Source organism: Staphylococcus sp. HMSC072B07, from assembly GCF_001815505.1.
Taxonomy (GTDB): Bacteria; Bacillota; Bacilli; order Staphylococcales; family Staphylococcaceae; genus Staphylococcus; species Staphylococcus simulans.
The window spans coordinates 1-57,671 of the sequence record NZ_KV820902.1 but is presented as its reverse complement, the minus strand read 5'-3'; the positions used below and the strand labels follow the sequence as shown (position 1 = coordinate 57,671).

47 protein-coding genes and 1 pseudogene (1 of these 48 running past the window's edge) are annotated in these 57,671 nt (G+C 33.5%); 24 read left to right on the top strand and 24 right to left on the bottom strand.

Features of this window, described 5'->3' with window-relative positions; translation table 11 throughout:
* Positions 1–998, bottom strand: partial view of a BglG family transcription antiterminator gene (locus tag HMPREF3031_RS03800; protein ID WP_002480245.1) — the 5' portion only. The gene continues 868 nt to the left of window position 1, outside the view; only the first 998 of its 1,866 coding nucleotides appear in the window; its start codon is at positions 996–998; its stop codon lies off the left edge, out of view.
* Between the two features lie 175 nt (positions 999–1,173).
* Here HMPREF3031_RS03800 and HMPREF3031_RS03795 point away from each other — a divergent pair, with 175 nt between their 5' ends.
* The 3 genes from HMPREF3031_RS03795 to adhP all read left to right on the top strand — a co-directional run bounded on the left by HMPREF3031_RS03795 (position 1,174) and on the right by adhP (position 3,736).
* Positions 1,174–1,683, top strand: a complete 510-nt coding sequence (locus HMPREF3031_RS03795) for a YagU family protein (RefSeq protein ID WP_070724621.1) — start codon at positions 1,174–1,176, stop codon at positions 1,681–1,683.
* A gap of 142 nt (positions 1,684–1,825) precedes the next feature.
* Positions 1,826–2,620, top strand: coding sequence for a D-alanyl-D-alanine carboxypeptidase family protein (locus tag HMPREF3031_RS03790; protein ID WP_002480247.1), 795 nt, complete (start codon positions 1,826–1,828; stop codon positions 2,618–2,620).
* Between the two features lie 105 nt (positions 2,621–2,725).
* The gene (gene adhP, locus HMPREF3031_RS03785) at positions 2,726–3,736 is read left to right on the top strand and encodes an alcohol dehydrogenase AdhP (protein WP_002480248.1); all 1,011 of its coding nucleotides are present in this window, start codon (positions 2,726–2,728) and stop codon (positions 3,734–3,736) included.
* Positions 3,737–3,872: 136 nt separating this feature from the next.
* On the opposite strand, the gene HMPREF3031_RS03780 is transcribed toward adhP, so the two are convergent.
* Both HMPREF3031_RS03780 and HMPREF3031_RS03775 read right to left on the bottom strand, forming a co-directional pair.
* Entirely contained in the window at positions 3,873–4,394 is a 522-nt protein-coding gene (locus HMPREF3031_RS03780) for a DUF805 domain-containing protein (RefSeq protein ID WP_002480249.1), read from the bottom strand.
* A 192-nt stretch (positions 4,395–4,586) separates the two neighbouring features.
* Positions 4,587–7,424, bottom strand: coding sequence for a YhgE/Pip domain-containing protein (locus HMPREF3031_RS03775; protein ID WP_070724619.1), 2,838 nt, complete (start codon positions 7,422–7,424; stop codon positions 4,587–4,589).
* A 208-nt stretch (positions 7,425–7,632) separates the two neighbouring features.
* On the opposite strand from HMPREF3031_RS03775, the gene HMPREF3031_RS03770 reads away from it, so the two are divergent.
* Positions 7,633–9,834 (top strand): amidase domain-containing protein, encoded by a 2,202-nt coding sequence (locus HMPREF3031_RS03770; RefSeq protein WP_002480251.1) that lies wholly within the window; start codon positions 7,633–7,635, stop codon positions 9,832–9,834.
* A gap of 79 nt (positions 9,835–9,913) precedes the next feature.
* On the opposite strand, the gene HMPREF3031_RS03765 is transcribed toward HMPREF3031_RS03770, so the two are convergent.
* Both HMPREF3031_RS03765 and HMPREF3031_RS12960 read right to left on the bottom strand, forming a co-directional pair.
* On the bottom strand, positions 9,914–11,869 hold the full coding sequence (locus HMPREF3031_RS03765) for an LPXTG cell wall anchor domain-containing protein (RefSeq protein WP_002480252.1): 1,956 nt from the start codon (positions 11,867–11,869) through the stop codon (positions 9,914–9,916).
* Positions 11,870–12,012: 143 nt separating this feature from the next.
* On the bottom strand, positions 12,013–12,789 hold the full coding sequence (locus tag HMPREF3031_RS12960; protein WP_002480253.1) for an HNH endonuclease: 777 nt from the start codon (positions 12,787–12,789) through the stop codon (positions 12,013–12,015).
* 180 nt (positions 12,790–12,969) lie between these two features.
* On the opposite strand from HMPREF3031_RS12960, the gene HMPREF3031_RS03755 reads away from it, so the two are divergent.
* A complete protein-coding gene (locus HMPREF3031_RS03755; RefSeq protein ID WP_002480254.1) occupies positions 12,970–13,707 on the top strand; it encodes an NAD-dependent protein deacylase in 738 nt (245 codons plus the stop codon).
* A gap of 116 nt (positions 13,708–13,823) precedes the next feature.
* Here the strand turns inward: HMPREF3031_RS03755 and HMPREF3031_RS03750 are convergent, their stop codons facing one another.
* On the bottom strand, positions 13,824–14,504 hold the full coding sequence (locus HMPREF3031_RS03750; RefSeq protein ID WP_002480255.1) for a type 1 glutamine amidotransferase domain-containing protein: 681 nt from the start codon (positions 14,502–14,504) through the stop codon (positions 13,824–13,826).
* A 344-nt stretch (positions 14,505–14,848) separates the two neighbouring features.
* On the opposite strand from HMPREF3031_RS03750, the gene HMPREF3031_RS03745 reads away from it, so the two are divergent.
* Entirely contained in the window at positions 14,849–15,802 is a 954-nt protein-coding gene (locus HMPREF3031_RS03745; protein ID WP_002480256.1) for an LLM class oxidoreductase, read from the top strand.
* Between the two features lie 4 nt (positions 15,803–15,806).
* On the top strand, positions 15,807–16,046 hold the full coding sequence (locus HMPREF3031_RS03740; RefSeq protein ID WP_070724617.1) for a DUF896 domain-containing protein: 240 nt from the start codon (positions 15,807–15,809) through the stop codon (positions 16,044–16,046).
* 86 nt (positions 16,047–16,132) lie between these two features.
* On the opposite strand, the gene HMPREF3031_RS03735 is transcribed toward HMPREF3031_RS03740, so the two are convergent.
* Positions 16,133–16,714: a histidine phosphatase family protein gene (locus tag HMPREF3031_RS03735; RefSeq protein WP_002480258.1), complete on the bottom strand. Its 582-nt coding sequence runs from the start codon at positions 16,712–16,714 to the stop codon at positions 16,133–16,135.
* Positions 16,715–17,009: 295 nt separating this feature from the next.
* On the opposite strand from HMPREF3031_RS03735, the gene HMPREF3031_RS03730 reads away from it, so the two are divergent.
* From HMPREF3031_RS03730 to HMPREF3031_RS03700, 7 genes are all read left to right on the top strand, one after another.
* Positions 17,010–17,966: an NAD(P)-dependent oxidoreductase gene (locus HMPREF3031_RS03730; protein ID WP_002480259.1), complete on the top strand. Its 957-nt coding sequence runs from the start codon at positions 17,010–17,012 to the stop codon at positions 17,964–17,966.
* A gap of 12 nt (positions 17,967–17,978) precedes the next feature.
* Positions 17,979–18,338: a cupin domain-containing protein gene (locus tag HMPREF3031_RS03725; protein WP_002480260.1), complete on the top strand. Its 360-nt coding sequence runs from the start codon at positions 17,979–17,981 to the stop codon at positions 18,336–18,338.
* Positions 18,339–18,525: 187 nt separating this feature from the next.
* Positions 18,526–19,149 (top strand): LysE family translocator, encoded by a 624-nt coding sequence (locus HMPREF3031_RS03720; RefSeq protein ID WP_002480261.1) that lies wholly within the window; start codon positions 18,526–18,528, stop codon positions 19,147–19,149.
* A gap of 232 nt (positions 19,150–19,381) precedes the next feature.
* Complete coding sequence (locus tag HMPREF3031_RS03715; RefSeq protein WP_002480262.1) at positions 19,382–19,906, top strand: VOC family protein; 525 nt, start codon at positions 19,382–19,384, stop codon at positions 19,904–19,906.
* A gap of 124 nt (positions 19,907–20,030) precedes the next feature.
* Positions 20,031–20,771, top strand: a complete 741-nt coding sequence (locus HMPREF3031_RS03710) for an SDR family NAD(P)-dependent oxidoreductase (RefSeq protein ID WP_070684455.1) — start codon at positions 20,031–20,033, stop codon at positions 20,769–20,771.
* 206 nt (positions 20,772–20,977) lie between these two features.
* Positions 20,978–22,219, top strand: coding sequence for a quaternary amine ABC transporter ATP-binding protein (locus HMPREF3031_RS03705; protein ID WP_070724615.1), 1,242 nt, complete (start codon positions 20,978–20,980; stop codon positions 22,217–22,219).
* Positions 22,212–23,933 carry an ABC transporter permease/substrate binding protein gene (locus HMPREF3031_RS03700; protein ID WP_070724614.1) on the top strand — a complete coding sequence of 574 codons (1,722 nt, stop codon included), beginning with the start codon at positions 22,212–22,214 and terminating at the stop codon, positions 23,931–23,933. The genes HMPREF3031_RS03705 and HMPREF3031_RS03700 overlap by 8 nt, the downstream gene beginning before the upstream one ends.
* 369 nt (positions 23,934–24,302) lie before the next feature.
* Here HMPREF3031_RS03700 and HMPREF3031_RS03695 read toward each other — a convergent pair whose 3' ends face one another.
* Complete coding sequence (locus tag HMPREF3031_RS03695; protein WP_002480266.1) at positions 24,303–25,517, bottom strand: PDDEXK-like family protein; 1,215 nt, start codon at positions 25,515–25,517, stop codon at positions 24,303–24,305.
* A gap of 334 nt (positions 25,518–25,851) precedes the next feature.
* Here HMPREF3031_RS03695 and HMPREF3031_RS03690 point away from each other — a divergent pair, with 334 nt between their 5' ends.
* From HMPREF3031_RS03690 to HMPREF3031_RS03680, 3 genes are all read left to right on the top strand, one after another.
* Positions 25,852–26,403: a hypothetical protein gene (locus HMPREF3031_RS03690; RefSeq protein WP_002480267.1), complete on the top strand. Its 552-nt coding sequence runs from the start codon at positions 25,852–25,854 to the stop codon at positions 26,401–26,403.
* Between the two features lie 24 nt (positions 26,404–26,427).
* The gene (locus HMPREF3031_RS13655; RefSeq protein WP_002480268.1) at positions 26,428–27,000 is read left to right on the top strand and encodes a hypothetical protein; all 573 of its coding nucleotides are present in this window, start codon (positions 26,428–26,430) and stop codon (positions 26,998–27,000) included.
* 166 nt (positions 27,001–27,166) lie between these two features.
* On the top strand, positions 27,167–29,167 hold the full coding sequence (locus HMPREF3031_RS03680; protein ID WP_002480269.1) for a CocE/NonD family hydrolase: 2,001 nt from the start codon (positions 27,167–27,169) through the stop codon (positions 29,165–29,167).
* Positions 29,168–29,210: 43 nt separating this feature from the next.
* On the opposite strand, the gene HMPREF3031_RS03675 is transcribed toward HMPREF3031_RS03680, so the two are convergent.
* The 4 genes and pseudogenes from HMPREF3031_RS03675 to HMPREF3031_RS03660 form a co-directional block, all read right to left on the bottom strand.
* Positions 29,211–30,437: an FAD/NAD(P)-binding oxidoreductase gene (locus tag HMPREF3031_RS03675; protein ID WP_083317883.1), complete on the bottom strand. Its 1,227-nt coding sequence runs from the start codon at positions 30,435–30,437 to the stop codon at positions 29,211–29,213.
* Between the two features lie 359 nt (positions 30,438–30,796).
* Positions 30,797–32,473, bottom strand: a complete 1,677-nt coding sequence (locus tag HMPREF3031_RS03670) for a trypsin-like serine peptidase (protein WP_002480271.1) — start codon at positions 32,471–32,473, stop codon at positions 30,797–30,799.
* A gap of 319 nt (positions 32,474–32,792) precedes the next feature.
* Positions 32,793–33,068, bottom strand: a pseudogene (locus tag HMPREF3031_RS03665) (MMPL family transporter); the annotation flags it as partial.
* A gap of 74 nt (positions 33,069–33,142) precedes the next feature.
* Positions 33,143–34,294, bottom strand: coding sequence for an AlbA family DNA-binding domain-containing protein (locus HMPREF3031_RS03660; RefSeq protein ID WP_242543446.1), 1,152 nt, complete (start codon positions 34,292–34,294; stop codon positions 33,143–33,145).
* Between the two features lie 496 nt (positions 34,295–34,790).
* On the opposite strand from HMPREF3031_RS03660, the gene HMPREF3031_RS03655 reads away from it, so the two are divergent.
* The 4 genes from HMPREF3031_RS03655 to HMPREF3031_RS03640 all read left to right on the top strand — a co-directional run bounded on the left by HMPREF3031_RS03655 (position 34,791) and on the right by HMPREF3031_RS03640 (position 42,299).
* Positions 34,791–36,329, top strand: coding sequence for an ATP-dependent nuclease (locus HMPREF3031_RS03655; RefSeq protein WP_049369717.1), 1,539 nt, complete (start codon positions 34,791–34,793; stop codon positions 36,327–36,329).
* Between the two features lie 94 nt (positions 36,330–36,423).
* Positions 36,424–37,938: a class I SAM-dependent DNA methyltransferase gene (locus HMPREF3031_RS03650; protein ID WP_070724612.1), complete on the top strand. Its 1,515-nt coding sequence runs from the start codon at positions 36,424–36,426 to the stop codon at positions 37,936–37,938.
* A complete protein-coding gene (locus HMPREF3031_RS03645; protein ID WP_049369714.1) occupies positions 37,928–39,196 on the top strand; it encodes a restriction endonuclease subunit S in 1,269 nt (422 codons plus the stop codon). Before HMPREF3031_RS03650 ends, HMPREF3031_RS03645 begins: the two co-directional genes overlap by 11 nt.
* Positions 39,180–42,299, top strand: coding sequence for a type I restriction endonuclease subunit R (locus HMPREF3031_RS03640; RefSeq protein WP_070724611.1), 3,120 nt, complete (start codon positions 39,180–39,182; stop codon positions 42,297–42,299). The genes HMPREF3031_RS03645 and HMPREF3031_RS03640 overlap by 17 nt, the downstream gene beginning before the upstream one ends.
* A 53-nt stretch (positions 42,300–42,352) precedes the next feature.
* Here HMPREF3031_RS03640 and HMPREF3031_RS03635 read toward each other — a convergent pair whose 3' ends face one another.
* The 12 genes from HMPREF3031_RS03635 to HMPREF3031_RS13650 form a co-directional block, all read right to left on the bottom strand.
* Positions 42,353–43,168, bottom strand: coding sequence for a DUF6994 family protein (locus HMPREF3031_RS03635; protein ID WP_049369710.1), 816 nt, complete (start codon positions 43,166–43,168; stop codon positions 42,353–42,355).
* Between the two features lie 184 nt (positions 43,169–43,352).
* A complete protein-coding gene (locus HMPREF3031_RS03630; RefSeq protein WP_049369708.1) occupies positions 43,353–43,574 on the bottom strand; it encodes a hypothetical protein in 222 nt (73 codons plus the stop codon).
* 14 nt (positions 43,575–43,588) lie between these two features.
* The gene (locus HMPREF3031_RS03625) at positions 43,589–44,092 is read right to left on the bottom strand and encodes a DUF1643 domain-containing protein (RefSeq protein ID WP_049369707.1); all 504 of its coding nucleotides are present in this window, start codon (positions 44,090–44,092) and stop codon (positions 43,589–43,591) included.
* Between the two features lie 15 nt (positions 44,093–44,107).
* Positions 44,108–44,419, bottom strand: a complete 312-nt coding sequence (locus HMPREF3031_RS03620) for a DUF960 family protein (RefSeq protein ID WP_049369705.1) — start codon at positions 44,417–44,419, stop codon at positions 44,108–44,110.
* Between the two features lie 93 nt (positions 44,420–44,512).
* Complete coding sequence (locus HMPREF3031_RS03615) at positions 44,513–44,851, bottom strand: SAUGI family uracil-DNA glycosylase inhibitor (RefSeq protein WP_002449468.1); 339 nt, start codon at positions 44,849–44,851, stop codon at positions 44,513–44,515.
* 88 nt (positions 44,852–44,939) lie between these two features.
* The gene (ccrC, locus tag HMPREF3031_RS03610; RefSeq protein WP_070724610.1) at positions 44,940–46,625 is read right to left on the bottom strand and encodes a cassette chromosome recombinase CcrC; all 1,686 of its coding nucleotides are present in this window, start codon (positions 46,623–46,625) and stop codon (positions 44,940–44,942) included.
* A 229-nt stretch (positions 46,626–46,854) separates the two neighbouring features.
* A complete protein-coding gene (locus HMPREF3031_RS03605) occupies positions 46,855–48,462 on the bottom strand; it encodes a DUF5906 domain-containing protein (protein ID WP_049369701.1) in 1,608 nt (535 codons plus the stop codon).
* On the bottom strand, positions 48,455–48,826 hold the full coding sequence (locus HMPREF3031_RS03600) for a hypothetical protein (RefSeq protein ID WP_049369699.1): 372 nt from the start codon (positions 48,824–48,826) through the stop codon (positions 48,455–48,457). The genes HMPREF3031_RS03605 and HMPREF3031_RS03600 overlap by 8 nt, the downstream gene beginning before the upstream one ends.
* Positions 48,816–49,949, bottom strand: coding sequence for a DNA polymerase (locus HMPREF3031_RS03595; RefSeq protein WP_049369697.1), 1,134 nt, complete (start codon positions 49,947–49,949; stop codon positions 48,816–48,818). The genes HMPREF3031_RS03600 and HMPREF3031_RS03595 overlap by 11 nt, the downstream gene beginning before the upstream one ends.
* A 91-nt stretch (positions 49,950–50,040) precedes the next feature.
* Positions 50,041–50,394, bottom strand: a complete 354-nt coding sequence (locus tag HMPREF3031_RS03590; RefSeq protein ID WP_049369696.1) for a hypothetical protein — start codon at positions 50,392–50,394, stop codon at positions 50,041–50,043.
* A 206-nt stretch (positions 50,395–50,600) separates the two neighbouring features.
* Positions 50,601–52,037, bottom strand: coding sequence for a DUF6038 family protein (locus HMPREF3031_RS03585; RefSeq protein WP_257243467.1), 1,437 nt, complete (start codon positions 52,035–52,037; stop codon positions 50,601–50,603).
* A 21-nt stretch (positions 52,038–52,058) separates the two neighbouring features.
* Entirely contained in the window at positions 52,059–52,463 is a 405-nt protein-coding gene (locus HMPREF3031_RS13650; protein ID WP_257243466.1) for a hypothetical protein, read from the bottom strand.
* A 614-nt stretch (positions 52,464–53,077) separates the two neighbouring features.
* On the opposite strand from HMPREF3031_RS13650, the gene HMPREF3031_RS03580 reads away from it, so the two are divergent.
* The 3 genes from HMPREF3031_RS03580 (at position 53,078) to HMPREF3031_RS03570 (ending at position 57,652) form a co-directional block, all read left to right on the top strand.
* Positions 53,078–55,759 (top strand): MMPL family transporter, encoded by a 2,682-nt coding sequence (locus HMPREF3031_RS03580; protein ID WP_002484615.1) that lies wholly within the window; start codon positions 53,078–53,080, stop codon positions 55,757–55,759.
* A 23-nt stretch (positions 55,760–55,782) separates the two neighbouring features.
* Positions 55,783–56,727 (top strand): glycine betaine ABC transporter substrate-binding protein, encoded by a 945-nt coding sequence (locus tag HMPREF3031_RS03575; protein ID WP_002484621.1) that lies wholly within the window; start codon positions 55,783–55,785, stop codon positions 56,725–56,727.
* A 349-nt stretch (positions 56,728–57,076) separates the two neighbouring features.
* Entirely contained in the window at positions 57,077–57,652 is a 576-nt protein-coding gene (locus HMPREF3031_RS03570; RefSeq protein ID WP_070724608.1) for a TetR/AcrR family transcriptional regulator, read from the top strand.
* Positions 57,653–57,671: the final 19 nt, after the last annotated feature.

Genomic DNA, 57,671 nt, shown 5'->3' with positions numbered 1-57,671 from the left:
ATTTCTTTAGTCAGTGGATTGTTAAGGTAAACTTCTTTCATAATTCTTAAATATGTCCGTCCAAAATGGGAATAGAGGTTCTCTTTTAGCACTTGGTCTTGCGTAAAGTGTACGCCTACTCTTTCTTCCATACGTTCAATCATTCGGTTAATATAGCTTTCTATAAATAGTTGTTGCACGCCTAAGTCAAACTTATTAAAGTGATAGCTAATAAAAAATGAGAACAGTTTAGTCACTTGTAAATTTAAAGTGTAGCCTAACTTAAGGTTTATTTCTTCAATAATCTTATTTGAAATTAATAATGCTTCTTCATTTAACCCCCCGTTAATATTCTCTGTAAAGCTTCTCTTCATAATTAAAATCAAATGAATCAATAACTGTTCAACTTGAATATCTGAAGTTTTAATGTCAAAGTCATTGAGATTACGTTTTATAATTTGTGTGATTGTATCTACATGCGCTCTAGGCAACTCGTCTAATATAAGTGACTCTACACGATGATTACGCGTAGAAAGCTGATTTAAATGAAGTGTGGCATTGTTTAGGTTAGTCTGACTTCCTACTACTTCTATACCTTTGCGGGGCTTAACATTGATAGCTACATCAAACTTTTCACACCAGGCATGAATACGTCCAATATAATCAAGTATTTCTTTCTTAGTCAGATGATACGTTTTTTCTAATTGATGTAATGTTAATTGAGTATCATTCATCAATAGTTGATAACCTAAAGTTACTAGTATTTTATGGTCTTTATCAGTATATTCTTCGAGTCGTTTTTCAACTTCTTTAATAGTATATTGCTTAGTGCTGATTTGATAACCTCTTGATTTTACACTTACTATTAAATCTTTCATAAAGTTTGTATTCACTGCTTTAATATCATTTCTCGTGGTACGATTCGATACATTCAAGAAAGTGGCTATGTCGTCAGACGTAAGATACTGTTCTGCATTATTAATAAAAAGTTGTATTAATTTAATCTGTCTTTCAATCATAGAAACCACCTCCTATTTATTATATTTAGTTTAAAGCACTTTAATAAAAATTCCTATCTTTTATATTAAGCACAATTTCTTATCCTGCTAATTGATCTTCAACTTTCTTGAATTTGTTATATTATACACAACCTTAACATGCTAATATAAGATTATTGTTAAGGAGGAGAATTTTATGCATCAAGAAAAAACAAGTTCTACATTTCAATTTATCTACACTGCGGTCATTGCAGGATTATTATCAGGAATTGTCAAATTAGGTTGGGAAGTCATGTTTCCACCTCGTACTCCAGAAAGAAATGCTACTAACCCACCTCAACAGTTATTGCAACAATTTGGATTTTCGCAAGATTTTACACACCAAACCTATCAATTTTCAAAACAAATGTTACCGTGGGTCAGCTTTATCGTTCACTATAGTTTCTCTATTGTGATTGCAATAATTTATATTTATTTAGCTAAAAAACATCCAATTGTTTATGCAGGTTATGGCGCTCTATTCGGCGTCTTTATATGGGTAGCTTTCCATTTATTGATTATGCCTGTTATTCAAACTGTTCCAGCACCTTGGGATCAACCATTTGACGAACATCTATCTGAATTATTTGGTCATGTAGTATGGATGATGACAATTGAATTAGTAAGACGTTATGCAATCTACAAAGATAAGACCTTAAAATCATAATATCATTTAACTTACGACTGTCCTTATTTTGACTAAATATCACTTGTAACAAATTTTCTACAGCTTTTATATACACAACTAATTCTCCTTTGATTGATATACAATAGTAATATATTGATAATTACAACAAAGGAGCATCAGTGTGGAAAAGCCAAAGACAATTCAAATGTTTGTTGAGAAGATGAATGAAAAAGCAGCTAGTATTGGTATGTCTCGTTCTATGTTTAAAAATCCTACGGGTTTAACGGAAAAGTATCAACTATCAACGAGTTATGATCTGTCATTGTTAACACTACATGCGAGTGCGAATGTGGATATTGTGAGAATTTGGAAGAAGAAGCATTATTCATTCTGGGTTAAGGGTCCTAATGCAAGACGTATGGATCTCACAACAAGAGTAGATAATGAAAAACTGAATCAATATTACGATATTTTAGGCGGCAAAACTGGAACTGTGGGCTTTATAAAAAACCTATGTCTTTTAATCTATGATGGTGAGACTGTCTATATCGTAACCTTGCTTAAAGCGAGAGGTAATCGATTCCATCAAGCTAAGTTACTTATTGATTATCTTTTAAATAAAGGTTCTCTAGATGGTGTAGATACAACAGCTTATACAGTTTTAAAATACCCATCATGTAATCCTTATTTATTCACACGTTTCAAACCAGAAATTCTTATTTCTAAAAACGGTAATGCGCGCAATAATCCCGCAAGTCTAACTAAGCTATTGACGTTGTTGACCGCTTTAGATTATCCACTGGATTTAAATAAAAATTTAACTGTTAAGGCTGAAGATATGGCTGAAGATAACCTCAACGACATTAGAGAAGGAGATATTATCAGCTTAGATGATGCCTTACATTTAATATTACTGAGATCTTCAAATATTATGGCTAACATGCTTAGTAGATATGTCTCAGAACATTATCTTTAATGTTTAAATACTTATATAAAAGTTACTAAATTAGCCTTATTTACGATAACCTTATTGCTCTCAATATTAATATAATAGTATTGATTAAGTAAGGAGGTTTTCTAAATGAAAGCAATTGTAGTAGGTAAAGATCATCAACCCCAAGTTACTGAGAGAACATTACGCCCTTTGAAATACGGTGAAGCATTATTAGACATGGAATGTTGTGGTGTGTGTCATACAGACTTACATGTTGCCCATGCTGATTTCGGCGATGTGACTGGCACTATTTTAGGTCATGAAGGTATTGGTATTGTAAAAGAAGTCGCTGAAGGTGTTACAAGCTTAAAAGTAGGAGATCGTGCAAGTGTGGCATGGTTCTTTGAAGGATGCGGCCACTGTGAATATTGTACTACAGGTCGTGAAACACTATGTCGTGAAGTTAAAAACGCTGGTTATTCTGTAGATGGCGGTATGGCACAAGAATGTATCGTTACTGCAGACTATTCTGTTAAAGTTCCAGATGGTTTATCATCAGAAGCTGCCAGCAGTATCACATGTGCAGGTGTCACAACATACAAAGCGATTAAAGAATCAGGCGTACGCGCTGGTGAATGGCTTGTTTTATTCGGTTTAGGTGGACTTGGAAACCTAGCTTTACAATATGCGAAAAAAGTATTTAACGCTAAAGTTATCGCAGTCGATATCAATGACAGTCAACTTGAATTTGCGAAACAATACGATGCAGATGTCACTTTAAACCCTAAAGAAGTGGATGTCGCAAAATACATTCAAGAACATGTAGACGGTGCACATGCGGCAGTTGTTACAGCGGTTGCTAAACAAGCCTTCAACGCAGCTGTTGAATCTGTACGTGCTGGCGGTACTGTAGTCGCAGTCGGCTTACCAACAGAATCAATGGACTTATCAATTCCACGTTTGGTATTAGACGGTATTCGTGTTGTAGGTTCACTCGTAGGTACACGTGAAGACTTAAAAGAAGCTTTCCAATTTGGTGCTGAAGGTCTAGTCGTACCAAAAACACAATTACGTCCAATGGAAGATGTTCAAGATATCTTCAAAGAAATGGAAGAAGGTAAAATCAACGGCCGTATGGTTATTGATTTACGCCATTAATCATAATCTTAAAACACAACTAATTTAAATAACACTTGATTAAAAATAGATAGAAGCTCTGAAGGAAATCTAATTACTGATATCCTTCAGAGCTTCTTAGTTTTTGTTCAATAAATATATTCAAATTAATCGTTTGTTATTCAACTTCTGCATCTTGCGCTAATGGGTTGTTTGAAACAGCTTTACTACTGCCGCCATCACCGTAATTATTCGGTGCTTTGTCCCCTGGCAGTACCAATAAGTAGATGATATAAAGTGTAACTAAACCAGCAACCACAATACCGAAGACACCTGCGAATGCTGTGGCACCTAGTACCCAACCTTCGCTCGCATTCGCTGCCAAGACAACGCCAAAGAAGAAAACAAGTGTTCCAACTGAAGCGATAAAACCGCTGATATATGAAATAATCGCAAATAACATTGTACGGTTTGTATCGTGTAAACGTCTAACCATCACAGTGAAAGATGGGATGATAATCGCAATGCCAAAGATACTACTTAATAAACCTCCTGAAAGTGCCCCTAACACAGTTGAAATTAAAAAGTTAATCCAAAATGGATGCCAATAATCCGCTCGATCTGAACGTCCCTTCACATCTAAAAAGCGAATCCAAAATTGTTTATAGCTTTCAATAATTTGATTCGATTGATTCTCCATCGTATGCCTCCCCTTTATTTGTTAGGGTCATTATACCCACAACCAATTGAATATCTCAAATTAATTTTAAGTAAATAATTTGTTAATTCATATAAAGTGTTGCGTTCTTTAAGATAAACAAAAGTATAAAAAGAGACCTGAAATCAAAGCTGACTTCAAGTCTCCTATTTACTGTGTGTATGTTGTTTTATCTTATTCTAAGACATCACTTTCTTCTGCTTTCTCTGACACTTTTCTCATAATCGGATCTGTGATTGGTTTAAAGATAATACCGATAATAAAGAATGCGATGCCGAAAATCAGAAGAATCACTAGTTTTTTGGTTAAAATTTCAGGCACAAAGCCACCGACCGCTTCTCTCATCACATCAATCGCATACGCAAACGGCAAGTATGGATGAATCGCTTGGAAGAAATGCGGTGTGACCTCAATTGGGAACGTACCGCCCCCACCTGCGATTTGTAGGACTAACAAGATAATCGCTAAGGCTTTACCAGGGTTTCCAAGTAATGATACCAGTGTATAAACAATCGTCACAAAGACGAGTGAAATAATCACAGATAACCCGATAAACCATGCGACATGTTCAACTTGGGCTTTCAAAATCACAATATCTCCAATAGAGACAATCAACGATTGAAGAATACCGATAATATAAAACAGACCAAGTTTTCCTAAGTAAGTTTCTCTAGTAGTAATACCCGGCAAGTCCGCAACATGCTTATTATCTGTCGTCAATAAGCTCACCATCAATAACGCACCAACCCAAATAGACAATGCTGTGTAGAATGGTGTACTTGCTGAACCGTAGTCTTTGACTGGGAAGATATCTTTTTCATGAATCTTAATCGGATTCGCAATGACATCTGCTTGCTTCTTCAAGTCATTTTTCAGTAAATCCACTAACTTATCTACTGCGTCATCATCTTCCACTTCATCAAAGAGCTTATTAGCTTTCGCTAAATCTTTCTCAAGATCCGGCAAGTCGTTTCTGATAAATTCAGCTAACTTATGCAAATCTTCTTTCGCTTGTGGTTGATTTTCATCTAACAATTGCACAATACGGTCATAACGATCAAACAGTGTCGGCAGATTCGCATTAACAGTTGCGGTAGTGTCCGCAAGTTGTTGTTCTAGACCAGGCAAGTCATTTCTCACGAATGATGCAGCACGTTCCACACCTTGCTTAAACTGCGGATAATAACGTTGTGCAGTCGCTACCGCATTTAAGTAACGTTGTTCTAATTGCGGTAAGACACTTTGGATTGTCTCAATACGATCACCTGCGACATTTAAAATAGATTGGCCTTCATCAATCACTTGTTGAATCGTATTCAGCTTAGATTGAACGGTAGAAAGTTTTGCTTCTCCTGTATTCAAGACAGCCATAATGTCTTGTGACACATTGATTAAGCGTTGATTCAAGTCTGATTTAATATAGTTTCTTAAATCACTTAATGCATCATTAACATTCGGAATTTCTTTTAATAATTTTACTGCTTCAGCTTTACCAGAACTACCTTGTTTCAAGGCATCTCTCAATTGATTTTGGAGCTTAATCACATGATTGACTCTGTTATTTGCTGCTTCTAGGGTTTGAATTTCTTTAGATAAGTCAACATGTTCACGATTTTCTAGTTCAGACAAGATATCAATCAGTTGTTGGTTGGTCTTGCTTGTCACTTGCAGACGTTCAATCAAGTTATCTAACGTACTTTCAAATTCTTGAGGTTTGTCAGACGCTAAAATACCATAAGTTACTTCTTCTAGCGCTGCTAAATCTTGTTGGCTCGCTTCTGATTGTTGTTCTGTTTGTTGAGAAAGTGATAAGAGTGCTTTTGATAATGAAGACTCCATCGCATTCGCATCATTTGGATTAATCGTATCCGTGTTATTTGAATCCTCACCATTAGTACTCATTTGTGAAGTACGTATTCCAGAGAAACGTCCATTATTTGTTGTACTTTGCGGTGCAGTTTGTGCTCTTTCGTTTAATTCATTTTGCACATTTTGATCGACTTCTTGTGCATTATCAATCACTTGTTGGTAACTGCCTACACGTTGTTTTACCGCTGATAAGTAACCTTGTGCTTCATTTAAACCTTGTTTGCCAGCTGTAACACCATTACTAGCAATGTCTACACCACGATTAATACGTGGGAAAGCTTGCGGTACATCATTTGAAGCAACATCTAAGGCACGCTCTATATTCGGTAAATATTCATTTAACGCTAAGATTAACTTTGCACGTTCATTCAATGCTGGAATGGCTGAATTCACTGCGTTTAATTTATCCTGCGCGTCTAAGATATCTCCTTTATATTGATTTAAACCTCGGAATTTATCTGCGTATTCATCTAATTGATCTTGGTTTTGGTCAAGATACAGAATCTTTTTCGCAAATTCATTAATTTTCGGTACTGAATCATTCGCAGTCTTCACTGCTTTTTGAATTTTATTAATCGTTGGTATTTCTTCCTCAAGTTTCACACCTAAACGATTGGCTTCATCTAACAATGCTTTTGTCACTGTTTCATTAAACTGTTCATTCGCTTTTTGAACAATTGCACTCGTTCCTGCATCTGTCATTTTCGGCGCAATCGCGTTTAATTTCTGGTTCACTTTGTATTCAACGTTCGCTTGTTGCGGGTCTTTTCTCAGTGTGCCAGTAATTTCATGTGTAAACTTGTCTGGTATGTACATTGCGGCGTAATATTTACCCATTTTCAAATCATGGTCTGCTTTTTTCCGACTGACAAACTCCCAGTCAAAGTGGTCATCTTTTTTCAAGTTATCGACAATAGTGTCCCCGACATTGATTTGTTTGCCTCGGACTTTATCGCCATTATCTTCATTGACAACTGCGATTTTAATATTTTTGGTATTACCGTAAGGATCCCAAGTCGCATCTAAGTTGAACCATGCGTAAAAGGACGGCAATATCGCTATTCCGCCTAAAATCACTAAAACGGACGGGTGCTTGATAATTTTCTTTAAATCCATCAGGAACAGCTGTATCGCGTTCTTCATTTGTACACCTCTAAAATTTTTATATCTATTTTGGTTTCACATTAATTTCAAATTACTGTTTGTTTCTCTTGAATAAATTGATATAATGGCCTCATTAGTAGGGTCACTCTTTAAAAGTTAACAACTAGTCATAATACTGCTTTTAGTGTACCAAGTCAAACATCCGTTTGTACACAGTAAACTAATATATTTTAAGAGAGGTATTTCCATGAAGAAACAAAAACTATTGGTCTGTATGCTTTCTACTTCATTGTTAGTTCCATCCTTCCCTTTAAGTGATGTACAAGCAGAAACAACAGATAAAGTCACGGCACCTTCACAGTCTGATGCATCATCTTCAGACCGTGCCTCAAACACTAAACAGGACACACAAGAAAATCAAAAAGAAACATCTAAACCACATAAAGCATCCAAAACGCAATCATCTGATTCAGACACATCTCTAAAATCAGATGAGAAAGATGACGTTGAGTCAGAGTCTGAAACAAATACACAATCAAAAGATACATCTTCAACACCTTCAGATAACACAACACGAAATGAGGTTGAATCAGATTATGACGCACATACATTAGACTTCTTCAAATCTACACCGAAGCGAGATTCATCTAGCCGCTTCGAAAGCCTATTCAACCGTCTCTTCCCAAGTTATTCAAACCGTTCTGAAACTACGGATACCAATCAAGAGACAAGCGACTCTAATGCTAGCAATGAACAAGCTTTAGACAATAAAAATGAAACCTATTATCAAGGTCAGCCACAAACAAAAACACCGCCTGAAGAAACACCAATTGAAACAGACAAACAATCAGAAGACAGTACAACTACATCAAACGAAACAACACCTAAAGAAGATACACCTTCTAACCAAGAACAGTCATCTGACACATCTTCAAATACAACACCTGAAACTTCTCAAGATGACCAAGATATCTTTAATAAACTAGATGAAGCCAGCAACAATGTCACAAACAATAATCAAGAAGAAACTGAACAACCAACAGAAAACAAAGACTCAGCACAACCAAAACAAGCTGATGACGCTAATCAAACGACACAACCTAAAGAAACAGAAACAAATTCAAACAATGAAGATACAGCTGATAATCAAAACACAGCTGATTCAACACAAACAGAATCTAAAGAGGATACAAATGACACATCTTCTAAGGCAGATGACCGTGTCTTAGAATCTATTTTGGATCAATACAGTGAAGACGCGAAACAAAATAAAGCAGATTATGACGCACAAAAACAAAATGACAACAATTCAAATCAATCATCTGAAGATGCATCTAAACAAAAATCGAATCAGAACGACACAAGCAATGCTTCTAACCCACAATTACCTTCAAAAGCACAATTGGAAAATAAGAAAAAACCAGCACAATCTTTTGAAGATGGTCTAAACCGTTCAGATATCAGAACAACTGCGACATTTGAATTATTACCAAATCTCTCAAGCGATAACAGTGAATCTGGTGACATCGCAGTAACTGAAAATAAAGACACACGAGACTTTATTAAAACGATTGCGAAAGATGCCCATGACGTCGGCCAAGATGAAGATATCTATGCCTCTGTGATGATTGCGCAAGCAATTTTAGAATCTGATTCAGGCAACAGTACATTAGCGCGTGCACCGCATTATAACTTGTTCGGAATTAAAGGGGCTTATAAAGGGCATTCCGCAAACTTCAATACATTAGAAGACAGTGGAAGCAGTATGTATCAAATTTCAGCCGCCTTCCGCAGTTACCCAAGTGAAAAAGAATCGCTTGAAGATTATGCAGACTTAATCAAAAACGGCATCGACGGCAATCCAACAATTTATCAACCGACTTGGAAAAGTGAAGCAGCCACGTATCGTGATGCGACAAGACATTTATCACGTACGTATGCGACAGATACACGCTACGCAGATAAATTAAATAGTTTGATCAAGCATTATGATTTAACGCGCTTTGATAAGAAAACAATGCCAGACCTTGCAGACTATCAACCAAGCGATGAAGATCATGAAGGCGACTTCAAACCGTTTGCGGAAACTACAGACAATATGCCTTATCCACACGGTCAATGTACATGGTATGTCTATAATCGTATGCCGCAATTCAACAAAACAATCAGCGGTGATTTAGGTGACGCACGTAATTGGAATAACCGTGCAGAACGTAAAGGTTACCACGTCTCTTCTACACCTAAAGCACATACTGCAGTAGTCTTTGAGGCTGGCCAACAAGGTGCAGACAGTATCTATGGTCATGTTGCTTTCGTAGAAAAAGTAAACAGTGATGGTTCGATTGTGATTTCTGAATCTAACGTTCAAGGTTTAGGTGTGATTTCGTATAGAACAATCGACGCAGAGGATGCTTCAGAATTAAGTTATATTGAAGGACAAGATAAATAATACAAAAGTAACGCTCCATTCAAAGGACCAAAAACTGGTTTTGAATGGAGCGTATTTGTTTTAACTCGATTATAATTGATTAAGATTGTTTCGCTTTACGACGTTTCACAAACCATGTAAGACCGCCGCCAATGATAATTAACGCAACACCTAATGGTAAAGCAGATTTCTTCGCTATTTCACCTGTGGCTGGTAAATCAAAGTTACCTTCGTCATCAAATAGCCCACTTAAGAAATCATCAGATGAACTGCCTAATGATAGCGCGCGACCTTGTGATGGATTCGGAATATCAGGAATACCATCTAATACGCTGCCACCATTCGCTAACTTGTCTAATAGACTCGGTCCACCGAATAAACCAGATTTACCACCTAGTAAGCCTTTATCTAGTAGACTACCGTTAGACTTACCTAGCAAGCTTGGCGTGTCTTTTAACGGATCAAAGATATGACGGATATCTGATTTTAATCGCGTGATATCACGGTCCGCTTGAAGTAAATCGTTAAGCGGTTGATCAAGTCCCGATTTGAGGACACTTAACAATTCAGCTTTCGCATCGTCTTTTTTCGCAATCACATTCGCCAATGCACGTGCTTTCGCATCATTGAATTTTGTGGCTAAAATCGTTTCAATCGCTTGGCGTTTATTATGTGCTTGGTCAATCACGTTGCCGATAATCTCATCCGCTGAAACATCTGAACCGTAGCGTTGTTTTAATAGTTGAACGAGTTCAGCACTATCTGGACGTTTCGCCATAATTTGACGTGCCATATCTCTCGCTTCATTCTTATCAAATTTCGTCGATAACAGTGTTTGAATTAATGCTTCTTTATCATCCGCTTTATCAAACATAGATTGAAGCAAGCTGTCACTTGTGAATGAACCGAGTCCGTCTAATTGACTCAACACTTGGCTCGCAATTTGCGCATCTGTTTTACCTTTTGTATCAATGCGGTCAATAAGTTGTTGTGCACTTTGTTCATCTACAGTGCTGCCGATAATATCTTTAACAGCTTGTTTTTTGTCAGACGCTGATTTTAAATGATCTGAGATAATCGCATCTTGTTGTTTCAGACTGCTTTTTGTTTTCTCAATTTCATTTTTTAACTGCTGTGCTTTATCTTGTGAAATTTCGCTGCGTTCAGCTAATCTATTTTCTAACGTTTGCAGATTCGCTTCTTTATTTTGGACATATTGGTCTAAATCTTGTTTCGTTGTTTCTCGTGCAGTCGTCACACGGTCAATATCTTGTCTAAGCGTACTCAATGCTTGTGAAGCTTGTGTATTCTCTTCGTTCGCTTTAGTTTCCTCATTGTCAGAACGGTCCGCTTCACCATCATTTAGTTTCCCGTTATCAACTTTATGAGAAAGTGCTTCTAAATCTGAGATAAATGCATCAATACTTTGATTGGCTTTTTCCTGATTTAATTGCGCATCTGCCACTTGTGATGAAGGGTTTGAATCACTTGATTGTGCTTGTTGTGAAGCTTGGTTTAAATCTTCACGCACCTTTTCTAATCGATCTGACACAGCAGTATCTTCCGTTCCTTGAGTAGTATTAGGTTCAGGTTGTGCCTCAGAACGATTTGCGTCTTCTTTTAATAGTGAAGCTGATTGTTCATCATTTTGAGTAGATGTATTGGATTGTGTTTTATTGTCTTTCTCTAAATCAGAAGTTGCTTTCTCTTCTTTAAGTTGTGCTTCTTTCTCTTTCACATCTTTTAAGATTGCGTCTATTTGTGATACACGCTCAGCCTTATTGATATCTGTTTTGAATTTAGTTTTGTCACTGTCATTCATTGTTTTAATACGATCGATTTCTTTTTTTGCTGCTTCTATACGCGACTTGAGTGTTGTAGTATTAGAATTTTTTGTAGCTTTGACATCTGTCTGATCTTCCGCAACCACAGTAGGTGCAGACGTTAAGTTATAACTTAATAATGTCGTACTTAACAATACAACAGCACTTGAAAACTTAAATGAATGGCTTAATTTATTTTTATGATTTAAATCAGGGTATCTCTCTTTTTTCATTCACTTCACCTTTCCTCATCACTATACAGTTATTATTATATTAGTTTACACCTATCATTCAAAGAGGAAACTATCAATTGATTTATTTAATCAAATCTACATAGTTAGGAATCAACAACAGAAATAACCCTGCATTATATAATCTATCTAGCTTTGTTGATTAATTGTTTCAATTCATCGATTTCTAAAGGGCTATCTTTCTTTCTATGAATCATTCTATGACAATTTGGACATAGTGGTACTAAATCGGTTTGTGGATTAACATTAACTTCTTTTCTACTGATATACATCGGTTTAATATGATGCACTTCAATAAATCCTTTACCCAATTCTCCATAGTAGTCTTCAAAGTTAAACCCGCATACTTTACATGTCGTACCATGAATTTCTATAGCTTTTCTTCTTAGAGCTTGATCCCTCTCAAATCTAGTACCATAGCTTTCTATGAGTTTACCTTCCTTATACAAGAAATTTTCTAATTCATTTTCTTCAGAAATAACATTTTGTCCATCATCAAAACTATCTAAAATAAATTCTAGCAATTCATCCTTTAAGGATCTCGGTCCTTGAACATTTCCTTTTAATCCATAACCTTGAAGTTCTTTCAATGTTATAGGAGTTTGTATTTTACTTTTTAATAATTTTAATTCCATGTAATTTCCATAATTGACATAGTTTTCAGTATGAATCATAAACTCTTTATCTTCCATGGACTCAGTTGATTTATTTACATTATTAATCACACACATATACATAATCCCTGAATATGGTTTGCTTACGTATATAAATACTTTATCTCCTGGTCGTGCTGACTTCATATTGTTACTTTGTTTCCAATCTACAACCTCTAACTTATTAAATGCACCAATTACATCATATGATTTTACATTACACGGTATAATCCAATATTTATTGCTCATATCGCACCTCCATTTTTTATTTTTTGTTATTATAATTTTCCCATCCTTACATCATACTAATTATATAAATTTGAACTTTACCCTTTTCTATCTAACTTGCTTAAACATCCCCTTAATCTTAGAATTAATATGAGTAGATCAATACACGAGATGTATTGAATAATTAATGGAGTGATCAGTGTGAATGCTAAAATTGAGCAATTAAAAGAGATTATTGACAGTTCGAATAAAATCGTCTTTTTCACAGGTGCAGGTATTTCTGTTGCGAGCGGTATTCCAGATTTCCGTTCTGTCGGCGGTTTATATGAAGCTGTCGCAGAAAAAGGTTTATCTCCGGAATATTTATTAAGTCATGACTACTTACAAGATAATCCTGTAGGCTTTATGGACTTCTGTCATGAGTATTTATTATTTGCGGATAAAAAACCGAATAATGTGCATGAATGGATTGCACAGTTAGAAAAAGAAAATCGTTCACTCGGTGTTATCACACAAAATATTGATGGTTTGCATTCAGATGCAGGCAGTGAAAATGTAGATGAGCTACACGGTACTTTAAACCGCTTCTACAGCATCAACAACCCTAACGATGAGTATTCAAAACCTTACGTCATCGACCATCATTTACGTAACAGTGAACAAGACGGCAGTCCAATCAGACCAGATATCGTCTTATATGGCGAAATGTTAGACCAAATGACAATTATGAGCGCCATCAGCAAAATCAAACAAGCCGATACACTCGTTGTCTTAGGTTCATCACTCGTTGTACAACCTGCCTCTGGTTTAATCTCAAACTTTGAAGGTGAAAATCTTGTCATCATTAATAAAGATGTGACACCTTATGACAGTGACGCAGATTTAGTCATTCATGATGATATGAAACATGTCATCAACGAACTCAATAAAATAGATTAATCCAAAGTGGTTAATCTCATAGTATTAAGCAACCCTCTGAGCATAAACTTCATACTCAGAGGGTTTTGTTTATCTTAATTTAGACGTCCTTAATAACGGACAGTCTTCATTCATTTTTATTTTCCTAAAGCTTTCAGCGTATCTAACGCAACTTGTTGGGCTGATTGAGGGTTTTGACCTGTGATTAATCGACCGTCTGAGACTACAAAGTTTGACCAGTCGTCACCTTTCTCATAGCTTGCGCCTTTATCAATTAAGGCATCTTCTAATAAATAAGGTAAGTTATCTGTAACACCCATTTGTGATTCTTCACTGTTAGAGAAGCCTGCGACTTTCTTACCTTTAATTAAGTTTTGGCCATTATCTTTAATGTTTAATAAACCTGCTGGACCATGACAAACAGCTGTGACATAGCCATCGTTAGAATAAATTTTCTCAGCTAATTCAATGAGACCTTTATCTTTTTCAAAGTCCCATACAACACCATGGCCGCCTGCGTAATAAATCACTTCATAATCATCTGGATTTACTTCTTCTGGTTTCAATGATTCATTTAACTGTGTCATGAATTGATGATCTGTATAATACTTCCAATCTACATCAGACATAAAGTCTTCTTGTAAACTTGCGGGATCAATGGGCACAAAGCCACCTTTAGGACTTACATAATCAATTTCATAACCTGCTTTATAGAACTCGTCCGCAAAGTGTACAACTTCTCCAAGCCAAGCACCTGTTGGACGTGGTAAATCTGGATATTTTGATGTGTTTGTGACTGCTATTAGAATTTTTTTCATTACGCTTCACCTCTCTCTATTTATTCACTGATTTGGAATTGATTAATCATAGCTCACAATTAAAATGTTCACTGCTGATCAGTTTTAACAATGTTGATATTCAGAAATTTAATTTCGTTCACATCGTCATAATTGTTAAAAAACCCCTTAAAAGTTGCACGCTTTATTTTTGTTTTTTATTTTAAAACCGCGTCAAATCAACGTTTTTGACCTTTTTTGACTAAATCGATAAACCGCGTGAGCATAAGGTTTGTGTTAGTTGTGTATACGTTGTAGAATAATTGTAGACAACTTGGTTAGAAGAACTAAAGTTTGTCAGATTAATCAAGTTAGGAGGGATAGACGTGACAACAATCGAACAACACAATGGTTTCAAGCGGACGTTTCAAAAGGGTCATTTAACCTTAGGTTTAAGCATTCCTTTTGATAACTCTGAAAAAATCGCATTGTCGTTTGATCAACAAGCAGAATTAGCGCAGTATGCTGAAGAACTTGGATTTACAAGCCTATTTGTGCGAGATAACCCATTATATAGTCCACACTTAGGTCCAGTAACGACAAACTACGATCCGTTTGTATTTTTAACTTACCTCAGTGCTAAAACGAATAAAATTGCTCTCGGAACAGCTAGTATTGTTGCGACATTACGTCATCCAATTCACGTTGCTAAAGCAGCCGCTACTCTTGACTTGGTGTCAAACGAGAGATTTTTAATGGGACTGGCAACTGGAGACCGTTCTTTCGAGTTTCCAGCTTTCAAAGTCGAGGAGAAGAATTTGCATAATCATTTCAGAGATGCTGTTTCTTCTTTGAATGCACTGTGGCAAGACCACTCTCCAAACATTTCAAACTCAATCTTTGAGCTATATGAGGATTCTGGTCTGCAAGTTTTACCAAAACATCACCATATCCCGATTTTTGCGACGGGAAATGCGAAACAAGATTTAGACTGGATTAAAGAAAATATGGATGGTTGGATGTTTTATCCACAAGAATTCCAAATGCAGAAAGCTTTACTACAAGCTTGGCATGATAATGATGTATTCAAACCATTCATGCATCCACTCGCATTAGATTTATCAAAAGATCCAAATGAAAAAATCAAACCCATTAAGGGTGGCTATAGATTAGGCAGAAATACTTTAATCAATGTATTAAAAGCATATGAACGTATCGGTACAAACCATATCATGTTGAAATTAGTCACACATGAAAGAACGTACCAAGATATTATGAAAGAATTGGGAGATTATGTGATTCCACATTTCCCACCAAACGAAATCAAGGAGGAACAATAATAATATGAAAATTTTAGATAGAATTAATAAACTTGCTAATAAAGAAAAAGAAATGGTATTGAGCACTTCAGAAAAACAAGAACAACATGAATTAAGACAAGAATACCTTAAAATGATTCGTGGCCAAGTTGTGAGCACATTCTCAACATTGAAAGTTGTAGATCCACTTGGCGAAGACGTAACACCAGATAAAATTTATGAATTACGCGAAGAAATGGGTACTTTAGACTTAAAACCTGAATAAAAATTTTAAAATAGATGAATAGCAAACCTAAAATAGTAAAGGGTTGGACACTTCTGATGGAGTCGTCCAACCCTTTTTTCTTTGGATTAAGCAGGATGAATTGCTTCTATAAATGTAAAAGTTTCATCCTCATATTCAAATTTTAAAATACAACAATTCGTTATCTTTATTTGTTTTACCGCTTCTATCGGCAAACAATAATGCGCAAATAAGAATAAGATATCACCATGACTCGCTGCTACTACATTACGATGCGTCGTCTCTTTTAATACGCGATGTAATGTCTTCACAGTACGTGTTTGAACTTCTTCCATCGTTTCTCCGCCATAAGCCGCAAAGAATGAACCAAAATCAACTACGCCATTTTGATGTGGCGGATTCAATAATTCCGGCTCTCCTTCAAACAATCCATAATTCCATTCTTTAATCCCTTTTAATCTTGTATAGGTTTCATTTGGAAATAAAATTTCTAACGTGTCAGAGGCACGTTCTTGTGTAGAAGAGAATAATTCATAATCTGTCAGGTTTAATTGATCGAAATACAGCTTCGCTTGTGCAGCTTGTTGTTTCCCTAGTTCTGTTAACGGTGAATCTGAAGCACCTTGAATCTGATGTTTCTTATTAAATAACGTTTGTCCGTGTCTGATTAAATACAAAGTCTTTTTCATGTTGTCTGCTCCTCATTTTAGTCATTTCATGATCAGTATGTCTTTGTTTGTACTAAAAATGATTGATGTTCCCTTTCATCATATCGAATCTATGACATAGTGAGTGCTATACTTTTTTACGATTTTGATACATCTTTTAGTGGTTTCATCTGATTATGTAGCACTTTTGTTCATTTCGCACAAAATAGAGGTGTGAGTTTAGCACTTTATGCACTTCTAATATTCTGATTCCATGATAAGCTATAGATAAAGATTGTGAAAGTTTTCACAAAGTAATTAAAAGGAGCGATTGAATATGACAAAAGTATTAGTAGCAGGTGCGATTCCAGAGGCGGGATTAAATCAACTTAAAGAACATTTTGAAGTAGATATGTACACTGGGGACAAATTAATCACTGAAGATGAATTGATTGAACGTATTAAAGATGCCGAAGGCTTAATCAGTTTATTATCTACAAATGTAAGTGAAAAAGTTATTGAAGCTGCACCGAACTTAAAAATTATCGCAAACTATGGTGCGGGGTTCAACAACATTGATATTCAAGCAGCTAGAGCACGTGGTATCGATGTTACTAATACCCCGATTGCTTCAACTAACGCAACAGCTGACCTGACAATGGGTATTTTATTAGCGGTAGCACGCCGCATCCCTGAAGGCGATCAGTTATGCCGCACAAAAGGCTTCAACGGCTGGTCTCCACTCTTCTTCCGCGGACGTGAAGTCTCAGGCAAAACTATCGGTATCATCGGACTAGGTGAAATCGGTTCAGCAGTTGCTCGCCGCGCAAAAGGTTTCGATATGGATATTCTTTATTCTGGTCCATCTCGACATGAAGAGAAAGAACAAGAACTTGGTGCACGCTATGTATCACAAGATGAACTGTTGAAAGAAGCTGACTTCGTCGCAATCAACTGTTCTTATAACGAAAGCATGCGTCACATGATTGATTATAACGAAATTAAAAAAATGAAACCAACAGCGTACTTGATTAACGCATCTAGAGGTCCAATCGTATATGAAGCTGAATTAGTTAAAGCTTTACAAGATGGTTTAATCGAAGGTGCCGCATTAGACGTCTTCGAATTCGAACCAGAAATTACTGAAGAACTAAAATCTATGGATAACGTGGTCATTACACCACATATCGGAAATGCGACATTTGAAGCACGTGATATGATGGCTGAAATTGCCGCAGGTAACGTTGTCAAAGCGCTCACAGGTGACACACCGGATTATATTGTAAATAAATAGGAGTGATAATCAATGGTCGACACACACCAACGCTTTTTTAACATGAAAGATCTACCACGCTTCTCTGAGGAAGCAGCACAAAAGACAGTCTTTTATCAATCTGAACATTCAGCTGGTGCCGTTTGGTGCATGAAACCAGGTCAATCTCTACAATGTCATACCCACCAAAACGCAGATGATGTATGGATTGTGACACAAGGCGAAGGCACATTCTATACAAACGGCGGTCAGGAAAGAACTATCAAAGCGGGCGACATCATTGTATCATTACCTGGCGAAGCACATGGTATGACGAATACAGGAGACGAAGACTTTATCATGCTTGGTTTCGCAACACCGATGCCATTAGACTTTATTCCATACGAACACTAAGTAAACCAACCAAAACTACTATCTTAAAATAAACCATAACCTAACCCAACTTGAGATGAATGATATTACTACCCATAATGTCATTCATCTTTTTTTATGTTCTGACACGATTTTAAATTTCCGGTCTCATAGCGTGATAAGTCATGCTAAGATAGAGGCATTACAATTTTAAAGGGAGTGCTCGATTATGGATTCATTGATCAGTTTCATTTTAATTTCATTGCTGATTATCGTTATTCCTGGCCCTGATTTCTTCATCGTGGCTACGAATACAATGAAAGGCAGTACTAGAAATGGCGTAATGGCTGCATTAGGTATTTCTTCTGCACATGTCGTCTACTCTGCGATTGCTGCACTTGGTTTAATCTTTATCTTAACGAGCTCATATTATGCGTTCATCACGATTAAGTTTCTTGGTGCCGTTTATATTGCTTACTTAGGTTTGAAAACTATCTTAAACGCACGTAAGGCAAGCCATATTACTACATCATCAACTTACCCTATCAGACACATCAGTTTGTTTAAATCGTTTAGACAAGGATTTATGAGCACGATTTTAAACCCTAAAGCGATTCTCTTTTACATATCTATCTTGCCGCAGTTTGTGACTAAAAGCGAAGGTTCATTAAAAATTATCGCCCTATCGGCACTCTTTATCGCACTGGTCTTTATTTGGTTTTTCATATGCAGTTTCTTATTCACACATATCAAGAAACTCTTCAATCAACCTACTTTCAAAATGGTATTTGACTATATCGTCGGTGTCATCTTAATCGGACTGGCAATCAGTATTTTAAAATTTGAACGTTAATTTACACGCAGGTTATTTAAAATGACCTGCGTTTTATGATTTGAAAAGCTTTATAAATCATTAATCACTATAAATATTTATGATTATGTTAATATGGATGATGAACGTCAACTAATAATTTTGCAAACATACTTTTACTGTCATTTATATATTTATTGAATACTTTAAGCATAATAGACACAAGTCAGGTAATACTACAAATAGAGAGATAGATTAAGAAAGAAGTGATTAAATGGCGATTACAAGAGGGATTAATCATATCGGGTTAACTGTGCCGGATATTGAAGCGGCAACACGGTTTTTCAAAGAAGCTTTAGACGGTAAGGTGGCTTACGATAGTCAAACAGAAATGGATCAACCTCGTGGCGGTAATGATGTAGAACGTTTCTTAGACCTTGAGTCAGGCGCTAAAATCATTAAAAAGCGTATGATGGTTTTCGGTAATGGCCCGAATATTGAAATGTTTGAGTTTGTCCATGCGCATCAACAAGCACCCGCTGCGCTTCAAGATATTGGGTTTACGCATCTTTCTTTTTATGTCGACGATTTTGAAGAAGCACTCGAGCGTATGGTAGAAGCAGGTGGCGAACCTGTTTCTGAACCGCATGAGAATACACGCTATGAAGATTCTGTCGGAAACGAAACTATTTATATTAAAGCACCATGGGGCAGCTTAATCGAGCTTCAAACCATCCCAAACGGTTACTATTATCCTGAAGATAGTGAAGCTGAAGTCTTTATTCCTAAAGAAGATTAAATTATGAAATTAAGATATCTGAATCGTGACACATAGAATATATCAGCTAAGCTGTTTTGATGATATTAAGTCGGTCATATCTTAAGATAGATATACTGTATATTTTAAAGAAAGGTGATTTACTTTGGGTAAATTAGATAATAAAGTCGCAATTATTACTGGGGGGTCTTCAGGTATTGGAGAAGCGGTCGCAAAACGATTCGCAGCTGAAGGCGCTAAAGTTGTGATTGTGAATCGTCATAAAGAGAAAGGCGAAAAAGTGCTCAAAGCGATTGAAGACAATGGCGGCACAGGTCTAGCGTTAGGCGTAGACGTAACGTCTAAAGATTCGGTGGAAGAAGCGGTTAAAACAATCAAAGATCACTTCGGCACAATTGATATCTTATACAATGGTGCTGGTGTTCATGATGGTTATAAAGATGCTTTAGAAACAGACGAAGACACATTTGATTTGTTAATGGGTGTAAACGTGAAAGGTGCTTACCTCTTCACACACGCTGTATTACCTACATTCTTAGACAATAATAGCGGTGTCATCATCAATGTAGGTTCACAAGGTTCATCTATGGCAGGTGTCGGCGGCAGTACGTATGTCACTACAAAACACGCAATTGCCGGTTTCACTAAACAACTAGCCTATGACTTCGGTCACAAAGGTATCCGCGCAAATCTCTTATCACCAGGATTTATCGAAACTCCTATGACAGAGGGTGTTGATGAACAACGTACGAAAGAGATTCCAGCTCAACGTGCAGGTAAACCAGAAGACCTCGCATCAGCTGCAGTCTTCCTTGCTTCTGATGAAGCAGCTTATGTCCAAGGCGCTGAACTTAATGTAGATGGCGGTTGGACTGTAGGAAGATAAAATAATGAATTAAGAAAATAAGCTTTAAAAGCACTGTATAACTGATTTAATCAGCCTTATACAGTGCTTTCTTACTATATAAGCAAAAAAATGCAAGTATATTATTGTTTATTTTTATTTATTTGTACCACTAAGAAAGTTGTTTCATCTAATTAATATGATAACATTAAATAAGAAAATGATTTTTAAAATGGAGGAGATTAACTTTGAGCAGAGTTCGTGTAAGGAACTTGACCAAAGTCTTTGGCAGAAATAGCCAAAAGGCACTTAAAATGGTTAAAAACGGAGATTCCAAGCAAGAAATTTTGGAAAAAACAGGAGCGACCGTTGGTGTATACGATGCAAGCTTTGATGTAGAGGACGGAGAAATATTTGTGATTATGGGACTCTCCGGTAGTGGTAAGTCTACATTAGTCCGCTTGATTAATCGTTTGATTGAACCTACTTCAGGAAGCGTGTACATAAATGAAGATGATGTATCAAAGATGTCTAAAAATGAGTTGCGCGAAGTACGTCGAACTAAAGTTAATATGGTTTTCCAAAATTTTGGTTTATTCCCAAAACGTACTGTATTAGAAAATGCAGAATATGGATTAGAAATACGTGGTGTAGAAAAAGAAGCACGCCGTAAACAAGCTGAAAAAGCTCTAGAAGATACTGGATTACTTTCATTTAAAGATCAATATCCTAATCAACTTTCTGGCGGAATGCAGCAACGTGTAGGTCTAGCACGCGCACTCGCAAATGATTCTGAAATTTTATTAATGGATGAAGCCTTCTCAGCACTTGATCCTCTTATCCGTCGAGATATGCAAAATGATTTACTCGAACTACAACGAAAAGTAAAGAAAATTATTATCTTTATTACCCATGATTTGAATGAAGCTTTACGCATTGGTGACCGTATTGCTTTAATGCGCGATGGAAAAATTATGCAAATTGGTACGGGCGAAGAAATTTTAACGAATCCTGCTAATGATTTCGTTAAAGAATTTACGGAAGATGTTGACCGTTCTAAAGTACTGACTGCAGAAAATATTATGGAACCACCACTTACGATTAATGTCGAAACAGAAGGCCCTAACGTAGCCATGCAACGTATGCGTCAAGAAGAAGTCAGCATGCTGCTAGCCATTGATCGTAACCGTAAACTAAAAGGTAGTATCTCTGCTGAAAGTGCATTAGAAGCCAGAGAGAAAGGTCTATCTTTAAAGGATGTTACGAATGATAACGTTCAAAAAATTAATAAAGACATGTTCGTTAGCGATATTTTCAATATTATTTATAACTCCCCTGCACCGCTTGCAGTAGTAAGTAAAGAGAATGAACGTGTGATTGGTGTCGTGGTCAGAGGTAGTGTTATTGGGGCAATGAGCACTAAAAATATCACTGTGGGAACAGATACTTCTTCTGATTCTGAGAAAGAAGAGGTGAATGCAGATGCTTAACTTTTCAATGAAACAATTACCTTTTGCAGAATGGATTGACGCTATCGTAGATTGGCTGACTGATCATCTGTCAGGTTTATTTACAATATTAAGGATTGCTGGAGAAGCAGTGATGAACTTCATGACTATGATTCTAACAGCTATTCCTCCTTTTGTTATGATGGCTATCTTAGTCATCGCAGCTTTCTTTGTATTCAAACGTAAGTGGGGCTTTGCCGCATTCACTTTAGTCGGCTTACTGTTTATTTATAACCAAGATATGTGGACCGATTTAATGAACACAATCACTTTGGTCATTATTTCCAGTTTAGTCGCTGTTATTATCGGAGTACCTTTAGGTATCCTGATGTCTAAAAGTGATACAGTAGAAAAAATTATCAAACCTATATTAGACCTTATGCAGACAATGCCTGGGTTTGTATACCTCATCCCTGCTGTCGCATTCTTTGGTATCGGTATGGTACCAGGGGTTTTCGCATCTGTTATCTTCGCATTGCCACCAACGGTCAGAATGACGAACTTAGGGATTCGTTCTATCTCTACAGAGTTAGTGGAAACATCTAATTCATTCGGTTCTACTGCTTGGCAAAGATTATTTAAACTTGATTTACCTATGGCAAAAGAAAACATATTCGCAGGTATTAACCAAACGATTATGTTAACACTTTCTATGGTAGTTATTGCTTCTATGATTGGGACACCTGGACTTGGGCAAGGTGTTTTAGCTGCTGTACAACGTTCAGAAGTCGGTAACGGTTTTGTGTTCGGTATTGGAATTGTAGTCCTTGCTATTATTATCGACCGCTTCACTCAAGCTTTAAATCGTCCTAAAAACACTAGAATGAGTAACAAGAAAAAATGGATTATCACAGGCATTATTGCACTTATTGCTTTAATTGTTATTTTGCTTTCTATTTTCTTCTCACCAACTAAATCTTCAAACAAAGGTACAATCACGTTAGCTTATGCGCAACAAGATGATCAAATTGTTTCAACAAACGTGATGAAACAAGTGCTAGAAGAAGAAGGTTACACAGTTAATACAACATCTTTAGATATCCCTGTGGTTTGGGAAGCTGTAGCTAAAGGAGAAGCGGATGCTATGACTGGACCATGGCTTCCTGTCACACATGAAGCACAATATAAAGAATTCAAAGACGATTTAGATGACTTAGGGCCACATATTGACGGTAAAGCTAAGCTTGGACTTGTCGTTCCTTCATACATGGATGTAGACTCTATAGAAGATTTAGACAATCAAGCTAAGAAAAAAATAACAGGTATAGAACCAGGTGCCGGGATTGTTAAGGCCACAGACAAAACAATCAAATCATACCCTAACTTAAAAGGTTGGGAACAAGTCATCTCTTCTACAGGTGCAATGAACGCACAATTAAAACGAGCTGTTCAAAATAAAGATGAAATCGTGATTACAGGTTGGAGTCCATACTGGATTTTCCAACGTTACGACTTAAAATATCTAGATGATCCAAAAGGAACTATGGGTAGAGCTGAAAGCATCCATACGATGACACGTAAAGGATTAAAAAAAGATATGCCAGAAGCCTATAAAATCCTAGACAATTTCAAATGGGATGTAAAAGATATGGAATCTATTATGTTAGAAATTGAAGATGGTAAAGATCCAGAAAAAGCAACAAGCGAATGGATTGAAAACAATCGAGATAAAGTAGACAAATGGAAAGAGAAATAAGATTGTATAGTCATAAACTTTAAAGCTATACACATAATAAAACTCTGCAGCATCACTGACTTAACCAGTGTACTGCAGAGTTTTTTCTTTCAAAATATCAATATCTCAAAAAATAATAAATACCAAATGCTACAAGATAAATAACTAAGAATATCACAAAGTTCAACACTATCTTTACAGGCCATGATTTTGAGCCAAAACATTGATTAGTTATTGTAGAGCTAATCAACGTTGCGAAGAATACGGTAATACCTATAAAGATTATTAGTGAAATGTCTTCCATATACAGAGAACACCTTTCTTGTTTCCCTTAATAATTATCCTAATTTAACTTTAACATAATATAAGAAGATAATATTATGATGGTTTTCAAACATTATCGACTGTGGCTTTCTCATTATTCATATAGCCTTCTATTAACTTCTCTTCTAATTTATTTAAATCGCTCTTAAGAAACTTATCGAACGCTTGTTTAACTTTTTCTAGCACTTCTTCATGACTCATTACGCCTTCATTAGAATGTGTATAAAAATTCTTAGAGTAAATTGTGTGATGTTTACGTGTTAATTTTTTTCTGAAGACTTTAAATACCTTACTATGTTGAAGTGCAATATTAAGCATATCTGTCCTTACTTCATTTTCTCCTGGACCAATCAATAAAGTAACCCCTGTGAAATGACTATTATTCTTAATCTCAAACAGAAGGATTCTACCACTATCAGTCCAAGGGATTTCAGTATTATTTTTAGGCATAATACGTTCTAAATTTTTAGTTGTAAATCTGATATAACCTTTGCTACTTTGATCTAAGATTAAGTTTTCATGTTCAGGTATATATGTCTGCAACATTTTAGAGATTTCACTTAATGTATCTGGTTTATATTCATAGATTAAATCCAATGCTCTCTTATGTTTGGCATAAATCTCACCACAAATTTTTTCTAATGCTTCGTCTCCCACGATATGCCTCCTTAAAATATCAATATACTGTTCAATAAAATCTACTGCTTGTGGATGCATCATTGCTTTTTTATTCACCATAGTTTCATCGATACATTCAATGATTTGGTTATAAGAGATATTGGACCATACCTCAACATTACTAGCTTCTTCACCATGCGGTGTTAAGAATATAAATAATTTCTCATAACCGCTATAGGATTGTTCCACCTTATCTTGATACTTCTTCAATTGATGCTTAGATTCTTTACTCCGTATCTTGTTTTCAATCACAATAAGCGTTTGATTTTGTTCTGACACGACTAATAAATCAATGTTATTCCACTCTCGTAACACTTTCGCATCGTCAAAGTCATTTAATAATAACTTAAAGATTGTTTGTTGATCTTTTTTGGATTCTGAGCATTCAATATAAGCTCGAATTAAACTTTTAATAAAGGCATCATCAAGCCCATGAATCTCATTTGGATTCAATAACCAAGCCAACATATTACTGTGACGTATTTCGGTGTTCACAACACCAAGTATTTCAAACAAATTAAACTGGTTGGAATACTTTTCAATTTCTTTTAAAGAATCAATGTCTTTCAGAAATTCCATTAATGCTTGTTCATCATTATTCATTCAGCTGCTCCTTGATGTTTTCTTTATCTATATTTAAAGCTTCCTTTAGTTAGCTATGCCATTTATAAGCACAACTTCTAATTTATTCATTTATTATATCATCAATACTTTCAATTTAAGTATCGCTTTTCCTAAGTTATTTAAGCGGATTTATCCACTTATTTCCATACATCTTAATAAAGAGAAACATCTACTTTATTAGTTATTTCAATTTAGCAACTCTAACTTTATTACATAAAACTAAAAGGTTCTCTATTTATTAAAAAAGTTCTATGAAAGGTTTGTTAAATAGATTATTCTATTAATAACAACGTTAAAGATGGGAGATAGTGTATTGAAAAAGATTTTTGTTAGTTTAGGAATTATAGCACTTGTAGCTGCATTAGGCATTGCGATTGTCTTTGCGTATGGCAGTTATAAAGATTTGGAACTGAAAAAAGAAGAAACTAAAATAGCTGAAGAAAAAGAGAAAAAAGCAAAAGAGAAACAAAAGAAAAAAGAACAAGAAGACGACGAAAATAACACTGAAGCAGTGAATAGTGAAGAAAGTAATACACGAGAAGCATATGACCAAACACAAAACGATACTACCGCTTCCCAAGCACCTCAAGCACCTGTAAAAGAAACTCAACCTGCGCAAGATCAAAACAATGATAGCCAAGCATCTTCTAAAAACACATCAGACAGCTCTTACGACGCAGATGCTGAGTATGCAAAACAAAAAGAAATGTATGAAAAAGCTGCCAGAGGAGAAATTCCTGAGCCAGGTGCACAACTTTCTGGTGATAATTCAAAATTAATGGAACGTGATCCAAGCACACTGACAAATGATGAACTTAACCAACGACAAAGAAGATTAGAAGCTATGGAAGCTGAAGGACAATAAAGTCATTAAGGAGAACTCTAACAAATGAATAAGATTTTAGTAATTTTATCCGTCGTATTAGTACTTGGAATCATAGGTGCTGTGGGTTTCTTTGGATACAATAAATATCAAGAAGTCGAATTAGAGAAAAAGAAATTAGAAGCACAATTAAAAGAAGACGAAGAAAATGAGGATAGCGTAAATGCTGAATCAGAAACTGAGTCTAATAATACTGAGAACATAGGTCAGTCAGGTGAAACAACAAGTAATCAACAAGAAGTACAAGCTACTGACGGAAGTGAAACTGTTAAAATTAGTGGCGGTTCAGGTAGTGGTACTGCTAATAAAGAAGAATTCTCTGATTTACAAGTGAACAGAGATAATGTCTTCGATTATCTAATCGCTGCCATTAATCAAAGTGAAGGCGGAGACGCTTCAAAAATTAAGTTTCAACAACCAGAACTAATTATGCAAGATGGCGGAATGTGGAAAATTCCTGCGAATAATAAATCAGGACATGGCTCTTATACTTTCATAGTTAATCAAAATGGTACAGTAGAATTTTGGGATGGCATGATGAATGATAAGTTCGATGAAATACATGTGACTTTACCTTAATAAACGAGGATTGAGTGTGATTGCTCAATCCTTTTTTATTTTACCTTCCTTTATTACAACTAATGCATAAGTTTGACGTTATAAACTCTATGACTGAGAATAGATATGATTCAAAAGTGATAAAGAGATTGTTTTAAATGGCTAAAATAAGGAGGATTCATAATAAATGGGCGTTTTTGATGTAGATTATAATAAGATTAACATTTTGAAAGATATGCCTTATAAGGTCGAAATCACACATCATACATGGATTACCATGTCAGATGGCACAAAACTTTCAGCTAAAATTTGGTCACCTGTTATGGAAGGTGTGAATAAAGGAACGGTATTAGAATATTTACCATACAGAAAAGATGATTTCACTGCTTTAAGAGATGAAATTAGGCATAAATACTTCGCAGGACATGGTTATACTGCAATCAGAGTAGATATTAGAGGGACTGGAGATTCAGAAGGTATCATTGAGGATGAGTATCCAAAAATCGAACAAGATGATGGTGTAGAAGTCATTGAATGGATTGCGAAACAACCTTGGTCTAATGGTTCTGTCGCGATGATTGGTAAATCATGGGGCGGTTTCAATGGTTTGCAGATTGCCGCAAGACAACCCGAAGCCTTAAAGACTATCATCACATTATGTTCGACAGATGACAGGTACGCAGATGATGTTCATTATCGCGGCGGCACAATGATGGCTTCAGACATGTTGTGGTGGGCGTCTACGATGTTTGCGTATAATGCTCGTCCTCCATTCCCTAAATTTGTCGGTGATAGATGGTATGATATGTGGCTAGATAGATTAGAAAATACACCGCCATTTGTAGAAAAATGGGTAGAACATCAAACAAGAGACAGTTACTGGAAACATGGTTCAGTCAATGAGAATTACTCTGATATTCAAATTCCAGTTCTTACAATGAGCGGTTGGGCAGATGCATATCCAAACGCTGTCTTTCGTTTAATGAATAACTTAAATGTACCTAAAAAGGCCATTGTCGGTCCTTGGGCACACGAGTTCCCTGATCTTGCGATACCTGGCCCTCAAATAGGTTATCTTCAAGAAGTATTAGAATGGTTAGATAAATGGATGGGCTCAACTAAAGATACAACACATCAAGATGAATTCTTAGTATATCTTCAAGATTCAGTAGAACCTCAAACCTCTTATTCATACCGTGATGGTAAATGGTTAGATTTACTACAAGAACAAGTGAATCATCAAGATATCTTACATGATTTAGAAGGCTCAGTCAGATTATTAAACCGCCAACATCACGGCCTTTATTCAGGCGTCTTTTGTCCATTTGGTCAAGAAGGCGATCTACCGGATGATCAAACAATTGATAATGCTTTGGCTACAACAGTACTACTTAATCATCTCGATAACGATATCAATATCATTGGCATGCCTATCGCAAAATTACGTGTGAAATCAGATAAACCACAAGCCAATATTCATGTCAGATTGTCAGATGTACATCCTAACGGTAAGAAGACTTTAATTACAAGAGGACAGTTCAACATCAATCATCATAAGAGTCATGAGTTCCCTGAAGCCTTACCTATTGATGAATATGTAGATGTTGAGTTCCCATTAGATGTAATCGGTTATCATTTACCGAAAGGACATCAACTAGAAGTTTCAATGGCACCAACATATTGGCCTCAAGTTTGGCCTTCTGCAGAAATTGCAAACTTAGATGTTGATTTAACAAACTCAAAAATCGAAGTGCCTTATGTGAATGACTTCAAAGCAGTTACTTTAAATTATCCACATTCAGAAACAGCCGAACCACTAGAAAAAGAAGTTATCAGAGAAGGCAGCAGAACAAGAAATATTATTAAAGCATTAACAGAAGACAAGTGGGTGTTAGCCGATTACTCAGATGAGGGCTTAAGAAACCTACCACATTTAAACATTACGTATGGTACAGAAAACTATAATGACTTTGTGATTGTAGAAGATGATCCATTATCTGCTTATGTTAAATGTACATGGGATGTCATTGTTAAAGATGATGATATCGATACAAGAGTTGAAACAATCAGTGAGATGTGGTGTGATGAAACATACTTCTATCTCTACAATAAAGTCATTGCTTATAACAACGATGAACACTGCTTTGAAAAAGAATGGCACAAAAAGTATAAACGTAACTTTGTATAAAGTTAAGAGGGTGAGACAAGACGTCCCACCCTCTTTTTCTGGTTTAATATAAAAGGTTCGACATGAACTTTTCACAACTGCTTACATTAAGCCTTTTAACATACCAGTACATTCTTGGTAGTATATCTTTCTTCAAGATATACATACTTCTACGTTCTTTGGCTTGGTTAAATGGCATCGTTTCTCTTGGTTTTTTATTATAATCAAACTCAGCTAACATCATCGTATTATAACTTGTCACGATTGGACATGATGTATAACCATCATAATGATGTGTCAGCATTTCTTGATTCATCACTTGTAGTAAGTTATTCACAACAACTGGTGCTTGTTTTCTAATTGCGGCACCTGTTTTAGATGTTGGTGAGTTAGAAGCGTCACCTAACGAGAAGACATTGTTGTACGTCTTGTGCTGCATTGTCGTAGGGTCAATATCTACCCAGCCTTCATCATCTGCTAGTGCACTGTTTTTAACGACATCTAAAGGTCCCATGGGCGGTGTGACATGTAACATCTCATAATCTAATGTTTTAGTCTCACCTGTTTGTAAGTTTTCAAAAGTTGCTTTTCTTTGTTCGCCATCAATTGCGATTAAGTGGTGTTGATAATCTACATTAATGCCTCTTTCTTCAACAATACGTTCTAAAGGCTTTTTATATTTATCCACTTCGAACATCGCAGGTTTTGCGGTCTCAAAGATAACATTCGCTTGATTGCGCATATTATGTTTTCTGAAGTAATCCTCAGCTAAAAACATAATTTTCATAGGTGCCCCACCACATTTAACCGCTGTATTCGGATGGGTGAATATCGCATTTCCGCCTTTAAAATTAGACAATTGATTCCATGTTTCTTTCGCATATTGTGGTGCATAGTTAGAGCACACACCATTTTTGCCGATATTTTCTTTAAGTCCTTTCACATCAGACCAATTCACTTGTAAGCCTGGACATACCACTAAATAGTCATAACTGACTCGTTTCTCATTATCTAGTTGGATGCGATTCTCTTTTGGATTAAATTGCTGAACAGCTTGTTTAATCCAATCAACACCCTTAGGAAGTACTTGTTTCATACTTTTACGTGTGGATTCTAATTTTGATGCCCCTGCGCCTACTAACGTCCATAAAGGTTGATAATAATGATCTGACGCAGGATCAACAATTGCGATTTGTCCTTTTAAATCTTTTCTCTGTCTTAAAAGTCGCGCTGCCACTGTGATACCAGCTGTACCACCACCTATAATGACCACTTTATAATGTTGAGCCATCTTTACCACGTTCCTTTATTTTATGATTGATGACTGTTCTAGATTATCTTCTCAAAAATACCTCTAGGGGTATATTAAAAGATACATCGATATAAGTCAAATGCCCCTAAGGGTATTTATTTGTATATCAATGATGTATAAATAATAGTTCCATTTAATCCCCTTAAAAATAATCCTATTATATATTTTACCCTCACAGTTACACGAAACACTTAATAGACCCCGTATTTTTCATAAATTCTTTGTTTATAGTAAAAACTACATAACTGGCATCATTAAAAATAAAAAAACGACTATTCATTATTAAAACAATCGCTAATATTGTCTAATAAGTGAATAGCCATTTATGACAAACCTATTTATTTAATGTTCTTGATAACTTCCTGACGTAGTTTACCTCTTAATTCTGCCATCGTATTAAGGTTATATTTTTGATATTCTCCAGAAGCAATTCTGAAAGCATGTACACCTAATACTTCATTTTTACTGTTTAATACTGCCCCACCTGAAGAGCCAGGTTCAGCCATCATCTGATAATAACCAATAGGATTCACATTACGTGCCATCATAGAGTATTTACCAGTTGAATGATACATCGTACCCATTGGATCATTTTTAAATTTTCCAGCTGGTAAACCATAATGATACATATGGATAGGTGTATTCGCTTTGATTTTCGTAATTGAGGCTTCTGGTGCGATTTTACGTACGGTCATATATTGAGATAAATCTTCTTTCGTATACAACAAAGCAACGTCTCCATATTGAAGCATCTTAACACCTGTAACGGTAACAGTACGCGCTACTTTCGAACCTTCTCGCAATAAATCTATTCTCAAGTTTTGTACTTTTGAAGGTGTCATCGGTTTACGTGCTTGTGAATCGTTGACCACATGATTCGCAGTTAGAATTGTGTGTTTTCCAATTGCGGCACCTGTGCCATAAGTCAATTTCTTAGTCGTTGGATTGTAGTTAAATATCGTCGCAATATTAGCTGCTTTAGCTGTTGTATGATTAATCGTTACCCCTTTATTACCAGAGGCTTTCATAATTTTTAATGCATCATTAATACCTGAGGCATAGGTAGTCTGCCCGAAGTCTCGAACATTCTCACTACCAGGTATCCCTTTTGGCCAAAGTTTTGGTGCTTGGTTATAATAATTGCTTACCGGAGCTTTCGGCTTAGGCGCAACCTTCGGTACTGGCTTTGGAGCTGCTTTAGGTTTCGTTGTGACTACTACTGTTTTCTTTTTAACAGGTGCTTTCTTTACTGTTGTAGATAACAATTGAACTTTTTTCTTTGGCACTGCTGATGCTTTCTTCTTAGAAACAACCGGTGTCTTCTTCTTACTTACTGTTTTTGTTTTTGTTTTTATTTTTGCTTTTGACTTCGCTTTCACTACTTTAGATTTTAACACCACTTTAGATTTCTTAGTTACAGGTGCTTTTTTAGCAACTTTTTTAACAGCTGGTTTAGTTTTTTTAGCTGAGCTTGATAAATGTTGTGGTTTAATCCCTTTCGGACTCGTAAAAGTTGTTTTAGCCTTTGGTTGTTTAACGTTTGAAGATACTGCTTTTATTGGTTTAACTGGTTGCGTTTTAACTGGAGCTGCTTTTTTAATACTTTTAACTGGTGGCAATACTTTAGTATTCTGTTTTGTGATCACATTAGATGTTTTTTGAAGTGGTTTATTAGGTACAATCGGAGGTGTTTGTACCGCTTCAGTTGATACAACTTGAGGTTGTTTTAACTCTGTCTGTTGCTTTGACATTACTGGAGAATGTGTAGCTTCAACGCTATTTTGTGTAGAAAGTTGTGGCTCATTCTGTGAGTGGTTTGTAACCTGTTCTTCGCTTCCTATAGCCGCTTCTTTATCAGTTGTAACAGCTGATCTCTGATCAACTTGTCTCTCGACCTCTTGGTTCGTTTCTGATGCATATGCGCTATTATTTTGAAGCACTAATACGCAACCTATCAACATTAGAATTAATAAAAAACTGTATACATATTTACCCATTGAGAATCCTTGATTCATAAGACCTCATCCCCTTATTTCTATCTATGAAATGGGCACACCCTTATTCCTCATAAGCATATCCTTTTTAACTAGGTATAGCAATATATTTTTAAAGTTTTAATTGACTATTTTTAGTAGTTAAAATAAGTCAGCGATATCGGATATAATTAAAAAATTCGATTGAGAAATAACCGTTAGGTTATCTCGTCAACCGAATTTATGAGGTTTCTATTCATTATTATGAAATAGTAATTGAGTCATTATTTTATTTATAACGTCACTGCTTTGTCTCATGTCCTTTTTGATCTACCACGTAGTCTTGACGTGGCATCATTGATTCTAAGGCATGTTCTTCTATATCTACTTTTGGAAGGATACGTTTCAACCATTTTGGTAAGTACCATGATGCTTTACCAAAGAGTACTGTAAGTGCTGGAATAATCTTTAATCTAACAACAAATTCATCAAACAATACACCAAACGCTAACGCAATACCCATTGTTTTAATCATGACATCTTCTTGCATTACGAATGCCATAAATACACTGAACATAATAAGTGCAGCTGCGATGATAACTGGACCACTTTCTTTAATACCTGCTTTGATTGAATGCAAAACTTAAACTTGGGCATATATAACTACCTCCTAAATTATGATATATTTACCATCATTAAATAGGATTTCAATTAAAGTTTTCTATATTTTTCAAGTTCATTTTTCAAAATTATCATTGTTTTAATTTTGGTAATGATATCATCCTTCTCCATATCATCTAAATGATAAATAGAATGAACTTTTTTAGTATTGTTTTTAATACTTTGTTTAATCCAATAAAAGTTATCTTTTACATAGTCTTCAAACCATTCCCGTTCTTTTTCAGTTTCGAAAATTAAAATACATTCTAAAAACTTATCTCTGGCACTGGTTTGTTCCATTACTTCTCTATCATACATAAAAAAATGAAGATTGTACAAAATGCTCCCTTTAATAAAATATCGGTAATCAAGAGTATCATATGGAGTACAATTTGAACTGATTGCACCAAATTCTGGTACAGGTGTTAGATATTGACCTGAATCTAATGCTATACACTGTGAACCAAAAAGAACAGTACTATTATATCTGCACTCATAATATGTATAAACTGAATTGTTGCTTGTTTGCAAATATGCATAAAATGGAGGAATTAATTTTTCATAGTTTTGTTCTTCTTCAATAACACTGTTAGAGCAGACTATATACTCTGGTGAGTTATTATAAAAATAACCTTCATTATTATCTATCCATTCATCAGGTAATAAAAGATATTTTTTCAATTTTTCTATTGGTGACGGATACAAACCAAAATGAATTTTCCATAATAATTCAGTATCTAAAGGGTTAGCTGTTTTATCAATATCTGTATTCTTATCTCCTGTGCGTGTATAAATACTCCCAGCATTTATAATTCTTTTTTTCCCGTTGTTATCCTCATAAGATTTACTTAAATAATACGGGGCATAACCTTTTGGATTAATTATAATTACATCAATTTCTTTATCGCAATAGGTAATAGTTAAAAGCTTGATATGAGGATATCGCTCTCCTGCAAATTCTTTTCCTCTAATAAACGATATGAGTTGTTCTTGGTTTCGTCTATTAGGATCATCTTTTACTCCCTTTACATATCCATTATCTGCAATACCAATAATCAAATATGCTTCTCGATTTTCTAAATTATTAGATAAACATATAATATCATGTAAAAGATTAACTGTGTTACTCGTATATGATGCTTTAAAATCCCAATACTCTCCTTCTCTATTACTTTGTATTAAATTCAAAATCTCTTTTTCCAACAATAATATTCTCCTTACTTTATTGAGTCTCAAATTCTTGTTTACAAGAACGTTAGTTCTTATTCGTTAACACTTACTCTAAAATATATATTTAAGTAAAAAATTAAGAAAAGGTATTGAAGGTGTATTGTTACGTAACAAAGGAAACACTTAGTTTTGAGATGACTTCTAAATAAAACCAATAATTATTATTAAAAGTTAACTTTTAATAATAAGCTTGTTTTCATCACTTATGATAAGCTTCTCCCTATCAATGATTTTGCTAAAAATATTTTACTTAAGTTTTTAACTAATCATTGTACTATAGTTCCTCTTAATTAAAATGACTTTTTCCCCTTTATAATAGTTATTTTTTCAATGATTTTATAATTTATGAACTTCAAAACTTGCTTATTAATGTTCAATTAGATTTATTCATGTTCTGTTATACTAAATAATATACAAAATTTTATTAATCTATAATTAATTATGGAAGAAATGGAGTCATAAAAAACATATGAATTCGCTAAAAACAATAGAAATTTATAATTATAAATCTATAAAACATTTGGAACTAAACTTAAATAGAAATTTAAATATAATAGTGGGATCAAATAATTCGGGTAAATCAAATATAATTAGTGCAATATTTGAATCATTAGATGTTAAAAACTTTGATACAGCTCTCCAAAGTATAAGTAGATTAGAAAATTTTGAAAGAAAATTACCTAAAACCATACTTTCAACAAGTAATAAACAAATTATTACTCTTAATAACAAAAATAGACATTCTATTGAATATGAAGATAATAATACTAATACAATATATAATGAAAGCGCAAAAAAAGCTGTAAATAAACAAATTAAAATAGCTAAAGTAGATAATAACACATCTCTTGATCAATCAATAATAGAGATAGTTCAATTTTTTGATGACTTAGATAATAATGAAGTTGCAATTTTATTATCTAATATAAATAGAGATTTATTAGCTATAAGTAAGGACTACTATTCTCTTTTAATTTTTAATAATGAATTATATGTTGCAGATTGCTATGGCGATACAGCACCAATTAATGAAAAAAGTAATGGCGTAAAAAAATTAATAATAATGTCGTATTATATTAATAAATACAATGTAAAAAATAATAAAATGCCAGATATTATTCTCTTTGACGAGCCAGAAGTTCATTTACATATAGAAGCCCAAAGATATTTATATAAAAAGATTCAAGAAGTATTTAAAAATTCACAAATAATTATCAGTACCCACTCGACAGCTTTTATAAATGAAACTGATATAAATAATATTCTTCTAATCGAAAGAGATGTTTTACAAGGAACATATATCGATTACAATAAAAAAGATAAAGTCAAACTATTGGAAATAAATCAAATCATGGGTATAAATTTATTAGATACTTTAAGAATAAACATTAATTCGACTGTAGTGATGGTAGAAGGTAAAACCGATAAAATTGTTCATCAATACATCTATCACAGGTTATTTCCTAAAAAGAGCTTAACATTCATTGAAACAGAAGGAGCTAATAAAATTTCAGATTTTATTACTGTGTATAAAGAGGTATTTCCTAATCCACCATTAGGAGTTCTAGACTATGATAAAAAAGGATTGGAAATGGCAAAAAAAATTCAAAATAATTTTAATAGTGATTATAATAATAGGATAATTTTAAATAATAATAAATCTATCAAAGAGTCAAATTTGGATGAAAAAATCGAAGATGAATACACAATACAACTTGAAGATTTATTTGAGAAAGAATTTATTACTGAGTGTATCACTGAATTGCTAATTGAAGATGAAATTTTAGATACCTTAAAAGAAGATTTGGAAAGTTACCAGAATTTCAAGTCTTTCGAAAATGTAATTGAGAAGAAAAATATTATGAAAAAAGACTCTAAATATCATATTAATAAATATGTATTAAATCTTTTGATTATTAGAAAATTAAAAGAACTAGATGAACCAAATTTTCAAAAAACAACGTCTAAGTTCCAAGAAATATATATTACTTTAAACAAAAGAAAATAATACTTAGATTAATGTTATTATATTTAAAAATACAGGCATATAATTATTTAAATTTTGATATATTTAAATTAAAAATATTTAAGAGGTGTTATTAATGGCCACTATAGGTTTTGAAGAAAAATTATGGCAAGCTGCCGATAAATTAAGAGGAAGCATGGATGCTGCTGAATATAAAAATGTAGCATTAGGTTTAATATTTTTAAAATATGTATCGGATTCTTTTGAAGAAAAGTATGAAGAATTGAAGCAAGATCCTTATGCTGATGAAGAGGATCAAGATGAATATTTAGCAGAAAATATTTTCTGGGTGCCAAAAGAAGCAAGATGGCAATATATTAATGATAATGCGAAAAAACCAGAAATAGGACAAATTATTGATAAAGCCATGATTGCAATTGAAAATGAAAATGAATCACTCAAAGGTGTGTTACCAAAAGAATATGCGCGTCCTGCGTTAGATAAAGAAAAATTAGGCGATATTATTGATTTATTTACATTTAAAGTTGGCGACACAGAGAGTCGTAAACAAGATGTATTAGGTCGAGTGTATGAGTACTTTATTGCTAAGTTTGCAAGTGCAGAAGGTAAAAATGCCGGAGAGTTCTATACTCCATCATCAATTGTAAAGTTATTAGTTGAGATGATTGAACCTTATAAAGGACGCATTTACGATCCATGTTGTGGTTCAGGGGGCATGTTTGTACAAAGTGAACGCTTCGTTGAGAAACATCAAGGTCGATTAGACGATATTGCGATTTACGGACAAGAATCTAACCCTACGACTTGGAAATTAGCAAAAATGAACTTAGCTATCCGTGGTATTGATAATGACTTAGGTGAACGAAATGCTGATACATTCCATAACGATTTACATAAAGGATTAAAAGCAGATTACATATTAGCCAATCCTCCTTTTAATGCAAGTGATTGGGGACAAGAACGATTACTTGATGATTATCGTTGGCAATTTGGAGTACCTCCAAAAGACAATGCCAACTACGCATGGATTGAACATATGATTTCAAAATTAGCACCTAACGGGACAGCAGGGTTTGTATTAGCTAATGGATCAATGTCTACAAGTGGAAAAGACGAATTAGAAATTCGTAAAAATTTGATTGAACAAGATTTAGTGGAATGTATTGTTACTTTACCTGGACAACTCTTTTATTCAACACAAATACCTGTATGTCTTTGGTTCATTAGTAATAATAAAGGTCAAAATGGTAAAAAAGAACGTAAAAATGAAATTTTATTTATTGATGCTCGTGAAATCGGTCATATGGTATCTAGAACATTAAAAGAATTTTCAGATGAGGCTATTCAAAAAATAGCACGAACGTATCATGCGTGGAGAGGTACAAACGATAAACCTTATGAAGATATAGCTGGTTTTTGTAAAGTAGCTAATTTAGAAGAAGTTAAGAATAATGAATACATTTTAACACCCGGACGATATGTTGGTTTAGCTGACGTTGAAGAAGATGAAGAACCTTTTGAACAAAAAATGGAACGTATTACTTCTGAATTAAGTGAACAATTCGCAAAATCAAAAGAACTTGAAGACCAAATCCGTAAATCATTGGAGGGATTAGGTTATGGAGTTTAAACGATATAGAATAGAAGAAATTGGAACTGTAGTAGGTGGCGGAACGCCATCGACTAAAAATCCTAATTACTATGGAGGAAATATTCCGTGGATTACTCCTAAGGATTTAGCTAACTATGAAAAGAGATATATTCAATATGGTGAAAGAAACATAACTGATGAGGGTTTAAAACATTCGAGTGCTAAATTAGTTCCTGCAAATACTATTTTAATGACTTCAAGAGCACCTATTGGATATTTAGCAATAGCAGCTAATGAAGTTTCAACTAATCAAGGTTTTAAAAGTATAATATGTGATAAAAAAGTAGTTTCTCCTAAATTTTTATATTATTTACTTCAATACGAAATGGAAAACATTAAGTCTTTAGGCACTGGTTCTACTTTTAGTGAGATTTCTGGAAAAGTAGTCAAAAATATTGAAGTAAATCTTCCCAATATTGAAAACCAAAAAAAAATAGAAGATATTTTAGATGCAGTAGATGAAAAAATTGAAACTAATCAGCATATAATAGCAAACCTAGAGGAACTATCACAAACATTGTTTAAACGTTGGTTTGTAGATTTTGAATTCCCAGATAAAGATGGTAATCCTTATAAATCTAGTGGTGGAGAAATAAACGATACGAATAATCTACCTCCAAATTGGAAATATCAATCTGCCAAACATATATATACTATTAACATTGGAAAGACGCCACCAAGAAAATTGACCGAACTTTTTAATACAAAAAACGGAATTGATTGGGTATCTATTTCTGACATGAAAGCAAATGGTCCTTTTATTAATATAACTAAAGAGAACTTATCTGAGTCAGCAGTTAAGGAATATAGAGTAAAACTTGTTCCTAAAAATTCAGTGCTACTAAGTTTTAAATTAACCATTGGCAGAGTGAAAATAACTAACAAAGAATTAGCGACTAACGAAGCAATTGCTCATTTTGTGACTAATACAATTAATTCTATATATACTTATTTGTATTTAAAGAACTTTAATTTTGAATCATTAGGTAATACTTCATCAATAGCTAATGCAATTAACTCCAAAATAGTTAAAGAAATGCCTATTTTAGTCCCTACCAGTGAAATTTTAGAGAAATTCAAAGAAATAATAACGCCTATTTTCGAAAAGATTGAACTCCAACAAAAGGAAAATATTCTTTTAACACAACTTAGAGATACACTCCTTCCTAAACTTATGTCTGGTGAAATAGAAATACCTGATGATATTGAGGTGAATAGTGATGAACTTTCAATTTAATGAAGATGATTTAGAACAAGTCGCATTAGAATGGCTACAATCACTAGGCTATGACTATAAAAAAGGTAATGAAATGAGTATTACAGGTCTATCGCCAGAACGTAGAAATGATAAAGATGTTGTCCTTCACGAACGATTAGAAAAGTCATTAAAAAATATTAATTCTGACGTTCATCCTCGTTTTATCGAAAAAGCGATACATGAGTTAACATTAGAGAAGTCGCCTAACCTTGTAGAAAATAACCTTACCTTTCATGAAAATTTGATTAATGGTATTGAAATCGAAGACTATGATGATGAAGGACAATCGATTGTAGAAATTGTTAAAATCGTTGACTTTGAACATCCACAAAACAATGATTTTTTAGCTGTTAATCAATTGACTGTTGTTAATGGAGACTATACCAAACGTCCCGATATTGTCCTCTTTATCAATGGCTTGCCTATCGTTGTGATTGAACTTAAAAATTCAACGAATGAAACCGTGGGCGTCGAAGACGGTTATCATCAATTAGAAACGTATAAGATGCGTATTCCACAATTATTTACGTTTAACGAAGTGCTGATTACAAGTGATGGTATTAATACAAAAGTTGGTTCACTAACTGCGAACTATGATCGTTTTATGACTTGGCGTTCTAAAGATGGAGAAACTGAATCATCCTCAAGTTTAGCTAGTTTAGATGTGCTGATTCATGGGATGTTAAATCCTGAAACACTACTTGATTTAATTCGATATTTTGTTTTATTTCAAGATGATGAAAAAGGACATATCAGTAAAATTCTAGCAGCGTATCATCAATATTATGCCGTTAATAAAGCCGTTGACAGAGTTTTATTAGCTTCATCTGAGCAAGGTGATGGTAAAGGCGGCGTTATTTGGCATACCCAAGGGTCTGGTAAAAGTTTGACCATGGTCTTTTTCTCTGGAAAATTAATTCAAATGCTTAATAATCCAACCTTAGTCGTTGTAACAGATCGTAATGATTTAGATAACCAACTGTACAGTACATTTGTTAAATCAAAAGGACGGTCTGGTAAAGGATTATTAAGACAAACGCCAAAACAAGCTGAAACACGTAAAGAATTAAAATCGTTATTATCTGTTGAGTCGGGCGGTATTGTATTTACAACGATGCAAAAATTTGAACCTGAACAAAATGAAACGACCTTGGCTGCCCTAACAGAACGTAAAAATGTGATTGTTATGGCAGATGAAGCGCATCGTACACAATATGGTTTTAATGCAAAATACGATGATAAAGGGGAAGGCATTAAATATGGTTATGCGAAGTATTTAAGAGATGCTTTAGCGAATGCGACGTTTGTAGGATTTACGGGCACGCCCGTAGCTTCAACGGATAAAAATACGCAAATGGTCTTTGGGAACTATATCGATGTTTATGATATGACACAAGCCGTAGCTGATGGAAGTACAGTTAAAATTTACTATGAAAGTCGCGTAATCCCATTAAATTTACCTCAAAATTTAGACTTAGACGAAGCATATAATAACATTACAGAAGATCAAGAAGAGGATGTAAAACAGCATTTAAAATCAAAATGGTCACGAATTGAAGCCTTAGCAGGCGCAAAACCTCGTGTAGAAGCCTTAGCCAAAGACATTATCCAACATTTTGAAACACGCCAGCAAGCGATGAAAGGTAAAGGAATGATCGTAACGATGAGTCGTCGAATTGCTGTTGATTTATACGATGAAATCATTCGTCTAAAACCGGAATGGCATTCGGATGATGATGATAAAGGTGTTATTAAAGTAGTAATGACAGGCTCATCTAGTGATCCTGCTTCTTTCCAAAGACATATTGGTCCTAAAAAACGTCGTAATTTATTAGAAAAACGTATGAAAGATGTGAATGATGAATTACAACTCGTGATTGTTCGAGATATGTGGCTGACAGGGTTTGATGTTCCTTCTATGCATACCATGTATATTGATAAACCAATGAAAGGGCATAATTTAATGCAAGCAATTGCTCGAGTTAATCGAGTGTTTAAAGATAAGCCAGGTGGATTGATTGTCGATTATGTGGGTATTGCCGAAAGTTTGAAAGAGGCACTTAAAGAATATACAGAATCTGATCAAGCACAAACAGCGATAGATACAGATAAAGCGGTTGAATTGATGTTATTGAAGTATGATGTGATTCAAGATATGTTATATAATCTTGATTATTCTAAATTTAATTCAGAGAAAAAATCTGAACGTTATTATACAATATCGAATACGATGGATTATGTAATTGGTTTAGGTGAAGATGAACGTCAACGTTTTATTAAAACGGTCACAGAGTTAGGTAAAGCCTTTGCTCTTTGTGCGACTGAACCTACAGCTCAAGAACTCAATGATGAAATTGCCTTCTTTAAAGCGGTTAAAGCAGGACTTGTTAAATTATTACAACCATCAAAAGAAGGAAAAACACGTAAAACATCTGCAGAAGTTGAAGCAGAGATTAATCAATTGGTGTCACAATCTGTTGTGACAGAAGATGTGATTGATGTTTATCAAACGCTAGGTCTTGAGCAACCCGACTTATCAATCCTATCTGATGACTTTTTAAAAGATGTCGAAGGATTGAAACAGAAAAATGTGGCGGTAGAATTATTAAATCGATTACTCAAAGGACAAGTCAAATCATTAATGAAAACGAATGCGACGGTATCTAAACGTTTCTCTGAAATGTTAGGAAATTCGATTAATAAATATAATAGCCGTTCCATTGAAACATCAAAAGTGATTGAAGAACTCATTCAACTCGCTAAAGATATTAAACAAGAACAACAACGAGGAAATGAATTAGGTCTAAATTCGGATGAGATTGCGTTTTACGATGCTTTAGTTTCACATGAAACAGCAAAAAAAGCGATGGAAGATAAAGAACTACGTGCGATTGCTCATGAGCTAACTAAAACAGTGAAAGAAAACATGGGTGTTGATTGGTCTAAACGTGATAGCGCAAAAGCTAAAATGCGCGTAGCTGTGAGACGATTGCTTAAAAAATATGGCTATCCACCAGATTTACAAAAAATGGCTGTAGAGCAGGTTGTAGAGCAAGCAGAACTTATGGCGAGTAATCAATAAAAAATAAACTAAAAGAGCATCCCTCACCGTAAAGTGAAGGATGCTCTATTTACTTATAAATAATAATCATACATTAATTCCGAATAAGTGTCAGATAAATTTTCACCGTGATACTTAATATAATCAATGATATTAGTAATATAATTGTCTTCAATTTTTATTTTTTGAGGGATTGCTTCTAAACAATAGTCTGAAGAATTTCTATATGGTTTAGAAAGGTCAATCACATCATACGAGGATAGATCTTCTGAATTTGAATAAACAAAATAGTTTAATTTCATTTGGTCTATAAATCGATTGAAAGATCCAAAGGACAGAAGCCAATCTCGAGTATTTTTTTGTTCATAAGCTTTCTGTAATCTTAAATTAGTTTCATGATTATAAAAAGATTTGATATCAAAAAGTGTGTAATCAATTCTATCTTTTAGTAAGTTACCTCTAAGTTGATTAATAGAATTTTTTTGAACTGGAAAAGCTAAGTGTCCCATTCTACTGCCTCTAATAAGTGCTAAATCCTTTAGCCATATTTCTTCTCCTTTATGATATTGAAAGAGTGTCTTCCAACCAATGATAGCATCAAGACTACATTTATGATTATTAATACTAAGATAATAGGGCTTATTTATATATTGAGTTTCTTGCATTTCATTATAGAAATCTTGCATTTCGGCTACAAGTGCTTTATCTACAGCATCAGGATCTATATATATAACATTAATTAGAGATTTAAGTTTACTTAAAGAATTATCTTTTTTTAATTTATTATTACGCTTATAATACTTCGCTTCTTCTTTCAAAGTCGTCCAAAAATCACTAGCATATAAAGACTTTATTAAATTAATGTTATTTTCATATACATATCTTTTCATCAATTAACCTCTACTTATGAAATTTTATTTTATTGTATCATTCTAATTGAGTAATAACTTCAACTAATGATAATAAATTAATCAGTTTTAATAAACGGATTAAAGATAAACAAAAAAATAAATAGATAGCATCCTTCACCGTTAAGTGAAAGATGCTCTAGTTTTATTGTAAGTAGTATGATATTCATTTTGATAGGTATTGGTTAATAATCATCTGTAAATCATTGTTAAGCACCGTTGTTATAGAGTCATCATTCATAAAATCATCATAGATTTTATCAAGAATTTCTTCATCTTCAATTGCTGCGAAATGATATACTAGTCCTTTTACGATAGATATATAATTTTGTGATGCTAAACAATTAGCAACTGTTCGCCAATCTGATTGTTTTGATTCATGGTTCATAGATAATCCTCCTTTTATTTTAATGTCCATTTTTGACGTGCTTTAGGATTGAGTGGATGCATAATTTCATTTGTTGCTGGGTTTATGAGCTTTTTGACTTTCTTTTTATGAGGTTTTAACATTTCCATCACTTGCTCAACACGTTCGACGACAACAGGCCGCTTCGCGTAGGCACCATAAGCAAGAATCACTGTGTCACTTTCACTTATCGCTTTCATCAAGTGAATATCAGTGTGCTCATCATATGGATTTTTGATGTGTTTAAGATTTTCTGGACTTTTAATATTAGAGAATAGATTTACAAGATATACAGCGCCATATTGTTTAGAATTAGCTAATTGGTTGAGGATAAGAACAGTTGTGAGATCGAGTGATAATACACCATCTAAATGAGGGTACATCGTTATCACTGTACAAGCTGGTTTCTTTTCATCCCATGTTTTCTTGAGTAAGTAGCGGTGTTGTTCATCGTCACTGAAGATAGCTTCAGTTTCTATAATACTTGTAATTGCGTTCATGCTCGTCTCTCCTTTTTAGTATTCTTCTGGTAAAAGCATCACATAATAAAAAACGTCTACATCATCTTCTCGGATGACATAGACTTTCTTAGGTAATGCATTTTGATTTTTTACATAGTTTGTATAGTGATATTCCAATTTATATGCGGGTTGTTCTTGTTCATGTGTGATTGAGAGTATATTCTCATCTTCTTGCAGTCTAAAAATGTGTAGGTAATCTGTATGAGGTTGATTATCTCTTTCTTTTACCATATTCCAAAGTAAGATTTGAAGGTCTAGAGATAGGTGTTCACTAATGCCTCTTGTGATGTATCGATTGATGTTCATACTATTTTCCTCCATTCTGCTTTTCTTTCATGATGTCAATCACTTCGTTAATGACTGTAACAGATAGTTGAGCAACCTTGATCCAGTTCATAATTACTCGCCCCCTTTTTGTAACAAGTAGCGTTCATCAATAATAATTTGATGAGTGTCATTTAAAAATATAAAGTCTAAATCAAAATTATCTAAATAACCTATTGCTACTAATTCCTTATCTAGATAACATAAAAAAGGATAAATGCTGATTTCATGTAATTCATCATTGTAATAGGTAAAAGTATTTAAAATTTTATGTTCAAGTGGACTATTTTTAATATATTTTTCAGGTAATACATCTTCAGCCACCGCGTCTACGGTTTCACAAGCCCAAGTTTCTTGATAATTTAATTTAAATCGTTCAGTAATATAAGTTTTAAGTTGTTTGCTTAGCGTCATTATAATGACCTCCTTAATTAATAATGTGTACTCCATAAATAAAATATATATTTATAAAATGTTTCAAAATTTCTTCACTTTTGTCACTCTATAAAAGTGGTAAAAGTGATAAATTTTCAATTCTATTTTTCTTTGTGACATTTATCACAAAGTTAAATTTAGGCATAAAAAAATTCCCACAATCCTTTTTAATGGATTGTGGGAGAAGAGATTCATCTATTTTATATTTAATCAGTTTAACTTGTTTATCGGTCGTAATTTCTATAGAATCGATCAACATATGCATTAATTTATTTTTTGCTTCGGGATTTGCTTTTTTCATGTAGCCTGTAAACCGGTATAGCATCACGTATAATTGACCTTTTATTTTCTTATAATTAGGTATGGCTATATCTTGAGATGCTTCATTCATGACCTCAGCTTGCTTTAACTGTTCATCTATTTTTTCCAGTTGTACATTAAATTTATCTTGTTTGGTTTGCATCGTTTCTTTATCTATTTCTTCATCTAAATATAAATCAATCAATCGCTCTTTTCTTTTTTGTAACTTTTTCTTTTGATTCTCTAATGAATTTGTATCAATACTCATTGGCGTTTGGTTTGTCCTTTTCTTTTCCATAGCATCGATAACCTGTGTTGCAATCGTTTCGACCACATGAGGTTGAGATAGGATACGTCTTAAATGAAAATATACCACACGTTCGACTACTTCTGCCTTAATCGCATTACTATGACAAGCTGCACTACCTGCACGATTGAATAATGAACAAATGTAATAACGTTTAATCGTTCTCTTATTTGATTTCTTTGTATTGTAATATGTTCGTCTACACACCATATTATTTCCACACTCAGGACATTTGATTAACCCTCTCAACCAGAAATCGCCACCAATTGGTCGACCAGGTTTAAAACTTTTAGCAGCTAACTTCTCATGTGTTTTATCGAAAATCTCTTCATCAATAATCGCTTTGTGCTTACCTTGAACTAATATCACTTTACTTTTATCATTTTTACCACTTCGTCGTTCCACTGCCCAATTCTGATAATTATTAAAACGTACGTAACCTTTATATACGGGATTATTTAGAATATATTTCACACCATATACACTAAATGGTTTTTTATTTATTGTATGATAGCCCTGTTTATTTAAATAGTTCGCAATTGCTTTTAACCCTTTATTTTGATTTAAATATAGGTCAAAAATTTGTCTGACTATGTTGGCTTCAAATTCGTCAATGACAAGTTCATTTTTTCCCGTTAAAGGATTAGGTCTTAAAACATAACCTAATACTCTGCCCGTAATAGCTTCACCTTGTTTCGCTTTTGCATTCATTCCCATTTTCACATTACTGACAATGGTTTCTCGTTCTATTTGTGCGACTAACCCAAATGCTCCTATCATCATTTCGCCATTTTGTGTTGATGTATCAATATTTTCTGAAATAGAGATATAATAAGCGCCGCCTCTTCTAAATTCATAAATAATATTTTGTATATCTCGATTAGAACGTGAAAGACGATTAAGTTTCCAACTCATCACAACCTTAATTTGTCGGTTTTCTATATCTTCTAATAATCTTTTCATTCCCGGTCTTGCTTCGATATTCTTACCAGAGATACCTTCATCGCTATAAATTTCATATTCATCATCCGGAAATATTTGCTTTACTTTTTTAATCAGTAAGTCTGCTTGTTGTTGAATAGAATAGCCTTGTTTCAATTGCTCTTTGGTACTCACCCTTGTGTAAATAGCTATCTTCCGCTTCATATTACATCATCCCTTACTTTTTATTTCAAGGTCTTGCTCAACCTCAACGTTATAATATAAATTTATTTTCTTTTTCATTACATTTTTTTATCACTTTTATCACTTTGAGAAAGAGATAGGTTCAAAAATGAACCTATCATTCAAAGTGCCTTCACTCACTTTTATGACTTCAATCTTTCTTCTATCATAGGCAATAAAATTTCTACAAAAGCATCAAGTTGTTCTTCATTCATAGCTCGTCATCCTCCTCTGGAAGCCAATCATCTTGATCATCTTCATAAATCGACTCACTGATTTCTTTATCATTCGGGATAATATTGTTTTCTTCTTGGATCGTTTTCCAATCTAAGCCAACCCAACATTCATATCCATTATTAAGTACGGTATCAGTATCAAAATTTAACTTCACGAGTTGTTTGATATTTTGGCTACTTAAACTCATCTTTTTCTTTATTTGATTATTTAAATCAGATACTTTAAGTCGGCTACTTTCTTTTTTAATTATTGTATTTCTAAGTAATTTAATACATTCTTTTTGCTTAGTTCTTGATATATTAGACTTATCCATGAATATATAACCGAAATTAAGCCAATCATGAGTCAATTCCGTTACTTTTTCATTTTCAATTCTGCCAATATCATCAATCATCATTTGTTTATATACATACATTAAATATAAAAAGATATCTTTCTTCTCACTTTTTAATTTGTCATTTAAATTAATATCAGCTTTTTCTACGTAATAATCACAAGGTATAACAGCAATTCTTCGCTCCAAAGCTTTCGCATGTTCTGGAGGGAAATTCAGTACAGCATTTGTATTAAACAAAAGTTTTAAATCTAATGTTACTTCTACTTGTGTGAGCCCTTTACGATCAACATGTATGGGTTCTACTGATAATAATTTTTTGAAATCATTAACGGTTTTTTCGTCAATTCTTGCTTTCCCAATTTCATCACTTGCCATCAATCGCTTACCAATTAAACTTTCTTTATCAAATCTTCCACCCAGTTCGTTTAACGTCTTAGAAACGACATCTTGCCGATAGAAGAATGATCTCATTAACTTGATATATACAGATTTGCCATTATTTGCTGTACCATAAAAAATTAGTCCTCGTCGTAATTTACGATTTGATGTGAGTAATACAGCCGTATGACGAATTAAAAATTGTTGTAAATTAGCATCAAAATTAGCTAATTCTGATATATATTTATCAAAATGAGGAGGTATAGATGAAGTGATACTGTCACTTTTATCTAGTTCTACATCTAATCGTGTTTTCGGAAAGATATCGATTGAGTTATTAGTGACTTGAAACTGTTCTAAATCGAATAAATAGCGATGACAACCTATATATCGTTCATCTTCTACCAATTTATCTATATCTGCGGATTCTTTCATGCCATCTATGACACTCTTCAATTCACTTTGGGTAGGCGTATAATCAATTAATATAACCTGAATAGTTTTCCTAACTATACTTCTTAATTCACTATCATCTAGCTTTTGCCATCCTTCTTTTGAAAACATAAATAATTTTGACTCAAAACGTTTAACATTCAAAATTTGTGTAGCCATTTGAACAAGGTCAGTATCTTTAGGTTTATTTTTTATACCGTAATAACCGTAAATATTTGAACGATAATTAATATCAGTGCTTATTTCAAAGTTCAATTCTTCAATCAATAAGTTATATATTGCTTTAGCTTGGGGCAAATCTTCCTCATTATCGCTTGTATTTTGTGATTCAAGAAGTGCAATCAGACCATTACGGTCGATTGCCTCCTTATTTTCACTTAATAATTGTTTTGCTAATTTCATCGTATTATTCATTTACTTTATCCTCCATCATATTTTCTAATGGTGCTACATCACGTACAAAATAACTACCTTCGTATTCATCAACAAGTATTAAATGTTCATGATCTATATAAGAACCATATTTAGTATGACTAGGACTATAATTACTATGGCGTTCTAGCCACTGAAAAATAGAAAGTTGATTATCACTAGGGTTTAAAGCAATACTTCTTCGAATATTATATATTTGACCATGTAGAACTACTTCATAAGTAAATACATGCTTGTCCTCTTCATAATTTGATGGTTCAACAGAATACAATTTTGCAACGTAAATATTATCTTTAACTAGCGCTGATGATGGTATTGCTAAATTTTGTCCTCTATTATTTATCATTATGATTTCCTCCCATTTGTTCAATTGTGGTATGAGCAAAGTTATCTCCAAACAAGTGATTGGCACTTGTTTCCATTAACTGTCTAACACGCTCTGCAACTTCATCTGTATTACACTCAATCATAATAGCATCGTGAATTGGGAGCATAATTCTGAAATCTTTTTGATCACACTGATGCTGATATACTTCCTCTAAGATATTCTTAAAGATATAACTAGAAGCTGTTTGAATATATAGCCCCATAATACTGCTTCCATGGCAATGCTTCATATCGTGAGTAATACCATAAGGCATCTTCATTATCTTTTTATTATCAATTTGTTCTTTTAGCTTGATTACATTGCTAAACTTGCTCATTGCTTTATTCCATTCATCTTCTGATATATATTGATTCAATTTAAATTTGTCGTTCATGTAATTTCCACCAAACAAGAATGAACCTATGAATGCACGTTTCACAAGCTTACGATGAGTTGCTGGAAGAGATAGGTTATTGAGTAATGTGTCATATAAACCTTGACTGCCATTTAGATACTCTTTTAAATGATTATCATCCGCCAAATAAGCTACGACAGAAGGTTCAAATGATTTAAAATCAATGATGAACACTTTTTTAAAATGATTAGGTAGTATGAGTTGTTGAACCTTTTTTGGTAAACCTTGAACGTTAAATTGCTTAGTTGTAATACGATGAGTCCGTGTACCAATTAAAGAAATTTTAGTATCCAACTTTTGGTTACCATCAATGGCTGATTCTAGTGCATTGAAGTTTTTATCTAATTTTTCCCGATGACTACCACTTTTAGCTTTATTTAAAAATTGAGTTTTTACTTTAGACAGCATTTGAGTGTTTAATTTAAATCCATTAGCTTCTATATCTTGTTTTAGAGGAGCTAGTTCCTGATGAATATGAACATATTTGTCTAACTCAGTTTTATCCTCTGGAGCAAGATCGTTACACTTTTCTGCTGAAGAACGAATAAACTGCTCCTTTAATTTCAAACATTCTAATTGATCTGATTTAAATTTAATCAACCACTCTTGCGTTTTAGTACTTTCTGGTAAAAGCACTATTTTCATTTTAAAATTTTCTGAATTTTTACTTTTACTATTATTCATCATCCTGATACATTCTCCTTCTTTTATCTATTTAATAATTTAATTTTAATAAGATGGTCTCAATGCTATTATTAAGCATTGAGACATGTAATTTTTATCTTTTAAATATTTTATATTTAATGTTGTCCTCCTCACCTAACTCATACAAAGAGCATCGACATTCAAAATACAAATCAAAAAGATGATTAATTACAAAAATTTCCTCGTCGTAAATATCTGAATAAACATCGTCACCAATTTCATCTAATATACTATTGCAAGAAAAATATGATCCTCTTGGTAGCATAAGCCCTGTACCAATCATTAAAGTAAGAAGTGAATTAGCACGCTCACTTAATTGGAATACAATATTAGAGCTAAATCCATCGGGAAAAACAATCTGACCTTCAAATTTATGTTCACTTTTACTTTCACCATACTGGTGAGTTAATCTAACTTCTTTACACATTAGGCAACTCTCCTATATCAAAATTAATTTAATTCAATTCCCGGGAATTGATATAAGCAACGTTGCTCGGTTATTATCATAATCCATATTTTTTTATTAATCAGGAGCATATCCAAAAGTCATAATTAGGGGGGAGCGATTAGATAAATTTAATTTTTTAACAAAAAAAGACAAACCTTGTAACAAGATTTGTCTCATACTTAATTTTAATCAGTATATTTACTGCTATTATATAATTCTTTTTTTATTTTTAAATACATTAATTCTTTTACTAGCTCGCTTATTCTATCTGTGAATATATTAGTATTTTTAAGTTTATAATTATAAATTTCATTAGTTACTAGTGGTTTTCCATTAATATTATCTCTATTAAATATACTTATTTGTCGTTTCATACTTCTAAGTTCTTTAAGAAATGGATGAGTATAAGACGTATATTGATTATGATTATGTATATCTTTTTTTAAGAGTTGTAAACCAAGATGATCGATAGCTTGATTTAGATGATTTATTCCTTCTTGAATTTCTCTGTCAGGAGTAAAAGATTGAGTACTGCTAATAATATTTTCCAAAGAAGACTGTGCAAAATATTCCTTTGAATAAAGATTTTTAGCATCTAAAAATTTTTTATTATCTGATTGAAGGGTTTTTAGTAAAATTTGATCAATAAAAGGTATCTTGAAATTATATTTATCAATAAGTACTTCTTTTGTATTAATAGAAGTATTTGATGATGTATTTATTGAATCAGTATCTTCTTCGATTATTTCATGTTCATGAGCTATACTAGAGTAATTAATAAATTCATCATATAAGGCATTAAAATCATCACTTTTACCACTCAAAATTAATTCTTTCAATGAATGATACCCAGATACTATATTATTATCACAAGTGATAATCGAATCATCATTACTTCTCAAACTATTAATAAATTTATTATAATTTTCTTTTTCATCTTGATGCTCAAATAGCACCTTCTCAATAGCACTACTTAATTTCTGATATAAAATAACATTTTCATAAAAGTTACTTTCTTTCACTGCATTAAAAAATGTAATTAGTTTTTTTTCTAGAATATCACTTTCTACCGCTAAACGTTTCATAGTTTGAAAAGAAAAATCTGTATCTAATACTTTTTTTAGTTTTCTGAATTCTATATCCTTTACTTCTTTTATTCCTAATTTAAAAAAATCTTCGAATTCTTGTGCATTACTTTTTGACATAGATTCATTAATAGCATCAATATAATCTATATTATTAGGGGTAGTAGGTAAGGGATATTTTTTTAATAGTTTTATAAGACTACTTAATATTTGATATTCCAAGGAGTTAAAATTGTAATTGAACTGATTATTTTCTGCCTTACCATGATAATTATCCGGTTGATATTTTGAAATGTCTATACCAAATATCTTGTAAAGTAGCTTCATTTGGTTGGTCATAGTTTTTTCAGATAAGCCAACTTTTTCACGAACATGTAATTTTTTAAATTCCATATCATCACTTTTATTACTTAAATAAAAATAACCGACATTGGTTCCCTCATTTTGATTTATATTTATATAAAGTTTTATATATATAATAGATACAAGTTGATGAGCTTTCTTTTTCGTTTTATAATTTTTAAATAACTTTTCCAATTCATTAAATAGTTCATTCTTTTATTCATCATTTAAACTAGTTTTCTTTAAATCTAATAAAATTAATTCTTTAATATTAAGAACTTCCTCAATCTTAGTTTGCATTTCATTAAGTTCTTTACTTTTGAGTTTTATCTTTATTTTTTCATTATCAATACTTAATTTTTCATATTGAATAATAAAATTATTGTATTTTCCAACTTCCCTTTGTAACCTTCCTAACTCATTAGTGGTAAATTTCGAGGTAAGATTAAATTCTGTTCGTTCTAATTTAATATTATAATCCCTTAAAATATTATTTATATTGGTGATAATTTGCTCATCAATTGGTACTACAAATTGAAAACCTCTTTCTTCCTTGTCTGAATTAGCTGAATTTGATATTTTAGAATTTTGCTTATTTAATGTCCTTTCTTTTTTACCCATTTAGCTTTCTCCTTAATTAATCTATTTTATATATTCAATTAAAAAACTACTTAATTTAATACTATGATTTCTCTTTTATTAAATATAATGTATAAAATTATATTAAAAAATAATATATGTAAATAGTACCATATATTGACTATCAAAAAATGAATGTTGAAAATAGAAATGTCTTGCTGACTAAGATAATTCAACATTTTACTTATAGGCGATAAAACAAATGAAAGGTTCTGTTGCAAAGTTAAAAATCATGTAATATTTATACTGAAAAACGAAAAATAATTAATACTAACAAAACTCTTTACTGTTAAAACAATATTTGCTTTTATAGTTTTGTATAGATGTGCATATAATTTTAACTTTGCAACAGAACCTTTTCTTATATATCCCCTTAATACACGCTATTTTAACCGACAATTTTTCCAAAGTGTTGCATTTTCCAACGACGTAAAACTTTTAATGGTACCGAACGTGGGTATAACTTGTTACATTATCAAATGTAACATTTTAAATATGCTTAATTTGAGGTATCGATTTAATGTAATTGCTCACAAATCATCAACACACTACCCATACTTTAAGCGATATAAATTAATGAAATAGGGGGAAATGTCTTGGCAAAGCTATTATACAAACTAGGAAAATTTATAGCTAAGAACAAATGGCTAAGTGTTATAGGATGGCTTGTTATACTAGGTGTCATTATCACGCCATTAATGATAAACTCACCGAAGTTTGACAGTGACATCACTATGAACGGCCTTAAGTCATTAGACACAAACGATAAAATTAGTAAAGAATTTCATCAGGACAGTGAGAAGGCCTCGATGAAAATAGTCTTCCATTCTAATAAGAATGATGGACTCAATAATAAAGATACTAAGAAAGATATTGAAGATGCTTTAGACAATATCAGACAAAATGATGATTATATCCAAAATATCTCTAATCCATATGACAGTGGACAAGTTAATGATGAAGGCGATACTGCTATCGCTAATGTAAGTTATGTAGTTCCACAAACTGGATTAAAAGATTCTTCTAAACATATCATCGACAAAGAATTAAAAGATGTAACTGACAACCACAATGTGCAAATTGAAAAAACTCAAGGTGGCGCTATGAATGCTGAACCTGGTGGTACATCAGAAATTGTCGGTATTGTCGTAGCATTCGTAATCTTACTTATTACCTTTGGTTCACTTATCGCAGCTGGTATGCCAATTATTAGTGCAATCATCGGTTTAGGTTCAAGTGTTGGTATCATCGCATTATTAACATATATCTTTGATATTCCAAACTTCACTCTTACACTAGCTGTAATGATAGGTTTAGCTGTTGGTATTGACTACTCACTCTTTATTCTATTTAGATTTAAAGAACTTAAGAAAAAAGGTGTCGATACTGTAGAAGCTATCGCAACAGCAGTGGGTACAGCAGGTAGTGCTGTAATATTCGCTGGTCTTACAGTTATGATTGCTGTTTGTGGTTTATCACTTGTAGGAATCGACTTCTTAGCGGTTATGGGATTCGCTTCAGCGATTAGTGTGTTATTTGCGGTATTAGCAGCATTAACACTATTACCTGCCCTAATCAGTATCTTCCATAAAAGTATTAAAATTAAAGATAAACCATCTAAAAGTAAAGACCCTAAAGATCATCCTTGGGCAAAATTTATTGTTGGTAAGCCAGTTATCGCTGTTATTGTAAGTTTAATTATTTTAATTTTAGCTGCTATACCAGTCAGTGGCATGCGTTTAGGTATTCCAGATGATAGTTTAAAACCAACTGACTCATCAGAATACAAAGCCTATAAATTAATCTCAGATAATTTTGGCGAAGGTTATAACGGACAAATTGTCATGTTAGTAAATACAAAAGATGGTGGAAGTAAAAGCACTATCGAACGTGACTTAAATAATATGCGTAGCGATTTAGAAGACATTGATAATGTTGATACAGTTTCAAAAGCACAACTAACCGACAACAACAATTACGCATTATTCACAATCATTCCTGAAAAAGGACCGAACTCACAGTCAACAGAAAATCTAGTATATGATTTACGTGATTATCATAGCCAAGCGCAAGAAAAATATGACTATGGCACTGAAATTTCAGGACAAAGTGTTATTAACATCGATATGTCAGAAAAACTAAACAACGCTATTCCAGTATTTGCAGGCGTTATCGTTGTATTAGCATTCTTCTTATTAATGATTGTATTCCGTTCAATCTTAGTTCCATTAAAAGCAGTACTAGGCTTTATCCTTTCATTAATGGCTACACTAGGTTTCACAACATTAGTCATTCAACATGGCTTTATGGGTAGCTTATTTGGTATTGAAAACACAGGACCATTACTTGCATTCCTTCCAGTAATCACAATTGGATTGTTATTCGGACTTGCCATCGACTACGAGCTCTTCTTAATGACACGTGTACATGAAGAATACAGTAAGACTGGCGACAATGATCATTCAATCCGTGTAGGTATCAAAGAAAGTGGACCTGTTATCGTAGCTGCTGCACTTATTATGTTCAGTGTATTCATCGCATTCGTCTTCCAAGATGACAGTGCAATTAAGTCAATGGGTATCGCATTAGGTTTCGGTGTGTTATTCGACGCATTCGTCGTACGTATGACATTAATTCCAGCATTGACGAAACTCTTTGGTAAAGCTTCATGGTACCTTCCTAAATGGTTAGGTGCAGTATTGCCAAACGTTGACGTTGAAGGTAAAGCTTTAGAAGAAGATAAACATCACGACACATCTTCTGAAAAAGGTCATGTCAACGATAAAAATAATGAATACGCTAGACAAGACAAAGATAACTATGTTTATCAAAATGACAAACGTAACCACAATCGCAATTATAATGACGAAGATTATAACCGTTCTGTGCATTTAGATAATCATCATGACCAGCATCATCGCCAACATCATTATGATAATCAACGTGATGATATCGACTATGAATCACTTTATACTCAAGATGGCGACCATACTCATCATGATGAACGTAATTATAATGATCGACACTATCAAGACAATTACGATAGTAACGATGATTATCGTCATAACAATCATGATCATCAAAATGATAACCATGATTATCATGATTCAAATTTCGATAAAACAACAAACTTATACAAAGAATTAACTGATAGCAATATTGATCAAGATGTATTGTTCAAAGCATTAATGTTATACGCTCGTGAAAACAACAAAGGTGTTTACGATAGATATAACCGATCATCTCAACATCGTCATGATGACGAGCTTAGAGACTAATATTAAAAAGGAGGAAACACGTTATGTTAAAACGACGTAGTTCGAAATTCTTAGGACTACTAGCTACACTAGCCTTAGCCATAGTGCTAAGTGCTTGTGGTAATAGTGGTAGCAGTAGTGGTTCATCAGACGATAGTCAAACATCACTTGGTAATAAAGAAATCGAAATACCTTATATCGCGAGTGATAATTCAACACCACGTTCACTAGTTATAGCAGAAGTATTGAAAAAAGCAGGTTATGATGTAACAACTACACCAGTAACAGCAAGTGGCCCGTTATATGCTGCTGTATCAGAGAACTCTGATTCATTCCATGAATCAGGTATCTTCCCTACTACTGATAAAAGTTACTATGATAAGTTCAAAAGTAAATTAACAATTTATGATGATAAACATTTAATTGATAACGCAAAAGTAGGTTTAGCCGTGCCTAAGTACGTGCAAGATGTCGACTCAATTAGTGACTTAAAAAACAGTGACTTCGGAAAATCTGTAGATTGGACAATTCAAGGCACAGACGCACGTAATGGCGTTATGCAAGAAACTAAAGATGAACTTGATAGTGACAACTTGGATAAATATAGCTTGAAAGAAAGTTCTGACCAAGACCAATTCAAGAAAATTCAATCTGCTTTTAAACAACAAGAACCTATCGTCTTCACAGCAATGGAACCTAGCTGGTTCTCTAAAGAATTAGACGTTAAAATGTTGAAAGATCCAGACAACATTTATGGTAATAATAATCAACATATTGACTTAGTATTTAACAAAGACTTTAAAGAAGCACATCCAGCTGCATACACAATTGCAACACGTATGGCAGATGATTGGAGTAAATCTGACGAAGACAAATTAGCTAAAAAAATCTTTGTTGATAACAAAAATCCAGAACAAGTAGCTAAAGACTATGTAGATGATAATGATAATAAAGTAGATGAATGGTTAGAAGGTATTGAGACTAACTAATTACAAAGTTAAGAAAGACAAATAAAGAATATGCTCGTTTGGTGTAGCATATTTAAAACTCATAATGCAAATTTACAGTAGCAAATCGAGTTGAGAAGGCGCTTAAGACAAACTCTTCTCAATCGTAGCTATTATTGCGAGGGGGTGAAACTAAACTCAGTTTCGCTCCCACTTTTTTATATCGCTCCTATAGTATTAAACGTTTCAAATAACTTATTTACTCTTTTTTTATAAACAAATTTAAACGTAGTATCAGTTATTATGTTTGGAAAAATCAACTTTATTGTGATAAATTACTCTTATTACGTCAGGCTATCTGACTAGATTAAATAAATAGGAGAATCAGATAATGCCGTCAGCAAATCAAAAGCGCATGATTAAACATATTCATGAAACAGTGTTTATACTTTTACATGATTATCATTTTGATGAAATCACGGTTCAAAAAATATGTGATATTGCAGAAATCAACCGCAGTACGTTCTACAGATACTTCCAAGATAAATATGAATTACTCTACACTTTACCTGACTTTATTACACAACAAATTATAGCTAAAGGTGACACATCAGCAGACATTACAACCCCTGAATCATTTGAAGACTTTATCTATTACATTGGTAATAATAAAAAGATTTTTAAGCATCTATTAGTTTCGTCTCGACAGGCAGATGTATTTAGAAGTTTAACGAATGTGAGTCGCGAAATGATGTTAAATAACTCAACTCGTAAGCGTAACCCCTTAGCGCAAAAGATTAGAGAAAGTAAACATCCTGAAATTGTAGCTGACTTTTACAGTAGTGGTGTAATAGAAGTACTACGACGTTGGGTAGAAAATGACTATAACTATACAGTTGAAGAAGTGTTTGAAACATTAAATAATGTGCTTGAAACGGTTCTGTTGCAAAGTAAAAAATATAGCTAACCACTAATTTATCATGTCA

Excerpts from the sequence above, each read along its gene's own strand:
- HMPREF3031_RS03795 (WP_070724621.1), top strand. The coding sequence starts at position 1,174 with ATGCATCAAGAAAAAACAAGTTCTACATTTCAATTTATCTACACTGCG.
- adhP (WP_002480248.1), top strand. The coding sequence starts at position 2,726 with ATGAAAGCAATTGTAGTAGGTAAAGATCATCAACCCCAAGTTACTGAG.
- HMPREF3031_RS03780 (WP_002480249.1), bottom strand. The coding sequence starts at position 4,394 with ATGGAGAATCAATCGAATCAAATTATTGAAAGCTATAAACAATTTTGG.
- HMPREF3031_RS03775 (WP_070724619.1), bottom strand. The coding sequence starts at position 7,424 with ATGAAGAACGCGATACAGCTGTTCCTGATGGATTTAAAGAAAATTATC.
- HMPREF3031_RS03770 (WP_002480251.1), top strand. The coding sequence starts at position 7,633 with ATGAAGAAACAAAAACTATTGGTCTGTATGCTTTCTACTTCATTGTTA.
- HMPREF3031_RS03765 (WP_002480252.1), bottom strand. The coding sequence starts at position 11,869 with ATGAAAAAAGAGAGATACCCTGATTTAAATCATAAAAATAAATTAAGC.
- HMPREF3031_RS12960 (WP_002480253.1), bottom strand. The coding sequence starts at position 12,789 with ATGAGCAATAAATATTGGATTATACCGTGTAATGTAAAATCATATGAT.
- HMPREF3031_RS03750 (WP_002480255.1), bottom strand. The coding sequence starts at position 14,504 with ATGAAAAAAATTCTAATAGCAGTCACAAACACATCAAAATATCCAGAT.
- HMPREF3031_RS03740 (WP_070724617.1), top strand. The coding sequence starts at position 15,807 with ATGAAAATTTTAGATAGAATTAATAAACTTGCTAATAAAGAAAAAGAA.
- HMPREF3031_RS03735 (WP_002480258.1), bottom strand. The coding sequence starts at position 16,714 with ATGAAAAAGACTTTGTATTTAATCAGACACGGACAAACGTTATTTAAT.
- HMPREF3031_RS03730 (WP_002480259.1), top strand. The coding sequence starts at position 17,010 with ATGACAAAAGTATTAGTAGCAGGTGCGATTCCAGAGGCGGGATTAAAT.
- HMPREF3031_RS03725 (WP_002480260.1), top strand. The coding sequence starts at position 17,979 with ATGGTCGACACACACCAACGCTTTTTTAACATGAAAGATCTACCACGC.
- HMPREF3031_RS03720 (WP_002480261.1), top strand. The coding sequence starts at position 18,526 with ATGGATTCATTGATCAGTTTCATTTTAATTTCATTGCTGATTATCGTT.
- HMPREF3031_RS03715 (WP_002480262.1), top strand. The coding sequence starts at position 19,382 with ATGGCGATTACAAGAGGGATTAATCATATCGGGTTAACTGTGCCGGAT.
- HMPREF3031_RS03700 (WP_070724614.1), top strand. The coding sequence starts at position 22,212 with ATGCTTAACTTTTCAATGAAACAATTACCTTTTGCAGAATGGATTGAC.
- HMPREF3031_RS03695 (WP_002480266.1), bottom strand. The coding sequence starts at position 25,517 with ATGAATAATGATGAACAAGCATTAATGGAATTTCTGAAAGACATTGAT.
- HMPREF3031_RS13655 (WP_002480268.1), top strand. The coding sequence starts at position 26,428 with ATGAATAAGATTTTAGTAATTTTATCCGTCGTATTAGTACTTGGAATC.
- HMPREF3031_RS03680 (WP_002480269.1), top strand. The coding sequence starts at position 27,167 with ATGGGCGTTTTTGATGTAGATTATAATAAGATTAACATTTTGAAAGAT.
- HMPREF3031_RS03675 (WP_083317883.1), bottom strand. The coding sequence starts at position 30,437 with ATGGCTCAACATTATAAAGTGGTCATTATAGGTGGTGGTACAGCTGGT.
- HMPREF3031_RS03670 (WP_002480271.1), bottom strand. The coding sequence starts at position 32,473 with ATGAATCAAGGATTCTCAATGGGTAAATATGTATACAGTTTTTTATTA.
- HMPREF3031_RS03655 (WP_049369717.1), top strand. The coding sequence starts at position 34,791 with ATGAATTCGCTAAAAACAATAGAAATTTATAATTATAAATCTATAAAA.
- HMPREF3031_RS03650 (WP_070724612.1), top strand. The coding sequence starts at position 36,424 with ATGGCCACTATAGGTTTTGAAGAAAAATTATGGCAAGCTGCCGATAAA.
- HMPREF3031_RS03645 (WP_049369714.1), top strand. The coding sequence starts at position 37,928 with ATGGAGTTTAAACGATATAGAATAGAAGAAATTGGAACTGTAGTAGGT.
- HMPREF3031_RS03640 (WP_070724611.1), top strand. The coding sequence starts at position 39,180 with ATGAACTTTCAATTTAATGAAGATGATTTAGAACAAGTCGCATTAGAA.
- HMPREF3031_RS03635 (WP_049369710.1), bottom strand. The coding sequence starts at position 43,168 with ATGAAAAGATATGTATATGAAAATAACATTAATTTAATAAAGTCTTTA.
- HMPREF3031_RS03630 (WP_049369708.1), bottom strand. The coding sequence starts at position 43,574 with ATGAACCATGAATCAAAACAATCAGATTGGCGAACAGTTGCTAATTGT.
- HMPREF3031_RS03625 (WP_049369707.1), bottom strand. The coding sequence starts at position 44,092 with ATGAACGCAATTACAAGTATTATAGAAACTGAAGCTATCTTCAGTGAC.
- HMPREF3031_RS03620 (WP_049369705.1), bottom strand. The coding sequence starts at position 44,419 with ATGAACATCAATCGATACATCACAAGAGGCATTAGTGAACACCTATCT.
- HMPREF3031_RS03615 (WP_002449468.1), bottom strand. The coding sequence starts at position 44,851 with ATGACGCTAAGCAAACAACTTAAAACTTATATTACTGAACGATTTAAA.
- ccrC (WP_070724610.1), bottom strand. The coding sequence starts at position 46,625 with ATGAAGCGGAAGATAGCTATTTACACAAGGGTGAGTACCAAAGAGCAA.
- HMPREF3031_RS03605 (WP_049369701.1), bottom strand. The coding sequence starts at position 48,462 with ATGAATAATACGATGAAATTAGCAAAACAATTATTAAGTGAAAATAAG.
- HMPREF3031_RS03600 (WP_049369699.1), bottom strand. The coding sequence starts at position 48,826 with ATGATAAATAATAGAGGACAAAATTTAGCAATACCATCATCAGCGCTA.
- HMPREF3031_RS03595 (WP_049369697.1), bottom strand. The coding sequence starts at position 49,949 with ATGATGAATAATAGTAAAAGTAAAAATTCAGAAAATTTTAAAATGAAA.
- HMPREF3031_RS03590 (WP_049369696.1), bottom strand. The coding sequence starts at position 50,394 with ATGTGTAAAGAAGTTAGATTAACTCACCAGTATGGTGAAAGTAAAAGT.
- HMPREF3031_RS13650 (WP_257243466.1), bottom strand. The coding sequence starts at position 52,463 with ATGGGTAAAAAAGAAAGGACATTAAATAAGCAAAATTCTAAAATATCA.
- HMPREF3031_RS03575 (WP_002484621.1), top strand. The coding sequence starts at position 55,783 with ATGTTAAAACGACGTAGTTCGAAATTCTTAGGACTACTAGCTACACTA.
- HMPREF3031_RS03570 (WP_070724608.1), top strand. The coding sequence starts at position 57,077 with ATGCCGTCAGCAAATCAAAAGCGCATGATTAAACATATTCATGAAACA.